This window comes from Asticcacaulis sp. AC460 (assembly GCF_000495795.1).
In the GTDB taxonomy this organism is placed as follows: domain Bacteria; phylum Pseudomonadota; class Alphaproteobacteria; order Caulobacterales; family Caulobacteraceae; genus Asticcacaulis.
In genome coordinates this window covers 1-57671 of record NZ_AWGD01000040.1, presented here as the reverse complement: position 1 = coordinate 57671, position 57671 = coordinate 1, and the positions used below count along the sequence as shown (strand labels likewise).

General features: G+C 63.1%; 41 protein-coding genes (1 of these 41 running past the window's edge). 19 read left to right on the top strand and 22 right to left on the bottom strand.

The annotated features are described in order from the left end of the window. On the bottom strand, positions 1-657 hold the 5' portion of the coding sequence (locus tag ABAC460_RS45750; protein WP_023455601.1) for a hypothetical protein. The gene continues 360 nt to the left of window position 1, outside the view; 657 of the gene's 1017 nt are visible here — the first part of the coding sequence; the start codon lies at positions 655-657; its stop codon lies off the left edge, out of view. 106 nt (positions 658-763) lie between these two features. On the opposite strand from ABAC460_RS45750, the gene ABAC460_RS45745 reads away from it, so the two are divergent. Next, a complete protein-coding gene (locus ABAC460_RS45745) occupies positions 764-1285 on the top strand; it encodes a GNAT family N-acetyltransferase (RefSeq protein ID WP_023455600.1) in 522 nt (173 codons plus the stop codon). A gap of 288 nt (positions 1286-1573) precedes the next feature. On the opposite strand, the gene ABAC460_RS45740 is transcribed toward ABAC460_RS45745, so the two are convergent. The 5 genes from ABAC460_RS45740 to ABAC460_RS45725 form a co-directional block, all read right to left on the bottom strand. Further along, complete coding sequence (locus ABAC460_RS45740; RefSeq protein ID WP_023455599.1) at positions 1574-2611, bottom strand: hypothetical protein; 1038 nt, start codon at positions 2609-2611, stop codon at positions 1574-1576. 7 nt (positions 2612-2618) lie between these two features. Next, on the bottom strand, positions 2619-3281 hold the full coding sequence (locus ABAC460_RS45735; protein WP_023455598.1) for a hypothetical protein: 663 nt from the start codon (positions 3279-3281) through the stop codon (positions 2619-2621). 113 nt (positions 3282-3394) lie between these two features. Then, the gene (locus ABAC460_RS45730; RefSeq protein ID WP_155914754.1) at positions 3395-4114 is read right to left on the bottom strand and encodes a hypothetical protein; all 720 of its coding nucleotides are present in this window, start codon (positions 4112-4114) and stop codon (positions 3395-3397) included. Between the two features lie 17 nt (positions 4115-4131). Beyond that, positions 4132-4977 (bottom strand): tetratricopeptide repeat protein, encoded by an 846-nt coding sequence (locus tag ABAC460_RS48670; RefSeq protein WP_023455596.1) that lies wholly within the window; start codon positions 4975-4977, stop codon positions 4132-4134. An 81-nt stretch (positions 4978-5058) separates the two neighbouring features. After that, complete coding sequence (locus ABAC460_RS45725; protein ID WP_023455595.1) at positions 5059-6507, bottom strand: tetratricopeptide repeat protein; 1449 nt, start codon at positions 6505-6507, stop codon at positions 5059-5061. A 183-nt stretch (positions 6508-6690) separates the two neighbouring features. Here ABAC460_RS45725 and ABAC460_RS45720 point away from each other — a divergent pair, with 183 nt between their 5' ends. The 8 genes from ABAC460_RS45720 (at position 6691) to manD (ending at position 22474) form a co-directional block, all read left to right on the top strand. Beyond that, positions 6691-8874 carry a sensor histidine kinase gene (locus ABAC460_RS45720; protein WP_031237470.1) on the top strand — a complete coding sequence of 728 codons (2184 nt, stop codon included), beginning with the start codon at positions 6691-6693 and terminating at the stop codon, positions 8872-8874. Continuing rightward, positions 8871-9539: a response regulator transcription factor gene (locus ABAC460_RS45715; protein WP_023455593.1), complete on the top strand. Its 669-nt coding sequence runs from the start codon at positions 8871-8873 to the stop codon at positions 9537-9539. Before ABAC460_RS45720 ends, ABAC460_RS45715 begins: the two co-directional genes overlap by 4 nt. A gap of 129 nt (positions 9540-9668) precedes the next feature. Beyond that, complete coding sequence (creD, locus tag ABAC460_RS45710; protein ID WP_023455592.1) at positions 9669-11096, top strand: cell envelope integrity protein CreD; 1428 nt, start codon at positions 9669-9671, stop codon at positions 11094-11096. Between the two features lie 164 nt (positions 11097-11260). Further along, positions 11261-12382, top strand: a complete 1122-nt coding sequence (locus ABAC460_RS45705; RefSeq protein WP_023455591.1) for an acyltransferase family protein — start codon at positions 11261-11263, stop codon at positions 12380-12382. A gap of 2 nt (positions 12383-12384) precedes the next feature. Next, positions 12385-14613: an alpha-N-acetylglucosaminidase gene (locus ABAC460_RS45700; RefSeq protein WP_023455590.1), complete on the top strand. Its 2229-nt coding sequence runs from the start codon at positions 12385-12387 to the stop codon at positions 14611-14613. 114 nt (positions 14614-14727) lie between these two features. Then, positions 14728-17202: a beta-galactosidase GalA gene (galA, locus tag ABAC460_RS45695; RefSeq protein WP_023455589.1), complete on the top strand. Its 2475-nt coding sequence runs from the start codon at positions 14728-14730 to the stop codon at positions 17200-17202. A 550-nt stretch (positions 17203-17752) separates the two neighbouring features. Beyond that, a complete protein-coding gene (locus ABAC460_RS45690; RefSeq protein WP_031237468.1) occupies positions 17753-20809 on the top strand; it encodes a TonB-dependent receptor in 3057 nt (1018 codons plus the stop codon). 453 nt (positions 20810-21262) lie between these two features. Continuing rightward, positions 21263-22474: a D-mannonate dehydratase ManD gene (gene manD, locus ABAC460_RS45685; RefSeq protein WP_023455587.1), complete on the top strand. Its 1212-nt coding sequence runs from the start codon at positions 21263-21265 to the stop codon at positions 22472-22474. A 217-nt stretch (positions 22475-22691) separates the two neighbouring features. On the opposite strand, the gene iolB is transcribed toward manD, so the two are convergent. From iolB to ABAC460_RS45660, 5 genes are all read right to left on the bottom strand, one after another. After that, the gene (iolB, locus tag ABAC460_RS45680; protein WP_023455586.1) at positions 22692-23495 is read right to left on the bottom strand and encodes a 5-deoxy-glucuronate isomerase; all 804 of its coding nucleotides are present in this window, start codon (positions 23493-23495) and stop codon (positions 22692-22694) included. Then, positions 23492-24397, bottom strand: a complete 906-nt coding sequence (iolE, locus tag ABAC460_RS45675) for a myo-inosose-2 dehydratase (RefSeq protein ID WP_023455585.1) — start codon at positions 24395-24397, stop codon at positions 23492-23494. Before iolE ends, iolB begins: the two co-directional genes overlap by 4 nt. Then, positions 24394-26187, bottom strand: coding sequence for a 3D-(3,5/4)-trihydroxycyclohexane-1,2-dione acylhydrolase (decyclizing) (gene iolD, locus ABAC460_RS45670; RefSeq protein ID WP_031237467.1), 1794 nt, complete (start codon positions 26185-26187; stop codon positions 24394-24396). Before iolD ends, iolE begins: the two co-directional genes overlap by 4 nt. Positions 26188-26201: 14 nt before the next feature. Continuing rightward, positions 26202-28145: a bifunctional 5-dehydro-2-deoxygluconokinase/5-dehydro-2-deoxyphosphogluconate aldolase gene (locus ABAC460_RS45665; RefSeq protein WP_023455583.1), complete on the bottom strand. Its 1944-nt coding sequence runs from the start codon at positions 28143-28145 to the stop codon at positions 26202-26204. A 94-nt stretch (positions 28146-28239) separates the two neighbouring features. Beyond that, positions 28240-29100: a MurR/RpiR family transcriptional regulator gene (locus tag ABAC460_RS45660; protein WP_023455582.1), complete on the bottom strand. Its 861-nt coding sequence runs from the start codon at positions 29098-29100 to the stop codon at positions 28240-28242. Between the two features lie 176 nt (positions 29101-29276). On the opposite strand from ABAC460_RS45660, the gene iolG reads away from it, so the two are divergent. Further along, positions 29277-30260: an inositol 2-dehydrogenase gene (gene iolG / locus ABAC460_RS45655; protein ID WP_023455581.1), complete on the top strand. Its 984-nt coding sequence runs from the start codon at positions 29277-29279 to the stop codon at positions 30258-30260. Positions 30261-30426: 166 nt separating this feature from the next. Here iolG and ABAC460_RS45650 read toward each other — a convergent pair whose 3' ends face one another. The 5 genes from ABAC460_RS45650 to ABAC460_RS45630 all read right to left on the bottom strand — a co-directional run bounded on the left by ABAC460_RS45650 (position 30427) and on the right by ABAC460_RS45630 (position 37673). Beyond that, entirely contained in the window at positions 30427-32601 is a 2175-nt protein-coding gene (locus ABAC460_RS45650) for a GH92 family glycosyl hydrolase (protein ID WP_235075859.1), read from the bottom strand. Positions 32602-32603: 2 nt separating this feature from the next. Beyond that, positions 32604-33584: an ABC transporter permease gene (locus ABAC460_RS45645; protein WP_023455579.1), complete on the bottom strand. Its 981-nt coding sequence runs from the start codon at positions 33582-33584 to the stop codon at positions 32604-32606. Positions 33585-33594: 10 nt separating this feature from the next. Next, positions 33595-35106 carry a sugar ABC transporter ATP-binding protein gene (locus tag ABAC460_RS45640; protein ID WP_023455578.1) on the bottom strand — a complete coding sequence of 504 codons (1512 nt, stop codon included), beginning with the start codon at positions 35104-35106 and terminating at the stop codon, positions 33595-33597. A gap of 6 nt (positions 35107-35112) precedes the next feature. Next, positions 35113-36072, bottom strand: a complete 960-nt coding sequence (locus tag ABAC460_RS45635; RefSeq protein ID WP_023455577.1) for a substrate-binding domain-containing protein — start codon at positions 36070-36072, stop codon at positions 35113-35115. Between the two features lie 104 nt (positions 36073-36176). Beyond that, positions 36177-37673: a CoA-acylating methylmalonate-semialdehyde dehydrogenase gene (locus ABAC460_RS45630; protein WP_023455576.1), complete on the bottom strand. Its 1497-nt coding sequence runs from the start codon at positions 37671-37673 to the stop codon at positions 36177-36179. Positions 37674-37881: 208 nt separating this feature from the next. Here ABAC460_RS45630 and ABAC460_RS45625 point away from each other — a divergent pair, with 208 nt between their 5' ends. From ABAC460_RS45625 to ABAC460_RS45610, 4 genes are read left to right on the top strand one after another with little or no spacing between them, the layout of a single operon-like run. Then, the gene (locus tag ABAC460_RS45625; protein ID WP_023455575.1) at positions 37882-40632 is read left to right on the top strand and encodes a glycosyl hydrolase 115 family protein; all 2751 of its coding nucleotides are present in this window, start codon (positions 37882-37884) and stop codon (positions 40630-40632) included. Next, positions 40629-42131, top strand: coding sequence for an alkaline phosphatase (locus ABAC460_RS45620; RefSeq protein ID WP_023455574.1), 1503 nt, complete (start codon positions 40629-40631; stop codon positions 42129-42131). The genes ABAC460_RS45625 and ABAC460_RS45620 overlap by 4 nt, the downstream gene beginning before the upstream one ends. Next, positions 42118-42879: an FCD domain-containing protein gene (locus ABAC460_RS45615; RefSeq protein WP_023455573.1), complete on the top strand. Its 762-nt coding sequence runs from the start codon at positions 42118-42120 to the stop codon at positions 42877-42879. The genes ABAC460_RS45620 and ABAC460_RS45615 overlap by 14 nt, the downstream gene beginning before the upstream one ends. Continuing rightward, positions 42876-43787, top strand: coding sequence for a family 43 glycosylhydrolase (locus ABAC460_RS45610; protein ID WP_023455572.1), 912 nt, complete (start codon positions 42876-42878; stop codon positions 43785-43787). The genes ABAC460_RS45615 and ABAC460_RS45610 overlap by 4 nt, the downstream gene beginning before the upstream one ends. Before the next feature lie 3 nt (positions 43788-43790). Here ABAC460_RS45610 and ABAC460_RS45605 read toward each other — a convergent pair whose 3' ends face one another. Together ABAC460_RS45605 and ABAC460_RS45600 are read right to left on the bottom strand one after the other, a co-directional pair. Continuing rightward, positions 43791-44240: an NUDIX domain-containing protein gene (locus ABAC460_RS45605; RefSeq protein WP_023455571.1), complete on the bottom strand. Its 450-nt coding sequence runs from the start codon at positions 44238-44240 to the stop codon at positions 43791-43793. A gap of 1 nt (position 44241) precedes the next feature. After that, positions 44242-45273 (bottom strand): hypothetical protein, encoded by a 1032-nt coding sequence (locus ABAC460_RS45600; protein ID WP_023455570.1) that lies wholly within the window; start codon positions 45271-45273, stop codon positions 44242-44244. Between the two features lie 180 nt (positions 45274-45453). On the opposite strand from ABAC460_RS45600, the gene ABAC460_RS48665 reads away from it, so the two are divergent. Next, on the top strand, positions 45454-48594 hold the full coding sequence (locus ABAC460_RS48665; RefSeq protein ID WP_023455569.1) for a PAS domain S-box protein: 3141 nt from the start codon (positions 45454-45456) through the stop codon (positions 48592-48594). Between the two features lies 1 nt (position 48595). Here the strand turns inward: ABAC460_RS48665 and ABAC460_RS45595 are convergent, their stop codons facing one another. Then, positions 48596-50644, bottom strand: a complete 2049-nt coding sequence (locus ABAC460_RS45595; protein WP_023455568.1) for a M13 family metallopeptidase — start codon at positions 50642-50644, stop codon at positions 48596-48598. Positions 50645-50826: 182 nt separating this feature from the next. Next, positions 50827-51180 carry an Hpt domain-containing protein gene (locus ABAC460_RS45590; RefSeq protein WP_023455567.1) on the bottom strand — a complete coding sequence of 118 codons (354 nt, stop codon included), beginning with the start codon at positions 51178-51180 and terminating at the stop codon, positions 50827-50829. A 139-nt stretch (positions 51181-51319) separates the two neighbouring features. Between ABAC460_RS45590 and ABAC460_RS45585 the strand changes: the two genes are divergently transcribed. Then, a complete protein-coding gene (locus ABAC460_RS45585; protein ID WP_023455566.1) occupies positions 51320-51637 on the top strand; it encodes a hypothetical protein in 318 nt (105 codons plus the stop codon). Here the strand turns inward: ABAC460_RS45585 and ABAC460_RS45580 are convergent. Beyond that, positions 51626-51859, bottom strand: coding sequence for a hypothetical protein (locus tag ABAC460_RS45580; protein ID WP_155914753.1), 234 nt, complete (start codon positions 51857-51859; stop codon positions 51626-51628). The two genes, ABAC460_RS45585 and ABAC460_RS45580, sit on opposite strands and share 12 nt — an antisense overlap. A gap of 319 nt (positions 51860-52178) precedes the next feature. Here ABAC460_RS45580 and ABAC460_RS45575 point away from each other — a divergent pair, with 319 nt between their 5' ends. Beyond that, positions 52179-53327: a TadE/TadG family type IV pilus assembly protein gene (locus ABAC460_RS45575; protein WP_023455564.1), complete on the top strand. Its 1149-nt coding sequence runs from the start codon at positions 52179-52181 to the stop codon at positions 53325-53327. Between the two features lie 211 nt (positions 53328-53538). Next, positions 53539-54618, top strand: a complete 1080-nt coding sequence (locus ABAC460_RS45570) for a helix-turn-helix transcriptional regulator (RefSeq protein ID WP_023455563.1) — start codon at positions 53539-53541, stop codon at positions 54616-54618. Positions 54619-54849: 231 nt separating this feature from the next. Here the strand turns inward: ABAC460_RS45570 and ABAC460_RS50015 are convergent, their stop codons facing one another. Beyond that, a complete protein-coding gene (locus ABAC460_RS50015; protein ID WP_023455562.1) occupies positions 54850-54999 on the bottom strand; it encodes a hypothetical protein in 150 nt (49 codons plus the stop codon). Between the two features lie 136 nt (positions 55000-55135). Here ABAC460_RS50015 and ABAC460_RS45565 point away from each other — a divergent pair. Further along, on the top strand, positions 55136-57671 hold a 2536-nt coding region (locus ABAC460_RS45565; protein ID WP_023455561.1), incomplete at its 3' end, for a cadherin-like domain-containing protein.

Here is a 57671-nt window from a genome sequence, read left to right as displayed (position 1 = left end):
TTCCCAGCTTTTGAGCGTCATGGTCGTGCGCGTCTTCAGGGTGGAACCCAGGAAGTCCAGCGTCGCCGGCGGCAGCTCGACGGGCTGCCCCAGGGTCAGGGGAATATTGTAGAAGCTGACCGCCTTGTTGCTCTGCCGGATCAGGTTGGCGGCCGTTTCCGGCGTCTGGTTGGCGATCAGCATATTGTAGAGCAGCGTCCCCTCGTCACCGTCCGAACCGGCGGTGAGGAGCGATTTCATCGACGCCTTGATGTCCTCGATATTATCGACCGACACCGGCTCCAGGTTGCTGTTCATGGTCACCTTGGCGACACCGATCGACTTGATCAGGCTGGACGCCATCGCCGTTTCCATCGCCGAAATCTGCGACTTGCCGTCGGCCCCGACGATCTTCATGTCGAAGGTCTCGATACGGTAGGTGCCCTTGTACCCGTCGCCGCTGCGGTTGAGCTCGGCCGAAGCGCCCATGTCGAGGTGGGTCTTCTTGACCTCGCCCATAGTATCTTCGACGTCGTCCGATACCACGGTGATCTTCATCTTGAAATTGTCCGGGAACGACGGTTTGATCACGTACGGTTCGGCGGCATTGGCCATAACCGGCAGGCTGACGAGCGCGGCGGACACGGCCGCTGACGCGATAAATCGCTTGAAGTGCACAGGAAACCCCCAGGTAAAGTTCGCGGCAAGCCTACAGGATCGCCCTGCCTTTGAAAAGCCATCTGAGGCATGGACGGGGCGCTTTGCAGACGGTATTTAGCCCGGCATGCAGCTTATTCCCGTCGCCCCCGCCCACATTGCCGCCCTGTCGGCCCTGGCCGCCGACTGTTTCGATGAAACCTTCGGCCATCTCTATTCGCCGCGCGACCTGGAGACCTTTCTGACGCAATCCTACAATCCGGCGTCCTTGTTGGCGGAAACCGGCGATACGGCCCAGTTCTGGCGCATGGCCGTCGATGCGCAGGGCCGAACAGCCGGCTACCTGCATTGCGGCCCGGTGACCCTGCCCCATGCCGAGGCCGACCGCGCACGCCATGGCGAACTGAAGCGCATCTATGTCCGCGCCTCGCACCAGGGCCAGGGCCTGGGCAAGCGCCTTCTGGAAACCGCGCTGGACTGGATGGCCGCCACCTATGGCGATGCGCCGCAATGGCTGGGCGTATGGAGCGGCAACCACCGCGCCCAGGCCTTCTATGCCGCCCATGGCTTCCAGCGGGTCGGCGAATACAAGTTCCCGGTCGGCGAAACCCTGGACGACGAATTTATCCTGCGGCGATCGCCAGGCTGAGGCAGTTCGCGCTGGCCGGGCACAGGCTGGCAAACTCACCCGAGGAGATCGGTCCGGCATCGAATGTCGAAACCGGAACGAAAAGACTATCCGACATGGTAGCCCTGGGTGTCGTTCATAAGACTGTGGCCTTTTCATTTTTGGAGCCGGCGTTACGGACAGGTGTCGAGCAGATCGACAGGATTCAGACGGTAAACCTTGATAAAAAGCATATTGCGGGTTTGTCTCAAAGACAATCAGCGCGGATCGCCTCTACAGCGACATGCCATCCTCCGTTGGCAGCAGAGTTCAACTGTCGCTGCGTTTGCAAAGTCCGGTCAACCGGGGAAGCAGTGCGTCCGTCAACGCCTCGGCACGTGCCGACAAGGCGACAAACCCGTGGTATTGCGGATGGCTTTCGTGGCCGGGAATCCGCTCATTCCAATAGATCACATTGTCGAGCATACGATTCACCAGGGGTCTGGTTCCGACAAAAACGCCGCAGGCTTTTTCGCGTTCGCCGGCATTGAGCAACCTGTCCCCTTCTCTTAAGGCCGCTTCACCCTCTTCGACATCTTCCTGAATGCTTTTCATCGCCACGGTAATCTGCTCGCCGAAACCGTCGCGACCGCAGACGTCCTGAGCTCCCTTGACCGCGATAGCCCGTTCCTGAGCCATCTCGTGCGCAAAAGCTGCGACGATGATCGGGTCGAATTCAGGATGCTGCGCACCATAGGCCATGACATTCGCGATCAATGCGTCGTACGCCTTGGCGGCCTCGCCATATTGCTCACACGCCACGATATAGCCCTGGCTTTGGGCATAGCCGCTGGCATCGCGGATTTTGAAATCGGCCTGCCAGGCGTCGGACGTGAAGGTAGCGCGCTCACCGGGCAATGCCGCCAGTTTGTTACCGTTGAAGGCCTTGTCTTCGGATAGCATCGCATTATAGGCCATGCCCCGGGCCGTGTTGCCACAGGCCGCCGTGAGACGGCCCTGCAGGTCTGGGCGCCGCCCGCGCAAATTGTTGAGGCCGTCTTGGAAGACCGGCTTTCCAGGGACGTCGGGCAGCAGCAAATACTCGCTGATCGCGTAGTCAGCAATCATCATGGATCTGTTGGTGCGGCTGTACCAGACGCAGGCCTCCTTCAGCTTGCGTTTGGCCGTAAGCTTGTCCGCTTCCGCCCAGTAGAGCGATTCATCATTGAGTGCCTTGATGGCAATGTCTTGAAGATCGCGAGCACCCGGCTTTGCCTGAGCCGCTGGCACAAAGAGCACCAAAGTCAACAGGCCGGCCAGGACAAGCAACGGCAGACGAAAAAGGCGGCGGGCGGCGAGGTAAAGCATGTGCCCTCTATCGCGCGTAGTGACCGGCCGGCGACCAGACCGCGGCGGGACCGCCCGACATGCCGACTGGTGGGACGATGACGGTGACGGGCTTTCCATTCACCTTCAATGTGACGTCGGTGGCGGCAGCCTCCAGGCCCTGCTGGGTGAAGGGCAAAGCGCCGACCGGGCGATTGATCTGAGCCAGAGGCGTCAGTCCGGCCAGGGTAACTTCGAAGACATGCTTGCCGACAGTGATTTTGGAACGTACCGTACCTGGCGCCCCGGTTTCATCGATGACGATCCTGGCCTTCAAAACCGGTGCCGTTTCAAAAGGCGTGCCCTTGAAAACCTTTGGCCCGAAATAGGCCCCGACCTTCGGGTCGCCTGAAACGAAACCCATGACGACGGGCGGCTCAGCCGGATTGGGCTGATAGAAGACCATCCCGGATGCCGACGAACCGATGGGCGTTTGAACCATGCGCGCCACGTGGAGAATGACATTCGGCTGGGTGAGCGATGCGTCGGTCACCGCCACCAGATCGACGCCGCCCTGCCATGACATCCAGGCGGTCACCGGCGGGACGACTTCGGGGCTGAGGGCCTGAGCTGTGCCGGCCAGCGGAGCGATCGCCGCCCCGGCCAGGGTGGAGAGCAGAAGCGTGCGGCGGTTGCTGAGCAGGGCTGACATGGAGTTCCTCGTTGTTTTCGCCATAAAATTTGGGCTGGGTCGGTACACACTTTTGGCATGACCCCATCGCTGTAACACCGTTACAAATTCAGTTAGGCCGAATGAAAACCGCGCTATTTGGTCATGGCTTCGCAAACGCCATTATAGGGTAGACCGCGGAAATTGTTCGGCCAGGTCAGGCAGGTAGTCTTGATTTTGGCCTGAAGGTCGGAAGACTGGGCTATGGACTGATCGACCAAAGCGGTCAGGCGCGCATTATGGACCGGCTGCTTGCCAGTGGCGCCGATACTCGCGGCCGTAAGCTCGCGCAGAGGCGTCAGAACCAGATCCGGCAGAATGATCATGGCCGCCCAATAGCCGCTTATGGCTCCATCGGCATCACCGCGCGCGAAGTCGGCATCGGCCTCGGTTTCATAGGCGATCGATCGGTCGAGTTGGGCAACAATCGGCGCCAGCTTGGTCTGAAAGCGGGCGTCGAAGTCCGCGGCCTGACAAGCGCTTGTACGCTTGGTGGAGGCAACACCGGCCAGCTTATCGAACTTGGCTTTGGCCCCGGCGCGCTTGTCCTCGGGCCAGGTCGGAAAGCTGTCGGAAAACGCCTGGAAGACGACCAGGGCCTGTTTGCTTTCAGCTTCGGCCGTTTTGAACCCTTCACAGGCCGTTTTGAAGTCGCCCTGTTTTTCAGCCATATCCGCGGCGCGTAGACTATTGTCCGCGGCGGTGCCGTGCACCTTGACCTGCTCGTACAGGGCCTTGTCCTGGGCGGCAACCGGTTGGGCCGCTACGAGTAACGTCGCGATGGACATCACAATGGGTTTTGACAGGTGGCGCACGATGGTCCCCTCCGGGGCTATGACAGGTCAGGATTTTGGGATTTCAGCAACGCAAGGTTGTTGCAGCCCACGGTGCTTCCGAGATCGCAGGCCTGGCCGTAGAACTTCAGGCCCTTCGCCCGGTCCGCCGCAATGCCCGTGCCGGTCTCATAGTGCCAGCCCAGATTGTTGCAGCCATTGGCAAATTTCAGGTCGCACGCCTTCTGGTAAAAGGCGAGCCCCTGAGCCACATCCGTCGGCCCGCCGGTACCGGTGGCATGCGCCACACCGAGATTGTAGCAGCTCAAAGCCTCGCCACCATTGCACGCCTTTTCATAAAAGCGGCGCGCCGCCGCGTGGTCGACCGGAACGCCGCGGCCCTCCGCGTACAATATAGCCAGGTTACGGCAGCCGACCGGATCGCCCATGCCGCAGCCCATCTGGTAGTAGGCTGCGGCTTGGGTATCGTCCTTGTCCTGGCCGCGATTGCCCTGTTCGAAGGCGAGGCCGTAGGCGGTGCAACTGGCCGCCGTCTTGTGCACCTCACACTGGACATGCAGTTGCTTACCCGCTGAGACCTCGGAAAACGGCTTGTAGATGAAATTGACGCCGATATCCGTCGAGTAGTTGAAGGAAGCCTTGATGCGATTGATGTCGGCGACCGTCTTTTCAGACTTCTTGTTCCAAACGCAGCTCGTGCTGACGACGGACAGGCTCTTCACATAGCCGGCATTGACGATATAGCCGGCGAACTGTTCCTTCGCGGCACTGATTTCGTTGTCATTGGCGACGAACGGACGGGTCCACATGACGCGGTTCTTGTCGGTTTGATGCGCCCAGCAGGCGACATAGACCGGTTTGCCGACGTCGGCCAGGACCGGCACGGCAAAGAACGGCAGAGCCAGGCAAAACCGCGGCGAGGATTTTCAGGGCGGAGGGCATGGTGGGGTTTCCTGAGGGCGGGCTTAAAGCGTTCTGGCCACGGCGGCGATATCGGGTTCCTGCATGATGGCCACGCCTTCGGCATGACCCTGATCGGCGGCGCGCTTGAACCAGCGCGTCGCCTGGACGATGTCCTTTTCGACACCGTCACCGAAATAGTAGAGCTTGCCCAGCATCACCTGGGCATCGCCATCGCCGGCCTCGGCTGCGCGGCCGGCATAGGCGATGACCTTGGGCATGTCCTTCGGCGTGATAAGTCCGTCGTAAAGCACCCCAGCATATAACGACATGCCGGAAGGATCACCGTATTCGGCCGAGGCCTTGACGAGCCGCAGCGCCTCGGCTTCGTTCCTGGATTGGCCAGCCATGCCGTTGAGATAGATCAGGCCGAGGGTCGCCATGGCCTCGGCGTCGTTCAATTCGGCGGCGCGTTTGATCAGGTCTACGCCCTTGACATCGTCCTGGCCGACGCCGCCGATCCCGGTCAGATAAAACTTGCCCAGTTGCGTCATGGCGGAGGCGTCGCCAAGCGTGGCGGCCTGCTGAATAAGCTTCGCGCCACGGATTTCATCGCGAACGACGCCGTCCCAGCCGAAATAATACCATTTGCCCAACTGTTGCATGGCCATGGCATTGTCCTGGGCCACGGCCATTTCAAGGTATTTCAAGGCTTTGGGATTGTCCGGCGCTACGCCGGTGGCGCCAAAGAAATAGACCGTCGTCCCGAGCAGCGCCTGGGCAGGCGCGTCGCCGGCATCGGCCGCCCGGACAGCGAAACCAACCGCTTGCGTCATATCCTGGCGGGCGCCGGATTGATAGTCGGCCATCAGCACGAACAGGGCATACATCGACTGCCCGAACACATCGCCTTTCTCGGCCGCCTGGCGGGTATAGGCCAGGGCCTGGGCGTCATCGACCGGACCACCCTTGCCATAGTGCAGCATGTAGCCGTACTGGCCGGCGGAAATGGCGTGGCCCTGGCGGGCCGCTTCACCGAACCATTGGCGCGCCTTGACATCGTCGCGGCCTATGCCGACGCCGGTGTAATAAAAGACGCCGGCCTTATATTGCGATTCCACATCGCCCTGCCCGGCCTGTTTTACGATGCGGGCAACCACCTGCTCGTCGGTTTCGCGGACATAGTAGGTGGCGACGACGGATTGCGGGCCGGAGTTGGTACTGCTTCCGCCGCCGTTGTAGATGGATGAGGTGGCGGAGCCTGAACTGGAACTGCCCGATCCCGACGACGATGAGCCGCTGCTGGAGCTTCGGTCGACGTCACGCTGCCTGGCCATCGCTGCGTCGTTGCTGCGGCGGTCGTTGGCGGCCTGGGTGGCCCGCATGTCGTTCATGGCCCGCTGGCGATTGGCCTCATCGTGGTTCTGATTCCAGTCGGCCCAGGCCGGCGCTGCAGCCAGGCTTAAAGCCGCGATCAGGGCGACCCCGGTGATGGTCTTCGATGCGCGCGCCATGTCCTGCTTTCGGATAGTAACGAAAATAACGACGTTAGGGTGGGGTCCGGCCGGCGTCACCCTCTGAACAGAGGGGGCGGCTTCGAATAAAATTGGCCAGATGTCAGGGATGCGGCTATGGTCTGACGACGATTGCGACGCGCCTCTCATAATGCGTCACCGATTTCAACAGGGCTGTATATTTTGCATATTCGCGTACTGCGCCGGGTGACCGACGCTTCGGCATGGCGCATGTACCTGATCCTGGCCGTTGCCATCGCCGCGGCTTGCCTCAGTTTCGGCCTGTCGCTTCAACATAAACATCTGGAAGGCATCGTCCGCCAGGGCGAAACCCTGCAATTCGAAGTGCCGGGACAGGCTGGGCAAACCGTCGTCAGCCTGCGCCGGCCAGACCAGGCCCAAGGCCTGGTCCTGTTGCCCTCCGACCTGACCTTGCAAATCGACGGCATCGGCAAGTACGAAGCCTACGATGCCCATCTGGCACGTCAGGACAGGATCGTCGCCATCATGGATAGTCCGGTCGTCATGGCCGGCGTCCGCCAAGCCTCCGGCCAGGTGAGCGAAGTCGCGGTTAAGGTGCGAAAGATCGATCTGTCCACGCTGGGAGAAGGCTTCTGGAGTCCTCTGGTCGTCGGGCTGGCCGCCTTCCTGATCGGGGGATGGGTGTGGTGCCTGAAGCCTGATGAAAGCGTGACGCAGGTTCTCGCCCTCAACGGTCTTGGCATGCTGATCGCCGCCACTGCCGCCACCGTCGGCTATTCCCAGCCCATTGCCGCATCGTCGCAACTTGTCGCCGGCGTCCTGGACGCCAACCATCTGGGCACGACGATTTTCGGCATGTCGCTGATTTCATTATTTCTGGTTTTTCCCAAACCTCTGGTATCGACCAGGGTACTGTGGACCGTCATGGCCATCAGCCTGGTGGTGTCGGCTCTGGACTATCTGCGGCTGCTGGGCGGAACCGACGCCATCTTCGTTTTCTGTTTCGCCGTTATGGGGCTGGTGACGGTTCTGATCGCCGTTCAGTGCTTCAAGGCCCGCAGGGACCCGAACGCCCAGGCTTCCCTGCTGTGGCTGGGCCTGGCCGTCTTCGTCGGTACAGGTCTGTGGTGCCTGGTGATGGGCGCCTATATCGTTCAGGGCCAGATCCAGACCATGCCCGGCAGCTACGTCTTCATCAGCTTTCTGGTCATGTATGCCGGCATTGCCATCGGCGTGGCGCGGTTCCGCCTGTTCGAAGTCCGCGACTGGGCCTTCCGGATCTTCTTTTATGCCGTCGCCGCGGCCTTGTTCATCGCGCTGGATGCCGGACTTATCTATCTGCTGGGCATGACCCAGGGCGTCGCCCTGCCCCTGGCCCTGGTCGCCATCGGCCTGGGTTACCTGCCCCTGCGCGACCTTCTGTGGCGCCGGTTTCTGCGCCACAAGGCCCTCAGCGACAGCGAGATGCTACGCATAGTCATGGACATGGCCTTCGCCCCGCAGGCCGCCCTGCGTCAGACCAAGTGGCAGGCCCTGTTGCAGACACTGTTCGCGCCCCAGGTGATGACGCCCGCGCCGGTACAGGTCAGCACCGCCTTTATCGAAGCCGACGGTCTGCACCTGCACGTCCCGGGTCTGATGGACGTCCCTGCCCTCAAACTCTCCTTTCCGCAGGACGGACGGGGCCTGTTCTCGCCACGGCATCTCGACCTGCTCAACCAGATCATGCGTTTGTCGCGCGAGGCCATGCAGGGTCTGACGGCCTATGAACGTGGCGCCGCCGAGCAGCGCCACCGCCTGGCCCAGAACCTGCACGACGATGTCGGCGCCAAGCTGGTGTCGGGTCTGAGTGTCGCCGACGACGTGTCGCGGCCCTTTTTCTACGAAGCCCTGAACGAAATTCGCGACATTGCCTCGGCCATGATCACCGAAAGCGCGCCGCTGGACCGGATGGTGGCGGAAATGCGCCATGAAGCCGTCCGGCGCCTGGAGGTGGCGAATATCGCGCTCGATTGGCCGTTGTGGCCGCAGGACGCGCCGCTTTTTCAGATAAACGCTCTGGACAAGAAGGCTGTGTCATCCGCCATGCGCGAAGCGATCACCAACGGCATCAAACATTCCGGTGCCGGACAGGTTTCGGTGCGTCTGGTGCTGACGGGCAACCTTTTGCAGTGCCGTATCGCCGACGACGGCAAGGGTTTTCCTGCGGACGTCCTGGACGGTTCGGCCGGCGGACAGGGCCTGCGAAGCATTGCCGATCGGGTATCCCAATCCGGTGGCGGCGTGCGCTTCAGCAATGCGGAACCCGGCAGCCACGGCGCGGTTGTTGCGTTTGATATTCCGCTGTCATCCTCCCCTCCCGTTTCGGAAAGCCTATCCCGATGACGCCTGATGGCCTGTGCCTTGTGATCGAAGACCAACCGGCGAACCAGGCGCGGATGACGCGCGCCCTGACGGCGGCGTTTGAAGGGTTGGAGGTCGACTGCACCGCCAGCCTCAAGGCCGCCAGGCTGTGGCTGAACGAACTGACCGCGGGCCGGCTTGCCCGGTTTACCCTGGCCATCGTCGACCTGGGGCTTCCGGACGGCTCGGGGATCGAGCTTATCGAGGAGATCACCGCCCGTTACCCGGCGGTGACCTGCGTCGTTTCCAGCATGTACGACGACGACGGCCACCTGTTCGACGCCCTCTCGGCCGGCGCCCGCGGCTATCTGGTGAAGCATCAGGAGCCCGAAATGATCGTCCATTACCTGCGCCGCATCGGACAGGGCGAACCGCCCCTGTCACCGTCGATCGCCCTGCGCCTGATGGACCACTTCCGTAACCAGACACTCAAGGCACCCCAGGAAGTGGCCCTGACCGGCCGTGAAACCGAAACCCTGGCGCTTCTGGCGCGGGGACTGACCGTGGCCGAGGCCGCCAGGCACCTGGGACTCACCCATTCGACCGTCGCCGGCTACGTCAAGATTATCTACCAGAAGCTCAACATCTCGACACGGGCCGAAGCCACCCTGCATGCGGTGAAACGGGGGCTGGCTCAGCCCCGCTGAAAGTGGAACGGATTACGACACAGAAATTTGAACAATGTTCATTTTAATATTGAACAATGTTCAATACATGATACCGTCGCGACGCCCGGCGACGTGACCGGGTTTTTGCCGGACACCTTGAGGGAACCCATGTCCCAATCCATCCCACCACCTGAGACCTCATCGCCCCACCGCGGCCTGATCAGCCGCAGCAAGGGCACCAAGCTGCTGATCGTCTGTATTCTGGCCGTTCTGATGTCGATTCCGGCCGGCGGCGTCTTCCTGCTGCTGCTGGACCGCACCCATCGCGCCGAACAGGTCACCAACGAAATCGGCGGGCTGATGGGCGGCCCCCAGACCTTCCTCGGTCCGGTGATCTCGGTCCCCTACACGCTCCCCGCCCGTATCGATACCGACGGCCAGGGCAACAAAACCGTGGTCCCGGCGACGACCTCCAGCCTGATCGTTTTTCCGGTCACCGGCGAAGCCACAGCCACCAGCAAGAGCGAAGTCCGGTCCCGGTCGCTGTTCCGCGTCCCCATCTTCACCACCGATCTGAACTTCAAGGCCCACTTCGACCTGAGCGGCGTCACTGCCCCCAGTGGCGGCGCCCTGGACTGGAGCCGGGCGCAACTTCTGTCCGGCGCTTCGGATTCCCGCGGCGCCCGCAAGGACATCGTCGCCACCATCGATGGCACGGCCGTCACCCTGGCGCCGGCCACCGAAGGCAGCCAGGCCGTCGCCAGCGATCAGGGCTCGTCGCGGCTGGACCTGTTTTCAACGCCCCTGCCCGGCCTCGACCCCAGCCAGCCGCACGATATCACGCTCGACATGGGTTTCACGGGCGCGGAAAAGATCGGCATCCTCGCCTATGCCAAGTCGTCGAAAGTGACGATCGCCGGTGACTGGAACACGCCGTCCTTCGGCGGCGGCTTCCTGCCATCCGAACGCGCCTGGCCCCATACCGGCGACACGCCGCTGAACAAGGGCGAGACGGACCTCAAGTCCGGTTTCAAGGCGTCATGGTCGGTGCCCTTCGTGGCGCGCGGCCTGCCTGCCGTCATCGGCTTCGACAACCTGGCCAGCCTGGGCAAGTCGGAACTGTCGGTAGCCTTCGTCGAAAACACCAATCCCTACCAGAATGTCGGCCGGTCGCTGAAATACGCCCTGCTGTTCGTCGGCCTGGTGTTCCTCACCTATTTCGTCTTCGAAAGCACCAGCCGTCGTGAGCTTCACCCGGCGCAATATATCCTGGTCGGCCTGGCCCAGCTCACCTTCTACCTTCTGCTGCTGTCGTTTGCCGAACGCATCGGTTTCGACGCCGCCTTTGCCGTGGCCGCCGCCGCGACTGTCGGCCTGATCTCGGCCTATGCCGGCATGGTGTTCAAAAGCCTGCTGCGGGGATTGGCGGCACTGGGGGTATTCAGCCTGCTGTACGGCATGATCTACACCCTCATGCGGATGGAGGACTATGCCCTGCTGATCGGCGCGGTCTGTGCCTTCCTGGTCATCGCCACGGTGATGGTCCTGACCCGCAACGTCAACTGGTACGGCACGCCGCAACCGGCGCAGCGATAACGAAGCCGTGCGGCAGCTGTCCTCCCGGCAGCTGCCGCATCTGCCCGAAGACGCCTCTGGACGGCTTCAGTTTAGTCGTGTCGGCGCTTCCTATTTGGAATATATTTTCTATTTTTTTCATTTTTGAAATTGACCCTGCGAAGCGACTGGCTCATCATGCCGGTATGGCTGGGCAACGCTTTACATCCCTGGACGTCTTTCGCGGCCTGACGGTCGCCTTCATGATCGTGGTCAACACCTCGGGCCCCGGCGCCGAGCCGTTTGCCCAATTGTCGCATGCGAAATGGTTCGGCCTGACCCTGGCGGACCTCGTCTTTCCGGCCTTCCTGTTCGCCGTCGGCAATGCCATGAGCTTCGGCGATCCCAAGGCTGGCACGGCCGGCGTCTATCTTTGGAAAGTGGTCAAACGCGCCGCCATTCTCTTCCTGCTCGGCTATCTGATGTACTGGTTTCCGTTCGTCCAGGCGACAGCGGACGGCTGGGCGCTCAACCCCGTCGAGCACACCCGCATCCCGGGCGTGCTGCAACGGATCGCCCTGTGCTTCCTCGCCGCGGCGGTCGCCGTGCGCTGGCTCGATATCCCGAAGCTGATCGGTCTCTGCGCGGTCCTGCTGCTGGGTTACTGGGGCGCCCTGCTGGCGTTCGGGCCGCCGGGAGAACAGTTCTCACAATTGGGAAATATCGGCGCCCAGATCGACCGCGCCGTCATCGGCATCGACCACATGTATGCCAAGGGCAAGGGTTACGACCCGGAAGGCCTGTTCAGCACCCTGCCCGCCATCGTCAATGTCTTGGCCGGTTACCTGGCCGGCCGCTATATCCGGTCGCAATCCGACCTGCGCCCGGACCTGCGCCAAGTCGCGATCCGGCTGGCGATCGCCGGTGCCGTCATCATCGCCGCCGCCCTGGCCTGGAGCCTGGCCTTCCCCCTGTCCAAGCGGCTGTGGACCAGTTCCTTCGCCCTGATCAATATCGGCATCGACCTGGGCCTGCTGGCGGGTCTGATCGCCTATGTCGAGCTGGCAAAACTCCGGTTCGGCGTCCGCTTCTGCGAAGTCTTCGGACGCAACCCGCTCGCCATCTACCTGTTCTCGGAGCTGCTGGTCACCGTCCTGCAACTGATCCGGCTGCCTTCCGGCAAAGGCCTGTATGACGTCGCGGGCGCCCTGTTCCAAGCCGTCGTCCCCGGCGCCCTGGGCGCCCTGCTCTGCGCCATCGCCTATATGCTGGTGTGCTGGGGCTTCGGCTACGCGCTCGACCGCAACCGTATCCTGATCAAGATTTGACCATGACCAAGCTCCCCCTCTCCCGCCGTCACGCCCTGCTGGGCCTGGCCGCCCTGCCTTCGGCCGCCGCCGCCGCGCCCATAGCGCCGGCTCAGGCCACGCTGACACGGCTGATCGGCAAGCGGGCAAGGGATTTCCACCTCGAAATCACGAAGGCCCCGGCGCCCGCCTACACCTACAATGCCCGCGACGGACAGGTCACGGTCGCCGCCTCCTCACCGGTCGCTGCCCTGCGCGGCGCCTATGCCTATCTCGGCGATTTCGGCCTGGCCCACACCAGTTGGGAAGGCGACCGCGTCGCCCTGCCCCGCCACCTGCCGCAAGGCCGCAGCGGGCCGGTGACCTCACCGTTCCAGCACCGCGTCTATATGAACACCTGCACCTTCGGTTACACCACGCCCTTCTGGGACTGGAAACGCTGGCGGCGCGAGATCGACTGGATGGCGTTGCACGGCATCGACATGCCGCTGGCCATGGAGGGCCAGGAGTGGGTGTGGCGCGAACTGTGGCGCGGCGAAGGCCTCAGCGACGGCGATCTGGACGCCTATTTCTCAGGCCCGGCCTTCACCCCATGGCAGCGCATGGGCAATATCGAAGGCTATCAGGCGCCCCTGCCGCTGTCGTGGATCGTCAAGAAACGCGACCTGCAGACGCGCATCCTGGGCGCCATGCGTGAGCTGGGCATGGAGCCGATCCTGCCGGCCTTTGCCGGCTACGTCCCCAAAGCCTTTGCCGAAAGCCACCCCCAGGCGCGCATCTACCGCATGCGGGCCTGGGAAGGCTTCCACGAAACCTACTGGCTCGATCCCGCCGATCCGCTGTTCCCGAAGCTGGCGGCACGGTTCCTCGACCTCTACGACCAGACCTACGGCAAGGGCCGCTACTACCTGGCCGACGCCTTCAACGAGATGCTGCCGCCGATCGGTGACGGCCCTGCCGAAGGCGGCTATGGCGACTCCACCGCCAACAAGGAAGCCGCCGCCCATGTCGATCCGGCCGTAAAAACCGAACGCCTGGCCGCCTATGGCAAGCGCCTGCACGACTCGATCCGCGGCGTCCGGCCGGACGCTGTCTGGGTGATGCAGGGCTGGCTGTTCGGCGCCGACCAGGCCTTCTGGACCGGCGACGCCATCGCCGCCTTCCTGCGCGATGTCCCCGACGACGGGCTGACGGTGCTCGACATCGGCAACGACCGCTACCCCAAGGTCCGCCAGACCGCCCAGGCCTTCCACGGCAAGGGCTGGATCTATGGCTATGTCCACAATTACGGCGGCTCCAACCCGGTCTATGGCGATCTCGGCTTCTATCGTCGTGATGTCGCGGCGATCACCGCCGATCCCGATCGCGGCCGGTTGCAGGGCTTCGGCGTCTTTCCGGAAGGCCTGGACAACAATTCGGTCGTCTATGACTACCTCTACGACCTGGCCTGGAACCGCGACCGTTCCCTGCCCGACTGGTTGGCCGGCTATACCCGCGCCCGCTATGGTTCCAGTTCTCCGGAAATGGTCTCGGCCTGGCTCGACATCATCCAGGGCGTCTACACCACGCGCTACTGGACACCGCGCTGGTGGCGCTCGACCGCCGGCGCCTATCTGCTGTGCAAACGACCGGACGTCGCCATGGCGCAGTTCGAAGGCGCCCCCGGCGATCGCACCGCCCTGCGTACCGGGCTGACCACACTGCTGGCGACCAAGTCTGACAGCCCCCTGCTGCGCCACGACGTCGTCGAGTTCACTCGCCACCTCGCCAGCCTGCATCTCGACGACCATATCCGCGCCGCCCTGAGCGCCTATGGCGGCGGCGACATCGCCTCCGGCGACCGGTCGGCGGCAGAGATACGCCGGCTGACCCTGGCCCTGGACGACCTGATGGGCGCCCAGCCCTGGCACCTGGCCGGCTGGATCGACCAGGCACGCGCCTATGGCGATACCACGGCCGAGAAGGTTTACTATGAACGCAATGCCCGCGCCCAGGTCACGGTGTGGGGCGGCAAGGGCAATCTGCACGACTACGCCTCCAAGGCCTGGCAAGGCCTGTACCGCGATTTCTACCTGCCGCGCTGGGAGATACAGTTTGCGGCCCTGCGCGCGGCTGGCTTTGACCAGGGCGCGACCACCGAACGCCTGATCGCCTGGGAAACCACCTGGGTCGACTCGACCGCGCCGGTGACGCGGCGAGTACCGTCCGATCCGGCCGCAGACGCAGCGCGGCTGCTGGCCAGCCTGAGCTAGAGCGCGTTTCGATCCGGAAGAATCGGATCGGCGCTCTAAGCTTTTGTTTTAACGCGCATCTTAATCCGAAAAGTGCGTCACACTTTTCGGGATGCGCTCCAAAAGGAAACAACCATGTTCGAAACCGATCGGCGCACCCTGCTGCGCGCTGCGGCCGCCGGGATGGCGGTCGCCCCGGCCCTCACCGCCACCGGCGCCTCGGCAGCCACCTTCGAAGACCTGTCACCGCGCCGGCGCATCCCGTTCGACTTCGACTGGCGCTTCTCGCTGGGCCACGCCTCGGACGTCAACCGCGACTACGGCTTCGGTCGCGACCAGAAGACCTTCGCCAAACAGGGCCAGGGCGTCGCAGCACCCACAGCCGCCGATTTCGACGACTCGACCTGGCGTGCCGTCGACCTGCCGCACGACTGGGCGATCGATCTGCCCTTTGCGAAGAACGAATACTTCATCCCGCCGAACAACCCGGACGACGGCGACCCCGCCGCCGGCCATGGCTATAAGGCCCTGGGCCGCAAGTTCCCGGAAAACAGCATCGGCTGGTACCGCAAGGTCTTCCGGCTGGACAAGGCCGACGAGACAAAGCGCCTGACGCTGGAATTCGACGGCGTGTTCCGCGACGCCACCTTCATCCTCAATGGCTACATCCTGGCGCGCCACGAAAGCGGCTACACCCCGGTCAGTATCGACATCAGCAACTTCATCGACACCGAAGGCCCCAATGTCCTGGTGGTGCGCGTCGACGCGACGCTCGGTGAAGGCTGGTTCTACGAAGGTGCCGGCATCTATCGCCATGTCTGGCTGGTCAAGACCGACCGGTTGCACATCCCGCAGTGGGGCGTATGGGCGCGCGGCGAGACCTCGGGCCAGGTCGCGCTGGAAACGCGGGTGGCGAACCAGGAGGATAGCACCGCCGAACTGACCCTGGTCTCGACCGTGTTCGACGGCGCCGGCAAGGCGGTCGCCACCGTCGAGTCCGCCGTCCAGATCGGCGCCTTCGCCGAGGTGACGGTCCCCCAGGCCGCCGCCCTGCCCGCGCCGCATCTGTGGTCGCTAGACGATCCCCACCTCTACACCATCCGCAGCGAACTGCGCCGCAATGACCAGGTGACCGATGCGGCGACCACACGCTTCGGCCTGCGCGATATCCGTTTCGACGCCCAGAACGGTTTCTTCCTCAACGGAAAATGGCTCAAGATTCGCGGCGCCAACAACCACCAGGACCATGCCGGGGTCGGCATTGCCATGCCCGATGCCCTGCACGTCTGGCGGGTCGAACAGATGAAGGCGCTCGGCGCCAATACCTGGCGCTGTGCCCACAATCCGCCGGCGCCGGAACTGCTGGACGCCTGCGATCGCCTCGGCATGCTGGTGGTCAACGAGACGCGGCTGATGACCTCGGCGCCGGAGGGCATCGCCCAGCTGGAAACCCTGATCCGGCGCGACCGCAACCACCCGTCCGTCATCCTGTGGTCGATCGGCAATGAGGAGACCGCCCAGCAAGGTACGGCCCGCGGGCTGAAAATCGCCAAAGACATGCGCCGGGCCGTCAAGGCCCTGGATCCGACGCGGCCGGTGACGGCGGCGATGAACCACTACCAGGGCTACGGTATCACACCGGCCTTGGACGTCATGGGCTTCAACTACCACGAAATGGACATCGAGCCCTTCCGGAAACTCTATCCCGACATGCCGATCATCGGTACGGAGACGGCCAGCGCCGTATCGACGCGCGGCGAATATATCCGCGACGAGGCCAGGGGCTATGTCCGCGCCTACGACCTGGACGCTCCCTCCTATGCCCTGACCGCAGAAGCCTGGTGGACGCTCTACAATTCGAAGCCCTACCTGTCGGGCGGGCTGGTATGGACCGGCTTCGACTATCGCGGCGAGCCGACACCGTTCAACCGCTGGCCGGAGATCTCGTCACATTTCGGCATCTTTGACACCTGCGGCTTCCCCAAGGACATCTACCACTATTACCGGTCCTGGTGGCAGGATGAGCCGGTGCTGCACCTCCTGCCGCACTGGAACTGGGAAGGCCGCGAAGGTCAGGCGATCGCCGTCTGGGCCTATGCCAATCTCGACGCCGTGGAACTGTTCCTCAATGGCAAGAGCCTGGGCCGCAAGACCATGCCCCGGGACAGCCACCAGGAATGGCAGGTCCCCTACGCGCCCGGCACCCTGACTGCGTTCGGCGAAAAGAACGGCAAGGTCGTGATGAAAACCATGCGCCGCACCGCCGGCCCCGCGGCCCGGCTGGTCCTGACCGCCAACCGCGCGGCCGTGACGAATGACGGCCAGGACGTGGCCCTGCTGCGTGTCGAGGCGGTCGACAAGGACGGCCTTCCCGTGCCGAACGCCGACAACCTGGTCCACTTCGACAGCGACGGTCCGGGCGCGGTGATCGGCGTCGGCAATGGCAATCCCACCAGTCTCGAAGCCGACCGCGCCACATCGCGCCGGCTGTTCAACGGCCTGGCCCAGGCGATCGTGCAGTCACGCCGTGGCCAGGCCGGACTCTGCCGTGTCACGGCACGCAGCGAGGGCCTGGCACCGGCGTCGGTGACGATTCGAATCGAGGCCTGAACCCGTCAAAACTGTGGTGTTTCAGTTACAGGAACGGAAAACCTGATTGGAACCCACGGTAGAGCGACGGATTCCCGATTTGCGAAAAACATTGCAAATCAAGGCATTGCCACTACCGGCAGCCGTATCCCAGCATTTGAAACTAAAAGATCAAAACGTTTTGAAATGAAAATATCATATTTGATATTTCATGGAATTGACATTCCGTAACATCGCTTTTAGTCTGAGGATTGTCGCAGAGGCCTATCAGGAACCGCGTTTCTGGCCTGGGGGTGTCTGCGCCCAAGAACACAAAAACACTTACTCAGGGGCCAGTATGAACTTCCGCAGAATTTCGGCGAAAGGACGACGTGCCTGATGCCGCGGCGAAGGCAGGATGGGCCACAGATCCCGCCTTCGTATCGCCGGCTTCGCCGTTCGTAAGCCGCAAAAATTGGTCGGCCAATTTTTCAGAATTGAAACCTTGGACGAAGACCAAAGGCGCTTGCGGACCTGCCAAGACTTAACTCCCGTACGGGCGGTACGGGCACCACAACACAGGAGAGACACAATGAAAAAAGGCATAACTATCGGCAGGGCAAGCTTCAGGTACGCATTGCTGGGCGCGACCATCCTGACCGGCGTCGGCGGCATCGCCCACGCCCAGGACGCGGCGCCGCAGGCGACCGGCGACGTCATCGTGGTGACCGGCTTCAAGAAAAGCGCCGCCGATGCCATCCGGGCGAAAAAGCAGAATATTGAAATCTCGGACGGCATATCGTCGGACGGCCTGGGCCGCTTCCCCGATCTGAACGTCGGCGAAGCCCTGCAACGCATTCCGGGCGTCCAGATCAACCGCGAGGCCGAGGGCCGCAACGCGACGATCGGTCTTCGCGGCATGCCTGGCTACTATGCCCGCACTACCCTGAACGGCCAGGCCTTCGCGGAACCGCCGTATGTCACCACGACCGGCGGCGCCGACGGCACGCCGCTGGGCGCCTTCAATTCGGACATCTTCACGGCCTTCTCGATCCAGAAGTCGCCGATGGCGAATTCCCAGTCGGGCGGCCTGTCGGGCAATATCGACATGCAGATCGCCCCCGCCCTGGGACGCAAGGATGGCGGATTTGCCAAGGCAGCCTACGAATACAACACGAACGGCGGACTGGGCGCGCCGGCCTACACAATCGGCTACAACAAGCACTTCAACAGTGACTTCGCGGTGTTCGGCACGTTCGCCTACCGCAAGGAGAACTTCCGCCGCGATACCCTGCGGTATAACGGCTACAACCGCCTCACCCTGGCGCAAAGCAAGCTGACAGCGCAACAGTTCGCCGACGCCTATGGCGCCTATTACGGCACGACCGCCAGCTCCTCGACCTTTACCCTGGCTCAGGCCCTCGGCTCAAACCCCTATACTGCGCCGTCCAACGTCGGAAGTTTGTCCCAGAACGGTATCTGGGCTCTGGGCCTCATGCGTCAATATACCCGCATGAACGTGGGTACGCTTCAGTCCGGCTCGCTCGGCGCCGAATGGCGGGTGAACGACAACCTCAAAATCGGTGTTACGGGCTATCACAGCGATCGCGACCTGCCCGATACCGTGCAGTATTTTCTGCTGAACGATCCGTTCGGCACCGCGACGGTTGAGCCCCTCAGCTCGCCGGTGGTTATGGAAAATGGCTTCGCCGTCATCCCGCGTACCCGAAACAGCAACTACGATGGCAAGAGCTCGACGCGTCTGTTCTCGCAAAAGCAGGCTGCCGATGGTCTCTTCCTGAACGCCGAGTGGGAAAACGACAAGTGGCGCTTCGCCGGCGTCATTGCCGCAACCAGCTCTTCGAACTCCTCCGAAGAAACCGAGCTTGACCTGCGTACCGTGACGCTTGGCGGGTCGGGCAACAACGGCCTGGTGGAGGTCATGGATACCGGTCTTGGCGAGTTGAACGATTTCTATCAGTCGGTCACGCCCAATCCGCAGAACGTTATGTTCACCCTGCCCTTCCGTGCCTCCGCCACGACGGCAGGATTCCAGCCCGGCTACTGGAACTGGGCGCCGAATGCGCCTCAGGACCTGTTCACGTCGGATGGCAAGTATCTCCTGCACGTGGGCGGAACGCACCGCTACGCCGCCAAGAGTGTAAATTCCGTACAGCTCGACGCCGAACGCCAGGTCGACTTTGGCCCCATCACCAGCATTCAGGGCGGTGTGCGGTCGGAAAGCAACGAATACACCAGCCATGGTGTGCGTAATATGGCCTACGGCATCCAGACCCAGAACATCACCGCTTCGATGCTGATCAAGGCGCCATCGGTCGATGACTTCATGGAAGGCAAGGCACCGATTAACACGGACTGGCTGACGATCGATCCCATCCCCTTCCTGAATGCCATCCGCCCCGTTACCCGCTACAACAACGGCGAACTTTCGGAGCTCGGGTTCAACGTCTTCTATGCTGACGGCGGCTTTGCGAACAACAACTTCAAGGTGACGAATGAGCTCATGCAGGCTTACATTCAAGCCAAGTATGACACCAGCATCTTCGGGCATCGCGTTCGCGGTAACTTTGGCGTCCGTTCCGAAACCACGGAATACGAAGTGACGACACTGGATCGCACAGCGCGCGTGGCCAGCAATGGCGGCGTCGGGGCGCGGTCCGACTATACCTGGCACACCTACAAGGACACCTACAGCCAGATCCTGCCTTCGGCGATCGCCGTCGGTGACGTGTTCGAAAACGTCGTGCTTCGCGCGGCCTACTACAAGACCTACGTCCGGCCCGATCCGCAGACCAGCAGCCCTGTCCGCAGCTACTCCTATTCCACCAACAACGAGTCGACGGCCACCCAGACCATAACCAATGTCAACATCAACCTGGCCAGCGGCCAGTTGAAGCCCTACCTGGCTGACAACTATGATCTGTCGCTGGAATGGTACAATCGTCCCAATGGTCTCATCTCGCTGGCCTACTTCAAGAAGAAGCTGACGAACCGCGTCGCCGCCATTGCCGATCCGGCCGTGCTTTGCCCGGCCGATGGCAGTGACTGGGGCTTTGGCGCCCTGACCTGGAACGGCAGCTACTGCAGTGCGACCAACGCTAATGACGTCGTCAACGGTGTTCCCAATTCTTACCGGATTTTCGCCGGCGGTAATCACAACATCGACTCACCGACCTATGTCAGTGGCCTTGAGTTCAACATCCAGCAGAACTTTGACTTCCTGCCCAGCTTCTGGAAAAACTTTGGTGGATCGCTCAACTACGCCTTCACCCAGGCCAAGCAGACCGGCGGCTCGGCGAATCCCTTCCCAGGTATCTCCAAGCACAACTACAACGCCATCCTGTACTATGAAACGGCCAAATACGGCATTCGCGCTGTCTACAACTGGCGTTCGGAATACAATCTGGATGGCTCAGGCACCTTCTTCGGCAACGCCCGAAACGCTGCCGCCCGCGGCCAGCTCGACCTTTCGGCGTCGTACAACATCAATGAGCGCATCTCCGTCTCGCTGGATGCCTACAACCTGACCAACTCGTTCCGGAAGGAATATCAGGGCGACGAACGCATGGTCCGTCAGATCGACTATGACGGTCAAACCTTCACCGCCAGCGTCAAGGCCAATTTCTAGAGCAAAGCGCGTTTACACGGAATCAAATCGAAAAACGCGCGGAGCGTATAAACGTAAAAATTAGAGCGGGTTGCGTTCCGCTAAGCGTTTCCATCTGAACGCAACCCGCTCTAGACCTTGCCTGCCCGACGGAGTTTCAATTCAGAAACTCCGTCTCTCGATCCGGGCGACGTTCTGATCCCGAGTCGGAACGTCAAAACGGCCGCAACGATCCTAAGTTCCGACCGTCCCCCGATATAGTAAGCCGACGCGTATCCCTCAACCAACTCCCTCCAACAGCCTGGCCCACGGTCAGGCTGTTTTTTTGCCCGATCGCCAAAATAGAATATATTTATCATTTTTTTGAAATTCGAAATTGACGTTTCCCTGACTCTGACCTAGTGTCGACCGACAACCCTGACGGCCCATCGACTCAAAATTGGTCGGCCAATTTTTACTAAACCCGAAGTGACCATGTCCAGAATTACCGCTGCCCGTGTGATTGTTACCTCCCCCGGGCGCAACTTCGTAACCCTGAAGATCGAAACCGCCGACGGCCTGCATGGCATCGGCGACGCGACTCTGAACGGCCGCGAACTGGCCGTGGCCAGCTATCTGACGGACCACGTCATTCCGTGCCTGATCGGACGCGACGCCCACCGCATCGAGGACATCTGGCAATTTCTGTACAAGGGCGCCTACTGGCGCGGCGGCCCGGTCGGCATGACCGCCATCGCCGCCGTCGACATGGCTTTGTGGGACATCAAGGGCAAGGTAGCCGGCCTGCCGGTCTATGAGCTGCTGGGCGGGGCCTGCCGCGACGGCGTCACCGTCTATGGCCACGCCAATGGCGAGACGATCGACGACACCATTGCCGAAGCGCTGAAGTACAATGCCCTGGGCTATAAGGCGATCCGCCTCCAGACCGGCGTGCCCGGCCTGCCCTCGACCTACGGCGTCTCGGCCGACAAGATGTTCTATGAACCGGCCGACAACGACCTGCCGAGCGAGAATGTCTGGTCGACGGCGAAATACCTCAACCACATCCCGAAGCTGTTCGCCGCCGCGCGCGAGGCCCTGGGCTGGGACGTCCATCTGCTGCACGACGTCCACCACCGCCTGACGCCGATCGAGGCCGGCCGGCTGGGCAAGGACCTGGAGCCCTACCGCCTGTTCTGGATGGAGGACTCGACCCCGGCCGAAAACCAGGAAGCCTTCCGCCTGATCCGCCAGCACACCACGACACCCCTGGCGGTCGGCGAGATCTTCTCCAGCATCTGGAACTGCAAGGACCTGATCCAGAACCAGTTGATCGACTATATCCGCGCCACGGTTCTGCATGCCGGCGGGATCAGCCATATGCGCCGCATCGCCGCCCTGGCCGACCTGTACCAGGTACGCACCGGCTGTCATGGCGCGACCGACCTGTCGCCGGTGACCATGGCGGCGGCGCTGCATTTCGACATGTCGATCCCGAACTTCGGGCTGCAGGAATATATGCGTCACACGCCGGAAACCGACGAGGTCTTCCCGCACGGCTATAGCTTCGCGGACGGCTGCCTGCACCCGGGCGACGCACCTGGACTGGGCGTCGACATCGACGAGGCCCGGGCCGCTCTTTATCCGTATCGGCGCAGTTACCTGCCCGTGAACCGTCTGGAAGACGGCACGATGTTCAACTGGTAGCGCCCCTTTTCCCGCAGCACAGCCTTCCCTCATCTCCCTGGCTCGTGCTGAACTAAAGCCCGGCATTTCATGTGCCGGGCTTCTTTTTGTCGGGAATGCAGCTCTTCTTGATCTTCTTCGCGTCTTCGCGTCTTCGCGTGAAACCTCTTCGGTCCGTTCCAGGCACCAGGACGGTCAGAAGGAATTGCACGCGAAGACGCGAAGGCGCGAAGAAGAATTAGCCGGTGACGATCCATTCATGGGCCGGGTCATTGCGGAAGATCCAACGTCGCTCAGGGCCAGCCATCACATTGAGATAATAGAGATTATAGCCATGCGGCGCGCCGACCGGATGGTAGCCGCGCGGCACCATGACGACGTCGCCGTCCTCGACCAGCACGGCTTCATCCAGCGACCGGTCGTCGGTATAGACGCGCTGGAAGGCAAAGCCCTGCGGCGGGTCGAGGCGATGATAATAGGTCTCTTCCAGCGCAGTCTCGGCGCCCTCTTCGGCCGTGTCGTGCTTGTGCGGCGGATAGCTGGACCAGTGGCCGGCCGGAGTCACCACCTCGACAACCAGCAGACTGTGCGCCGGCCGGTCCTGCGGCAGGATATTGCGGACATAGCGGGTGTTGCTCCCCTGCCCGCGAACCTCCCGGCCCATCTCGGCGGCCGGTATCTGACGTGGCGCATAACCAGGCGCGCCCGGCGCCGTGCATACAGCCAGTTCGACCTCGGTCACGGCGGTCACGGCATAATCCGTAGCGGCCGAAACAAACACGGCTCCCGGGGCCAAGTCCTCGAACGGCGACGACCGGCCGCCGACCGCAGCAAACATCTCGTCGCCCGCCCGGATATCGGCCGTACCGGCCACCAAGACCAGGCAGCTTTCGCGCGTCGTCTCAAGGCCGGTATAGCTCTGGCCCGGCGACAGCTTCACCACCGCAAAGCCGACATGCGTCCAGCCGGCACTTTGCGGCGTGACCTCCAGCACCTGCCCGTTGGCGTCCGGCGCGTGGGGTCTGACCCGCAGATGGCTCACGCCGCCACCGCCTCGATCAGGCCGGCCTTGCGCGCGGCGTCCTTCAGCTTCTTCAAGCCCAGCACGGCATAGGTGCGCGGATCCGCCTTGGCCGGGTCCTGCTCGGCCTCGATGATGATCCAGCCACTGTAGCGAATGGCCTTCAGCCCGGTCATGATGCGGTCGAAGTCGATCGAACCGTCACCCGGCACGGTGAACATGCCGGCCAGCACACCATTGAGGAAGCTGTCGTCCTTGCCCGCCGTCGCATCGAACACCGCCTGACGGACATCCTTGCAATGGACATGGACGATGCGCTCGGGATGCTCGGCGATGACCTTATGCGGATCGATGCCACCGAGAACGGCATGGCCGGTGTCCAGCGTCACGCCGACATTGGGCCGGGTATGGCGGAAAAAGTTGTTCAGGTCATCGGCATCCTGCACCACAGTGCCAAGGTGATAATGATAGGCCAGGTTCAGGCCCTGCGCGCCGACATAGTCCGCCACGGCGCTGAGGCGGGCGCCGAACTGCACCCAGCCGGCTTCATCGAGATGCGGCCGGGTCTTCAGCGGCACGTCCCTTTGGCCGTGGATGGCATTGCTGGTCTCGGCAATGACGAAGACCCGGCTGCCCAGGGCGCGCAGCAACGCCAGATGGCCCTGCAAGGCGGCAATCTCGGCCTCGGCGTCGCGCGTCAGCAGCTCGCAGCTATACCAGCCGCCAACCAGTTCGAGGTCGAACCGCCCCAGGGTCGCCTTCAGCTCGGCCGGGTCTTTCGGAAAGGCGCCGCCCAGTTCCGAACCGGCGAAACCGACCTCGGCAATGTCCTTCAGAACGCTGTCGAGCGGCGTGTCGCCACCCAGTTCCGGCATGTCGTCATTGATCCAGGCGATGGGGCTGACGCCGAAGGTGATGGTCATGGTATGTCCCTGATGGTCTTGAGTTTTTGATCGTAAGCGGCACGGGCGGCCGAAACCGTCGGCGAGTCCGACACCTGCGGCACGGCGACATCCCACCAAGCGCCGCCTTCGGAGGTGCCCGTGGTGGCTTCGGTGTCGATGACGACGACATTGACGCCGCCCCGGACGCGCGCCTCGGCGATGGCGGCCTCGAAGCCGGCGATGTCATCAGCCTTGACGGCATGGGCGCCCATGGAGGCAGCGTGGGCAACGAAGTCGATCGGCGGTAACTGCGTATGCCAGGAATCTTCCAGCCGATTGTTGAACGGCGCGCCGCCGGTCGCCTTCTGCAGGCGGTGGATACAGCCAAAACCACGATTGTCGATCAGCACCACGGTCATCCGCACCCCCATCATGACGGCGGTGGCCAGCTCCGAATTCATCATCAGATAGCTGCCGTCGCCGACCAGGACATAGACCTCGCGGTCGGGCTCGGCCAGGGCGACGCCCAGCCCGCCGGCGACCTCATAGCCCATGCAGGAATAGCCGTACTCCATGTGATAGCCGCCAGACGACTTGGTACGCCACAGCTTGTGCATGTCACCCGGCAGGCCACCGGCCGCCGCGACCACCACAGCATTGTCATCAATGGTCCGCATCAGGGCGCCCAGCACCCGGGCTTCGGTGGCCGGTTCGGCCGCCGCCAGCACGCCGTCGACAGTGGCGTCCCATTCGGCCCGTAAACCGTCGGTCCATACCGCCGGCGCCGGTTGCACGGCGACGGCCTCCAGCACGGAGCGGGCGTCGCCGACCACAGCCAGGGCATTGAACTTGCCGGCATCGAAGGCCGCGGTATTGATCGCCGCGATCCGCGCCTGAGGAAACAAAGCCGCCGATCCCGTGGTAAAGTCCTGCAACCGCGTCCCGACCGCCACGATCAGGTCAGCCTCGCGCGCCGCCCGGTTGGCGGCGTCGGTCCCGGTGACACCGATAGCGCCGAGATTAAGCGGATGATCATAGGGCACAGCCCCCTTCCCGGCCTGGGTTTCGCAGAACGGGATATTGTGGCGTTCGGCAAAACTGGCCAGGGCGGCTTCGGCACGGCTGTAACGGACGCCGCCGCCAGCAATGATCAGCGGGCGCTGCGCCGCTGACAGGGCCTCAATCAGATCGGCCAGTTCAGCGGGATCGGCTTGTGGCCGGCGCAGGCGCCAGACCTTCGGCGCGAAAAAGTCTTCCGGATAGTCGAAGGCCTCGGCCTGAACATCCTGGCACAGGGCCAGGGTCACCGGACCACACTCAGCCGGATCGGTCAGCACCGCCATGGCACGCGGCAGGCTTTTCAGGATCTGCTCCGGCCGCGTAATGCGGTCGAACCACCGCGACACCGGTCGGAAACAGTCATTGGCCGTGACCGTGCCGTCACCGAAATCCTCGATCTGCTGCAGCACCGGATCCGGCCGACGGCTGGCATAGACGTCCCCAGGCAGGAACAACACCGGCAGGCGGTTGACATGGGCCACCGCCGCGGCGGTGACCATGTTGGTCGCGCCCGGCCCGATCGAAGTCGTGCAGGCAAAGGCGCGGTGGCGCCGTAACTGCTTGGTATAGGCGATGGCGGCATGGGCCATGGCCTGTTCGTTATGGGCGCGATAGGTCGGCAGCTCATCGCGGACGCCGTACAGCGCCTCGCCCAGCCCGGCGACATTGCCGTGGCCGAAAATCGCCCAGACGCCGGCAAAGAAGGGCACCACACCGGACTCGGTCTCCACCGACTGGCGCGTCAGATAACGCGTCAGGGCCTGGGCCATGGTCAGTCGAATCGTCACGCCACGCTTTCCTTCAAAGACGCCAGCACCGGCCGGCGGCGCATGTCACGCCAGGCGGTGACAAGACGCGACAGCTTCGACGCCATGGCTTCCACAGCCCCGGCATCGTCCATCTCGCCCTTCAGCCACCGGGCGGCGACATCGTGGAAGATGGTGCGGCCGATGGCAAATCCTTTCACGCATTCAAACCGCGCCGCGACCTCGAAAGCGCGCAGCAGTTCGTCCTCGGGCGCCGACAGCCCCAACACCACCACGCCGCGGCACAGCGGGTCATTGGCGGCGATGGCGGCATCGATGTTTTCCCAGATGCACGGATCGGTGACGGGCTCCAGCTTCCACCAGTCCGGCTTGATACCCAGATCGTACAGACGCTGGATGCCGCGGCTGCGCGTGGTCTTGTCGGCCGGCATGTCGGGCGGCAGGATCAGTTCCAGCAGCAGTTCGTGGCCCGACTTGCGGCAGGCGTCGAACAGGATGACCAGTTGCCGCTCTTGCTCGGCGCGCAGGGTTTCCTCGTCATCGGGATGGTACAGGACCAGGCATTTGACGACCTGGTTGGCCGGCCAGGTGTTCAGCTCCAACCCAACATCGGCGCCGGTTTCGAACCGCAACGGGCGCGACTTGGGCACCTCGACCGGGCGACCGATCCAGTAGGTGGTGTGGCCGGCCTCACTCAACGCATCGGCGCCGTAACGGCCGTCCAGAAGGACGCCGAAGGCGGCGCTGCCATTGGCCAGGCTGTCGACGGCGCGCAGGGCCAGGCGCTTGAAGGCCGAGATCCGCGCCATATCGGCGCCCAAGTCGGCGGCCATCTCCTCGAACTGGAAACGGTGATCCATGGCCAGGATCATCAGGGCCTCATAGTCGCGATGGCGGGTATAGGACCAGTGCAGATGATCCAGCCGCGCCTGATCGGCCGGCGACATGGGATGGCGGATGGCCAGAAACGCCTGCAGTTCCTCGAAGCTCGGCATGGCCGGCGCGCAGGAATGGCGGGTAACGACCAAGGCGCCACAGGCATTGGCCCAACGGCCGCAGGTGGCCAGGTCTTCGCCGCCCAGCCAGCCGCGCAGGAAGCCGGCGGAAAAGGCATCGCCGGCGCCCAGGACGTTCATGATATCGATGGGAAAGCCGGGTACGACCAGGCCGTCCTCGATACGATCCGGCACCGCCCCGTCGAAGATGGCGCAGCCCTCGGCGCCCAGCTTGCACACCAGGACGGCGTCGGTCGCGGCGCGGATGGCCTTCAAAGCCGTGATGACATCGTCGCTGCCGCCAAGGATTCGCACCTCTTCCTCGGTGCCGATGATCAGGTCGCACAGCGGCGTCACGACGGCCAGGCGTTGCGTGACCTCAGGATTGGCAACATAGCGCTGCTCCCCCATATCGCGCGAGGTCAGGCCCCACAGCACCGGGCGATAGTCGATATCGAAGGCGATCTTCCCGCCGGCGGCCTTGACCTGGCGGATGGCCTCCAGGCTGGCGGCATAAACGCCGGGCTGCGACAAATGCGTGCCGTCGACGACCAGGGCCCGCGCCGAGGCCAGCCAGGCCGGGTCGATATCGGCCATGTCGATCGCCATATCGGCGCAGTTTTCGCGATAGAAGATAAGCGGAAAGGTTTCCTTGTCGACGATCCCCAACAGGACCAGCGCCGTCAGCCGCGCCGGATCGGTGACCACGCCGCGGGTGTCGATACCTTCGCGATGCAGCGCTTCCAGGATGAAACGGCCCATATGGTCGGCGCCGACGCGGGTGATCAGCCCGGCCTTCAGCCCCAGTCGCGCGGCGCCGATGGCGGTATTGGTCGGGCTACCGCCAACATACTTGGCAAAGGACGCCATATCTTCCAGCCGGCTGCCGATCTGCTGACCGTACAGGTCCACACTGGATCGCCCCAGGGTGATAACATCCAGTCCGCCGGCAGTGTGAGCGTCCATACGCGAATCCTCCACGGGACGCCGTCTCGCGCCCTCATTGGAATTTTTATTCTTTCATTTCAAAAAATGCAATTATCATTTCATATCGCAGATTTTATTCTTCATCCTGGGTGGCGAAGGCATAGGCAATGACCAGGCTCTGGGCCAGGCACAGGGTTGAGGTCAGCGACCGGAACGACCGTACCTCGGCCTCACGCAACAGTAGGGCCTGGGCCGCGCCCTTGACCAATGGCGAGACATTGGAATCGGTGACCGCCAGGATATTGGCGCGCTGTTCGACGGCCAGGGCGTGGCACTTGACCGTTTCCTCGGCATAGGGCCGGAAGCTTATGGCGATCAGCAGGTCGTCCGGTCCGATGCCGCGCGCCTGGTTGCTCCACAACCCGCCGGTGCCGTCGATAAAGACGACGCGCTTGCCGGCGCGCTGCAGGGCATAGGCGAGATAGGACGCCACCGGAAAGGCGCGGCGGAAGCCGGCTATATAGATGGTCTTGGCCTTGACCATGGCGTCGACCGCCTCGGTGATCTGGGCCGCGGTCACCGACTGGCGCAGGTGATTCAGCGCCAGGATATCGGCCTCGACATATTCGTCCAGGATGGTGTCGGCGGTTTCATCCCCGCCGCCGGCTTCGCTGAACTGACGGGCGCGTTCGCCATAGGCCAGGGTGATATGGCTGGCCAGCATCTCGTCGCGGATCACCTTCTGCATCTGCGAGGCGCCGGGATAGCCCAGGGTCTTTGCAAAACGGACAATGGTCGACGGCTGGACACCGGCGCGGTCTGCCACCACGGCCAGGGTCTCGAAGGCGACATCCTCCGGCTTGTCCAGCACAAAGCTGGCCACCTGCTTCATGCGCCGCGACGCCAGGTCGTACTGACGCATGATTTCGGCGCGTAACGCTTCCACCGTCTGGGGCGGAGGGATATGTGCGAGTTCAACGTGTTCGTCGGCCATGATCTTCCCGTGTCCTTTTTTGTTCTCGCCTGGGCGGAATTCCAAGTTGACATGGTGTGGAATTTTTGTTCCAAACCTGAAAATCCGATTGCGGAATGACTTCGTGCTCATATTACCGGCGTCATTCTAAAAATGGAATAAATATTTCGTCCAAGGACTGAAACAGGGTCAAAATCATGTTTGAAGTTGCCGTCATCGGCGCGGGCCGCATCGGCCGTATCCACGCCAAAAACGTTGCGGCGCATCCGCGCCTGAAGCTGAAGGCGGTCGTCGATCCCATCGGCGACAGCGCGGCAAGCCTGGCGACGGAAACCGGCTCAGCAGTCTCGACCTTGGAGGCTGTGCTGGCCGATCCGGCCATCCGCGGCATCGTGGTCGCCTCGCCGACCGACCAGCACCTGGATCAGACCCTGAAGGCGATCGCCGCTGGCAAGGCCGTGCTGTGCGAAAAGCCGATCGACCAGGACCTGGCGACGGCACGCGCGGCCGCCGGTTTGCTGGGCGGCGACCGGCCGTTGTTACTGGGGTTTAACCGCCGCTTCGACCGCCATTTCGGCGCGTTAAAACGTCAGTTAGACGCGGACCGCGTCGGCAAGCTGGAAAGCCTGCTGATCATCAGCCACGACCCGGCGCCGCCGCCGATTTCCTACGTGAAAGTGTCGGGCGGGTTGTTCAAGGACATGGCCATCCACGACTTCGACATGGCGCGCTACCTGTTGGGCGAGGAGGTCACCGAGGTCTTCGCCGGCGCATCCTGCCTGGTCGATCCGGCAATCGGCGAGGCCGGCGATATCGACACCGCCAAGACGACTTTAAAGACGGCCTCGGGCCGGATTTGCGTCATCAGCAATTCGCGCCGCTCGGGCTATGGTTACGACCAGCGCATCGAAGCCTATGGCGCCAAGGGCCTGCTGAAGGCCGACAATGTGCTGGAATCGACGGTGTCGCACTGGGGCGCGGACGGGCCGGTGCTGGATGCGTTCCAGAACTTCTTCCTGGATCGCTACGCCGAAGCCTATCGGTCCGAGGTCGAACATTTCGCGGCGATCATGGCTGGCGAAGCGAAACCGCTGGTCGGGTTCGATGACGCCGTCAAGGCGCTGGAACTGGCCGAAGCCGCCGCGCAGTCGGTGAAGTGTGGACAGGTTGTGAAGCTGTAGGATGGCAGGGAAGTAAGAAATCCCCTCTCCCCGTTCTTCACGGGGAGAGGTTAGGGTGAGGGGCTCTTTCTGGCGGTTCCGCTGCATTTGAACTGTGAGAGGGCCCTCACCCGATCGCGTTCACTTCGTTCCGCTCTCGTCCTCTCCCCGTAAATGGGGAGAGGTATTATTGTCCTCGCCCCCAGGTTCCGGGCGTCTTGCCCATCACCAATTCCAGCTTACCGCCATTGACGATGTCCGCCTGGCGCAGGAAGGCGCTCGCCAACACCGCACCATTCAGCCTGGCCGACTGGATATAGATAGCATCCGGCCCGGCATTCTTCGCGACAATCTCGAACGTCTTGCCGTTCTCCAGCCGGATCAGCGTCCGCGGCTGACGCGGGCCATGGAGATAGAACAGGTCACTGCCCAGCTTGGGGAATATCCCAATACGGTTGAAGACATAGTGCGAGCTCATGGCGCCATTGTCTTCGTCGCCCGGATAGGCATCAGCCGTAAAATCACGGAATATCCCGTCCGCCCAATAGGCCGACAGGTCCGGCCGGCCGATATTATGGAACAGCCACGGCGTCGTGAACGACGGCTCGTTGGTCATGTCGATCAGCCCGGCTTTCAACGCATGCTCCAGCCGCTCACGGAAGCGTTCCGGCCCCCCCATGACCGCGATCATGCCCGGAATGTCGTGCAGCATGTCGTAGGAATAGACCCAGGCCGTCCCCTCATAAAAACCGACATTGTTGTAGGTCACCCCGTCCCAGCCCAGCTTCGGATCCAGGTCCTGGAACCGGCCGTCAGCATATTTCGGGATAATGAAACCGCTGAAACCGTCGCTCACGGCATCCGCATTCCATACCTTGCGCCAACTATCCGAGCGTTGCAGCAACACGGCCGCCTTGTCGGCATCACCGGCCTTTTCGGCGACCTTCGCCGCGAAATAGTCGTTCAACGCAAACCCGACCGTCGACGAACCCGACTTGGCGCGCTGATTGTTCGGTTCCGGGCTGCGATCGCCGACCGCGAAATAGCCCTCGACCAGATAGCGCGGACGGCGGCGTTCAAAAGCGTTGAAATGGACCACCTTCCAGGCGGCGTTCCAGTCGATGCCCTCGACACCGCGCAGCAGGCCTTCGCCGATGACGTTGTCGACCTCGTCGCCCCCCTGCCCCACATGGTAGTTGCGGCCGCCGATGATGGCGGTGTCGGCATAGCCGAACTTGTCGAAGGTATGGATGATCGAGGCGACATTGGCAGCATATTCGCGCGGCTTGATCAGCGACATCAGCGGGAATTCGGTGCGGTAGGTGTCCCACAAGGTGTAGTAGTCGTCCCAGTACGGCGCTTGCAGCTCGGAATCAGCCTGATCCAGAGACCGGTCGCGCGGCTGGATCGCCGTGTGATAGAGCGCCGTATAGAATCGACGCTTATCCGCATCGGGCACGCCGGAAATTTCGATCCGCCCCAGCTCGGTGTTCCAGGCCTCCCGGGCCTGGCTACGAACCGCGTCGAAGTCCCAGCCCGGCAGGTCGTGGTCCAGCAGTTGCTGAGCCCGCTCCGCCCCGGCAAACGACACAGCCACCTTCATCAAAACCGGCTTTTGCCCATTGGCGGCAAACGACCACCACGCGCCCAGACGCTCGTCCGCACCGCTCTTGCCGTTGATGGCGCCCTTCAGCACCTCGCCGTTTTTGAACACGCCCCACGCGTTGGGCTTTGTGTCCAACTGCGCCACGAACCAGATGTCGAACTTCGCCGGGTTCCAGTAGCCCTTGGCCTTGACCCGGCCGACGATGCGGCCCTCTTCCGGATACAGCGTGACCTCGGCATTGTCGCTGGCGGTGACGCCCAGGATCTTGCGCGTGATGTCGAAGACGACATTGGCCTCGCCGGTCGTCGGGTAGGTAAACCGATACAACGCGGCGTAATGCGCCGGCGTGACCTCGGCGCGAATATCATAGCGCGACAGGGTCACGGCATACGCATCTGCGCCGGCCTGCTCATTCGCCTTGGGCGACAGGTGAGCGGCTTCGTCGAACTGCGGCGCGCCGACCTGAGGCGAAACCAGGAAGGTGCCATATGTGGTGATCCCGCCCGAACCCTGGGTATGCAGTTGCGCGAAACCGCTGATCTCGGCTTTCGGGTCGTAGCCGGCATTGCTGCCGGTCAGGGTCTGGGGGCTGGGATGAATCGAACCGTGCGGCACGGCTGTGCCCGGTATGGTGTCGCCCTGGTTGTCATTGCCGACGCCGATCATCGGATCGACATAGGTATAGAGCGGCGTTTCCGCCCAGGCGGGAACAGCCAGCATCAGGCCGGCGGCAAAAGCAAACAATTTAAAGGACACGATCAGACCTTTCCACGATGGGATTTGGCGTAGGCGTCGAAGGCGACGGCGGCGACGATGATCAGGCCGATGACCACCTGCTGGAAGTAGGAGGAGACGTGCATGATGACCAGGCCGTTGGACAGGACACCGATCAGCAGCGCGCCGATCAAGGTGCCGCGGATGCTGCCGGAACCGCCCGACAGGCTGGCCCCGCCGATGACCACCGAGGCAATGACGCGCAGCTCGTAATTGATGCCGGCCACGGCCTCGGCCGACCCCAGCCGGGCCGACAACAGGAAACCCGACAAACCGGCCAGGAAGCCGACGATGACATAGACGCTGATGATCACCGCCTTGACGTTAATCCCGGCCAGCCGCGCCGCCTCGGCATTGCCGCCGACGGCATAGACCTGGCGGCCGTAACGGGTATGGCGCAGGGCGATGTGACCGGCCAGGGCGACCAGGGCGAAGATGATAACCGGCACCGGAACGCCGAGGATGCTGCCCGTGCCCCACCAGCGATAGCCGTCGTCGAAACCCGAGATCGGCCCGCCGTCATTGAGGATCAGGGTGGCGCCGCGCCACACCGTCATCCCGCCCAAAGTGACGATAAAGGCCGGCACCTTCAGCCAGGTGACCGACTTGCCATGCAGAAAGCCGGCGGCCAGGCCGATAAAGGACGCCACCACCAGCGCGACCAGCCATTGCGGCACCGCCCCGCCCATGGCCTGCACCACCCAGGCGGCGGCGATGGCGGCAAAGGCCAGCAGCGAGCCGACGGCCAGGTCGACCCCGGCGGTCAGGATGACGAAGGTCATGCCCACGGCGATGACACCATAGATCGACACCTCGGTGAGTATATTGACCGCGTTGCGCAGCGACAGGAAACGCGGGTTCCACGCCGCGAACACCACGATCAGCAGCAGCAGGAACAGGGTCGTGCCCCAGGTACGCAGGAAGGCGACCATATCGAAGGGCGGCCGCTCGGTGGAGGTGGTCATACGATCTCTTTCATGCTGCACGCCCTGTAGCCATCAGGCCCATCAGGGTCTCTTCGTCGGCGGCAAAGCCATCCAGCGTGCCGGTGATCCGGCCTTCGCAAAAGACAATGATGCGGTCGCTGACCGCCATGACTTCGGGCAGTTCCGACGACACCACGATCACCGCGACGCCCGTCGCGGCCATGTCGAACAGGACCTGGTGGACATCGGCCTTGGCGCCGACATCGACGCCGCGGGTCGGTTCGTCGACGATCAGCACCTTGGGCGACAGCGCCATGCAGCGGGCCAGCAGCACCTTCTGCTGGTTGCCGCCGGACAGGGTGGCCATGGCGACGCCGTCATTTGCCATGCGGATATTGAGCCGGGCGCGAAAGTCCTCGACCAGGGCCTTTTCCGCCGTTTCGTCGACGAACACGCCCCAGCGCGACAGCCGCTTCAGGCTGGGCAGGGACAGGTTGTGACGAATGGAATGGTCAAGGAAACAACCCTGTTGCTTGCGGTCCTCAGGCACCAGGGCGATACCGGCCTTCAGCGCATCGCACGGCGACGCCGGATTGACGACCTGGCCGTTCAGGGTGATGGTGCCGCTGTCCATGATATCAGCGCCGAACAGCACGCGGACCAGGTCGGTACGCCCTGCCCCGACCAGCCCGGCCAGGCCGACAATCTCGCCGGCGCGGACCTCAAAGCTGACGTCCCTCAGCGACGTGCCGCGGGCCTCGTGACGGCCCCGCTTGCGGCTGACACCGTCGACCTTCAGCACGACCTCGGCGGGTTCGCGGTGCGGCGGCCGCTGCAGGAACTCGACATCCCGCCCGACCATCAGCCGCACCATGCCGTCGACCTCGATCTCGGCCACCCGGCCGGTGGCGACGAAACGGCCGTCGCGCAACACGGTATAGCCGTCGCAGATTGCCTTCACCTCTTTCAGGCGATGGGTGACATAGACGACGGCGATTCCCCTCGCCTTCAGTTCGCCAATGATCCGGTGCAGGATATCGACCTCGCGCGGGCTCAAGGCCGCCGTCGGTTCGTCCATGACGATCAGCTTGGCCTGCAAGGTCATGGCGCGGGCGATCTCGACCATCTGCTGGTCGGCGACGTTCAGCCGGCTGACCTCCATATCCGGATCGAGATCGAGCCCCAGACCTTCCAGAACCGCCTTCGCATCGGCGCGCAGGCGCCTATGGTCGATCAGGCCGAAGCGCACGGGCTCACGGCCAAGATAGAGGTTTTCCGCCACCGTCAGAAAGGGCTGGAGGTTGAACTCCTGGTAGATGGTGACGATACCGGCCTTCTGGCGCTGGACCGGTGTGTCGGACGACGACAGCTCGGCGCCGTCAAACATCAGCCGGCCGGAATCGCAAGCCTGCGCCCCGGAAAAGATTTTCAAAAGGGTCGACTTGCCGGCGCCGTTTTCGCCCAGCAGGGCATGGACCTCACCGGCGGCCACCGACAGGCGCGCGCCGTCCAGCGCCACCACGCCGGGGAACCGCTTGGTGATGTCGGCGAGGTCCAGCACGGCGATCTACTTGACTTCGGCGATGCGCGACGCCTGGCTCAGGTTGTCGCGCGTAATCAGGACCGGAGTCAGGCTGTTGGAGACGATCGGCGCCTTGCTTTTGAGATGCACCACCACCGCGCGCAGGGCGGTACGGATCTGTTCGCCGGGGTTCTGCTCGACGGTCGCCGCCATGTCACCGGCCTTGATGCGGCCCAGGGCTTCAGGGATGGCGTCGAAACCCAGGACCGCGATCTGTTTTGGTGTAAAGCCAGCGCCGCGAATGGCTTCCAGCGCGCCCATGGCCATGTCGTCGTTCAGGCACAGTATGGCATCGGGATGGCTGCCGCCCATTGAGGTCAGCACGTTCTGGGTGACGCTCAGCGCCTGGTCGCGCTTGGAATTGCCGGTCTGTTCGGCAACGATCTGATAGGCGGCGCCACCGGCCGCCAGGCCTTCACGCACGCCCTTGACACGCTCGATCGAGGAGGAACTGCCGGGGTCGTTGGTGATGACCACCACCTTGGCGCCCTTGGGGAAGGTCTTGACCACCCAGTCGGCCATGGCGCGGCCGCCGGCGACATTGTCGGCGCCGAAATGCGGCACGGCGTGCTTGCCGCCGCCGATGCTGCGGTCGACCGAGACGACGGTGACGCCTTCACCGGCCAGGGCGTCGGTGGTCGACGACAGGGCCTTGGAGTCGGTCGGCGCGATGATCACCGCGCCGATACCCTGGATGCGCGCGGCTTCCAGGTCGGAAACCTGTTTGGAGGAGTTGTTCTGGCCATCCAGCACCTGGACCTTGACGCCCAGCTTCTGCGCCTCGTCTTCCAGGTCACGGCGCATGGCGACGAAAAAGGGCTGGGACAGGTCGCTGAAACTGACCACGATGTCGCCGCCGCCCTCGGCACCTTTCGAGCAGGCAGCCAGGGTCGACAGACCGAACATTGCGGTGGCGGCCAGCATGTGGCGGCGGCTGATGGACATGGTTTCCTCCTGGAGAGCGCGGCCGATTGGTCGACCATTTTTGTATTTGGTATAAATGGAATTTTCATTCCACGTCAACGCAATTTGTCAGACTAATCTTGCCGTTACGTCATGGTGGGTATGACAAAACTCGAATCGGCCAGGACACCGCCGCGCGGCCAGCGCTGGGTTACGGTCTTGACGCGGGTATAGAAACGCACCCCGTCCATACCATATTGATTGAGGTCGCCGAAGCCCGAGCGCTTCCAGCCGCCGAAGCTGTGATAGGCCACCGGCACCGGAATGGGGACGTTGATCCCGACCATGCCGACCTCGACCTGGTCGGCAAAATCGCGCGCGTAGTCGCCGTTGCGGGTGAAGATGGCGACACCATTGCCATAGGGATGCAGGCTCGGCAGGCGCAGGGCCTCTTCGAAGCTGTCGGCGCGCACCATCTGCAGGACCGGCCCGAAAATCTCGTCCTGGTAGGACTTCATCTGCGGCGTCACCTTGTCGAACAGGGTCGGCCCCAGGAAGAAGCCGTTCTCATAGCCTTGCAAGGCAAAACCGCGGCCGTCACGGACCAGTTCGGCGCCCTCGTCCACGCCCATCTGGATATAGGTTTCGATACGCGCCTTGTGGGCCGCCGACACCACCGGACCATAATGGGCGTCGGCGTCGGTCGATATCCCGACCTGCAGGCCTTCGATGGCCTCGACCAGACGCCCGCGCAGGGCGTCGGCGGTGCGCTCACCCACTGGCACCACCACCGGCAGGGCCATGCAGCGCTCTCCGGCCGAACCATAGGCCGCGCCCATAATGTCGGCCACGGCCTGGTCAAGATCGGCGTCCGGCAGGACGATGCCGTGGTTCTTGGCGCCGCCCATGCACTGCATGCGCTTGCCATTGGCAGCACCGCGGCCATAGACATATTGCGCGATATCGGAAGAGCCGACAAAGCTGATCGCCTTGATGTCGGGATGATCCAGCAGGACGTCGACCACCATCTTGTCACCCTGGACGACATTGAGGACATCGGCCGGCAGGCCCGCCTCGATCAGCAGCTCGACCAGGCGCAGCGGCACCGACGGATCGCGCTCCGAGGGCTTGAGGATAAAGGCATTGCCGCAGGCCAACGCCGGAGCGAACATCCACATCGGGATCATGGCCGGGAAGTTGAACGGCGTGATGCCGGCGACGACGCCCAGCGGCTGGCGCATCGAATAGACGTCGATCCCGGGCCCGGCCCCCTGGGTGTAGTCGCCCTTCAGCAGGTGCGGGATGCCGCAGGCGAATTCGACCACCTCCAGGCCGCGCTGGATGTCACCTTTCGCGTCGGCAATGACCTTGCCGTGCTCGCTGGACAGCAGGTAGGCCAGCGAGTCCATGTCGCGCTCCAGCAGCCGCTTGAACTCGAACAGGACGCGGGCGCGGCGCTGCGGATTGACCGCGGCCCACCCCCGCTGGGCAGCTTTCGACGCGGCGACAACGGCCTCGACCAGGGCCGTATCGCCCAACGCAACCCGCGCCTGGACCTGACCGGTATTGGGGTCGAAGACATCGGACAGACGCCCGTCGCCCGGCTGGGACCGGCCGTTATAAAAATGTCCGATAGCGCGCATACAGGCAGAACCTCGACTGAACCGGTCCGGGACGAACCGCAATTTTCAGAATGAATATTTCAAAGGATTGATAAATGCAATATTCGTTTTATATTGCCACGTCGCCCGGCGCCGGGCGACTCTACGGACCGCATCAAGACGGCCGAAACATGACAGGGATGCTACGCCGATGACACGATGGTCCGCAAGGCTTTTGACGGGAATTATCGTGGCTTTCGCCTCTCCCGCCGTCGCCGGCGAGGTCGTGCTGTATAATGGCGCGCAAGTCGCCAATATCGTCCATGACGACCGCGGCGCCGGCCACACCCTGAACCTGGCCGCCGACCTGCTGGCGCACGACCTGACCAGCCTGACCGGCCAGGCGCCCAAGGTGTCGGCCAGGCCGCGTGATTGCGGCGAGGTCTGCGTTGTCGTCGGGCTGTACGACGCCCCGGAAGTGCGCCGCCTGGCCGGACTGGCCAAAGAAGATTTATCCGCCCTGAACGGCCAGTGGGAGATCTATCGCCGCTTTGTCGTGCGCGGTGGCGGCAAGACCTATGTCGTTATCGCCGGTTCCGACCGTCGCGGCGCCGTCTACGGCACGGTCGACCTGTCGCGCCAGTTGGGCGTGTCGCCGTGGGAATGGTGGGCCGATGTCACCCCACGCCGCCATGACCGGCTGGCCATCGACGATGCCCCCCTCACCTCAAAGACGCCGTCGGTCCAATATCGCGGCATGTTCCTCAATGACGAGGACTGGGGCCTGGAACCGTGGGCGGCGCAGACCCTCGATCCCGCCACCGGCAATATCGGCCCGAAGACCTATGAAAAGGTGTTCGAACTGATGTGGCGGCTGAAAGCCAATACGGTCTGGCCGGCCATGCACACCATCTCGACGCCGTTTTACGGCAACAAGGGCAATCCACCGCTCGCCGAAGACTATGCCGTGGTGGTCGGGACCTCCCACGCCGAGCCGATGATGCGCAACAACCTGCGCGAATGGGACGAACATGCCCGCGGCGCGTTCGACTTTACGAAAAATCGCCCGGCCATCCTGGACTACTGGCGCCAGCGGGTGCGCGAGGGCAAAGGCTTCGACAACATCTATACCGTCGGGCTGCGCGGCATCCACGACGGCCCGATGCAGGGCGCCAACACCATGGCCGAACGCCAGGCCGTCCTGCAAACCGTCATCGGCCTGCAACGCGATATCCTGAAACAGGTCTATAAGCGCCCCGCCGCAACCGTGCCCCAGGTCTATGTCGCCTATCACGAACTGCAGGAAGCCTATGACGCCGGCGGGCTGACCATCCCCGACGACGTCACCCTGATGTGGGCCGACGACAATTACGGCTATATCCGCCGCTTCAGCGCGCCTGAGGAAACCCGGCGTCCCGGCGGCTCCGGCATCTACTACCACCTGTCCTACTGGGGCCGGCCGCACGACTATCTCTGGCTCGGGACGACGCATCCCTACCTGATGCACGAACAGATGGGCCGCGCCTGGGACCTGAAGTCGCGCAAGATGTGGATCGCCAATGTCGGCGACATCAAGCCGATCGAATACCTCACCCAGTATTTCCTCGACCTGGCCTTCGACGCCGAAACCTTCAAACAGACCCCGCGCGACTATCTGACCGGCTTCATGACCGAACAGTTCGGCACCGCCCAGGCCGCCGAAATCGCCGACATCATGATGGGCTATTACGACCTGGCCTTTGAACGCAAGCCGGAATTCATGGGCTTCGGCCAGACCGAATGGGTCAACCAGAACCGCCACAGCGACTATGTCCGCGGCGACGGCGAAGAAGCCCAGAACCGCATCCAGGCCTATGCCGACCTGACCGCCCGCGCCGAAGCCCTGGCCGACAAGATCCCGGCCGATCGCCGCGACGCCTATTTCGAGCTGGTCCTCTATCCGGTGCGAACCTCGGCGGCGCTGAACGAACGTGTGCTGAAACTGGACCTGGCCGATCTCTATGCCGGCCAGGGCCGCGCCGGCGCCAACCTCTACGTCGCCCAGGCGAAAGACGCCCACGCCGTCATCGTGCGCGACACCGAAACCTACAACAACCTGAACAACGGCAAGTGGCGCGGCATGATGGACATGGCGCCGCGGAAATTGCCGGTGTTCGACGAACCCGCCTGGCCGCAGTGGTCACCCTCGGCGAAACAGGGCTGCGACCTGGCCCTGTCCGGCCAGTGGTACAACGACAACAACACCCTGCCCTTCGTCGCCGGCCGGCCGCAGAGCCGGCCCGTCACCGTCTTCGGCCACAGCGAGCAAGCCTTGACCTGGCAGGCCGGCACAGGCGCCGCGGGTTTCACCCTGTCGGCAACCTCGGGCGACCTGAACGCCGCCAACGCTTATGAACAGCGCCTGACCCTGCACTATGACGGCCAGGCCGCACCGGGCGACCGCACCCTGACCGTCAGGTGCGGGAACCAGGACCTGCCGCTCCATGTCCGCGTCCTGCCCGCCCTGCCGGATGGCGCGGAGGAAAACAACCGGACGGTCACCCTGCGTGCCACCGGCGGCGAGATCGGTTCCGACTGGCAGGTCATCGAAGACCTGGGCAGCCTCGGCAGCGTCCTGCGCGCCCGGCTGGACCTGCCGTCGGGCCCGCACGGCACCCCAGCCGTCTACAGCTTCGCCACCTCGACCGAGGTCGGCGGCGTGCTGAAGATCATCGCCCTGCCGACCCATGCGCTCGATCCCGGCAAGGGCGTGAAAATCGCGCTCAGGCTGGATGACGGCCCGGTCCAGGTGCTCGACTTCGCCACCCTGGGCCGCAGCGATGTGTGGAAAAACAACGTCCTGACCAATACCGCCGTCGCCACGGTTCCGCTGAAACTTCTGACCAAGGGCGCACACAAGATCACCGTTTATCCGCTCGATCCCGGCGTCACGCTCGACCGCATCGAGATCGATCTCGACCGCGCACCCTACCATTACGGCGCCGTGGAGCCGCAACCGTGAAAGCCGCCATCCTCGCCCTTCTGCTGATGCTGCCCGCCGCCGCCCAGGCCGCCGACAGCGCCACCAACCCGCAATTCACCGCCGCCCGCGCGGCGCTCAATAACGCGCTGAACCGCCAGCCGCCCCCCCGCCGGGCGCGCAATGTCATCCTGTTCATCGGCGACGGCATGGGGATCAATTCGGTTACCGCCGGACGTATCCTGGCCGGTCAGACCCGCGGCCGGGATGGCGCCAGCTACCAACTATCATTTGAAACCCTTCCCTATAGCGGCCTGTCCAAAACCTATTCGGCGGATAAACTGGTCACCGACTCGTCGAACGGCATTTCGGCGATCATGACCGGCGTCAAGACGATCAATGCCGCCACCGGCGTCGACGACTCCGTCACCGGCAAGGACTGCCCCAGCGCCCTGAAGGGCCGCATCCCGACCCTGGCCGAGCAGGCGGCGCGCGCCGGACTGGCCACCGGCGTGGTGACCACATCGGGCATCACCGACGCCACCCCGGCCGGGGCCTATGGTCATACGACCTTTCGCGGCTGGCGCGCCGATGCCGACCTGCCGCCCGAAGCCCCGGCGGCCGGCTGTATCGACCTGGCGCGGCAACTGGTCGAGGCGCCAGAGGCAATCCGCCTCGACGTCGCCTTCGGCGGCGACCTCAACAACTTCCTGCCCTCTGGCACCGGCGAAGGCCGGCGCAAGGACGGCCTCGACCTGACCGCCACCTGGCTGGGATACGACCATGCCCGCCTGGTCCGCGATGCCGCCGGTCTCGCAGCGCTCGACACCCGCACCCCCGGTCCCGTGCTGGGCCTGTTTGCCGGCGGCGACCTGCCCTCCGCCGCCGACCGGCCGGACACCGTCCCCGGCCTGGCGGCCATGACCGCCACCGCCATCGATCTGCTGTCCCAGGATCCGGACGGCTACGTCCTGCTGGTCGAGTCGGCAGCCATCGACAAATGGCACCACCAGAACAACGCCTACCGTGCCCTGACCGAGGTCGACGAGCTGTCGAAGGCCGTCCAGGTCGCCATGGAACGCACAGATCCGCGCGACACCCTGATCATCGTCACCGCCGACCACAGCCACGGCCTGGTCCTGACGGCGGGCTCCGGCCGCGACGAGCCGGTCCTGGGCCTGGTCCGCTACCACGGCGAACTCCAGACCGACGGCAATGGCCGGCCACGCACCACCCTGTCCTACGCCACCGGCCCGTCCGGCCCGAAGGAGGGTACAGCCTCTGCCATCCCCGACCAGGCCACCGTCCTGGCCAAGGACTACCGCCAGCCGGCCCTGACCTACATGACCAGCGCCCAGCACGCCGGCGAGGACGTGCCGGTCTATGCCCGCGGCCCCGACTCCGACCTGCTGACCGGCACCTTCGAGTCCAACTACATCTATCAGGTCATGGCCCACGCGCTCGACCTCGATGCCCGCTTGCAAGATCCTGCCGTAAGGTTAGACTCCGGCGACCAGGAGCATACAGATGGACGGCAATAACGTCAGGGCCGACAAGGAACGCCGGGCCTACCACGATGTCGGCAACGACCTGATCCGCCGCATCCGCACGGGTGAGTTCGGCACCAGCGGCCGCTTGCCGCCCGAGCGCGACCTGGCGCAGTGGTATGAGGTCGGCCGCACGGTCATCCGCGACGCCCTGGTCATGCTGGAGGTCAAGGGCCTGGTCGAACCGCGCCAGGGCTCGGGCATCTACATCACCAAGCGCGCCTATGAGACCGCGCCCGACGCTGTGCGCATGGAGACGTCCTCCCTGCCGCCGGCGGGGCCGTTCGAACTGCTTCAGGCCCGGCAATGGCTGGAAAGCCATATCGCCCGGCTGGCGGCGGTCAATGCCACGGCCGAGGATATGGAGATCATCGAAAAGGCCGGCCACAACCACAGCCGCGCCCAATATGGCGAGCCTAAGGAGAACTACGACATCCAGTTTCACATGGCGATCGCCCAGGCGACCCAGAACAGCGAGCTGGCCCTGCTGGTCAGCCAGCTCTGGCACCGGCGCGACGACAATCCGCTGTGGCGCAGCCTCAACGAACACATCAAGGATGCCCATTACCGCGACCGCTGGGTCAATGATCATGAGCTGATCGTCGAAGCCCTGCTCCGCCGCGACGGCGACGCCGCCTTCGTCGCCATGTGGAACCATATCGAAAACGTCAAATCCTTCCTGCTGGCGTCGAACGCCCTGGAAGATGCCCGCCCCGCTCCCAAACGAAAGCCCCGCCCGTGAAGTCCCTCCCCCTCGCCTGCCTCGTCTTCGCCCTGGCCGTCCCCACCATGGCCGCCGAACCGATCTCGCCGCGCTTCAACGCCGATCCGTCGCCGCATGTTTTCGATGGCAAGGTCTATGTCTACGCCACCAACGACCAGGACAATTCGGGAAAATACTGGGACTCGACCGACTGGCGCCTATTCAGCTCGCCCGACCTGAAGACCTGGACCGACGAAGGTTCCTTCCTGTCGGTGACCGTGTTCAAATGGGCCAAACCCGACGCCAAGGCCTGGGCGCCGGAAGCGGCCTTTCGCAACGGCAAGTACTATTTCTACGCCCCGGTCGGCGGCGACAAGATCGGCGTGGCGGTCAGCGACGCGCCCAAGGGCCCGTTCGTCGATGCCCGCACGGACGCCCTGGTCGACAAGGCGCGCGACGCCAATGCCGGCGCCGAGCCGATCGACCCGGCCGTGCTGATCGACGATGACGGCCAGGCCTACCTGATGTTCGGCACCCGCGTGCCCAAGATCGTCAAACTCAAATCCAACATGATCGAAACCGACGGCCCGATCCTGGATATCCAGGTCAACGGCTTCCCGGCCGACGACGCCAAGAAGAAGTACGGCGAGGCGCCCTACCTGCACAAGCGCGACGGCGTCTACTACTTCACCTTCTCGACCGGCTGGCCGGGCCAGATCGTCTATGCCACCGCAACGTCACCGCTGGGACCCTATACCTATCGCGGCGTGGTGCTCGACTATCTCGACATCAGCACCAACCACCAGGCCATCATCGATTTCGGGGGTCAGTCGTGGCTGTTCTACCACGACAGCCTTCTGGACGGCGGCGGCAGCTACAAGCGCTCCATCACCTTCGCACCGCTCTCCTACGGTGAACACGGCACCATCGTTGAGGTAAAAAAGTAAGGCTCAGCCGGAACGGCGCAGCCACAACACCATGGCCCAGGCATAGCCCTCGTTCTTCAGCCGTTTGATGACTTCCAGCGGCGGCAGCCAGACCAGTTCGTGGTCATTCTCGGTCTTGCCGGCGGGTTTGTGCGCAACCAGTTCGACTTCGAAGAAATGGCAGCGGTTGTTGTACGGCGTACCGTCGTCATGAATGAAATAGTGGTCGATTTCGGTCACCTGGCGCCCGACCGTCACCTCCAGGCCCGTTTCTTCCATGAATTCGCGCCTGACCGCCTGTTCCGCCGTTTCGCCCGGATCGAGCGCACCGCCGGGCAAGTCGTAGGTGAATTTCGCATAGCCGATCTGGGCGCAGGCGATCCTGCCGTCGTGCAGCAGGATACCATAGGCGCCGACGCGGGGTTTGTAGGTCAGGCCGGCATCGCGGGCGCCGAACTGCTTGATGTCGGTCATATCAACCCGCGCCGCCGTGCAGGGTCAGGTACGGATCGGCCACCTTGTTGCCGACAAAGTCGTCATAGGTCGCCTTGGGCCAGCCAACCTGCATGGTCTTGGAATCGCGCCAGGCGTCCAGGATGACGTCGCGCAGGTCCGATGCCCCCTGCCCCAGTTGCTGCTTCATGAAGTCGCGGCCTCGCGGGTCGCCCGGCTTGAACCCACCGGCCTTTTCCAGTTCGTACAGCGGCACGACCAGGGCGTGGCTCTTCAGCATCCGCTTGGCGAAGCACTTTTCCGGGCCGTCGGTACAGGGTCCGTATGGCGCCATGGCGCCACGGACATCGGCGGCCGAGATGTTGGCGTCGACAAAGGCGTTTTCCAGCGGCACGTGGATCTTTTCCAGGGTGTAACCGTTAGGGTTGGCGAATTCCTCGCCCCAGCCGTTGTAGTGGATGCTCATATGCAGCGGCTGGGTCGTGTCGCCGACATAGTGGGCCAGGACGCCGATATCGCGCTTGATCAGGCTCTCGCGGCGGATGCGGTCGGCGCGGTACCACGCCTTCTTCGCCTTGTCGGTCTCGCGCGTTTCCAGCAGGTTCAGCACGCGCCAGTAGGCGAAGTCCTTGACCACCTGCTGGTAGCCGTCGACCAGGGCATAGGGCAGATAGCCCGATTTCCAGATCTTCTGTTCCTTGGCATTCAGGCTGATCTCATAATCGGCACGCGTCTTGGGCAGTTCGTACAGGGTCTGGCCGGCCAGGGTCTTGCCCTCGTCGTCGAGGTCGATGAAGTGGGCGGCATTGCGTTCGCTGTCGTGGACGAAACCGGAATCGCGCCAGCGGTCGGGTTCGTTGGCGTATTCGCCGATGTCGGCAATGGCTTCGGGGCTGCGCAGGAAGGCCGGGGTATAGTCCGGCAAGGCGCGGATGGCCTCTTCGCCGATAAAGCGGTGACCGGCGGAACCCCAGGCCAGGGCAGCGGTCGCAATCGCTGCGCCGGCGACGACCGACAGCAACAAGGTTTTCAGCTTAACAGCTTTCAGCTTCATCTCTTCACCCGATCCATGCGCCGTGTTTTCGGGGCTTATACGTGAACCCAAACCGTTTCCGGCGCAACGCTTTTTGCAGCGCAATGACGGCAAATTCGAGGTCACCGTTATGGGCCGGAATGTTAATATCTTTGGTGCAGGCTGGACCGCATTATCGTACCGCGTCCGAAAGAACCCGCCATGATACCCATAGAGGCTGCCATCGACTGGCCCCGCCTGAGCCGCCGGCTGGGGCTTGCGGTGTGCCTGATCGGGGTCATCTCCCTGGTGGGCTGGCAGACCGATCTGGTCCAGTTGCGCTCGCTGCTGCCCGGCCTTTTGGCCATGCAACCGCCGACGGCCGTATGTCTGGTCCTGCTGAGCCTCGCCCTGGTGCAGCCATCTCTGCCCCGCCCCGTTACGCTTGCGATATGCGTGCTCACAGGCCTTTGGAGCCTGGCCTTTCTGGCGGAATATCTCACCGGCACCACGACCGCCCTGGACACCCTGTTGTTCGGTGACAAGGTGTTAGGCCAGGCCGTCCTCCCCAGCCATCCCGGCCGCATGGCGGAAGGCACCTCGCTGGGGCTCGCGCTATTGTCCGGTTTGCTTCTGGTTCAGAGACAATTTCCGGGCCGGCTGCCCGCCGGCCTTCATGGCCTGATCGCCTGCGTCCCGGCCGCTATCGGTGGCATTTCGCTCCTCGCCTACCTGCTGGGCATAAAAAGCGTCCGTGGCGTCGTCGGCTATACCGACATCGCTTTGCACACGGCGATCTGCCTGTGCCTGCTGTCGGTCGCTATCATAGCCTTGCGCCCGGATGCGGCGCCTCTGCGCGTCCTGACTCAAAACAGCGCGACCGGCCAACTGATGCGCCGCATCCTGCTAACCGTCCTGGCGCTACCGCCGGTACTGGGTTGGATTGCACTGCAGGCCTCACACCTGAACCTTGTCACAACCGACTTTCGCCTGGTCTTGACCATCGCCGGCACCATGATCGGACTGATTGTCCTGGCAGTGGTCTCAGCCCGCCGGATGAGCGAGAGCGAAACCCGACTCGAGGCCGAACGGCTGCGCGCCCAGGCCAGCGAGGCCCAGTTCCACAACCTTATCGCCAATGCCCACCAGGCCATCGTCACGTCGGACGAACATGGCCGCGTCGCCAGTTGGAACCAGCAGGCAGAGGCGGTGTTCGGCTGGACCGAGGCCGACGCTATTGGGCGCCGCATGGCCGACCTGATCATTCCGGAACGCTTCCGCGCCGGGCATGAGGCTGGCATGGCGCGCTTCCTTGCCACCGGTGAGCCCCGCGTCATCGGCCAGCGCATAGAATTGCCTGCCCTGCATCGCAACGGCACCGAGGTCACCATCGAAATGGCGCTCAGCGCCACCCGCAGTGCCTCCGGCTGGCAGTTTACGGCCATGATGCACGACATTACCGAACGCCTGGCCCAGACCCAGCTGTTCGAGGCGGCCTTCCACCATGCCCCGATCGGAGTTGCCCTGGTCGGACTGGATGGCCGTTTTCTTAAGGTGAACCGTGCCTTCTGCCACCTTCTCGACCTGGATCGCGAAGTCCTTTTGGCTGCCGACTTCCAGCAGATCACCCATCCCGACGACCTCGACCGCGACCTCGAACACCTGCAGCAACTCAAGGCCGGCGCCATTGCCTCGTACCAGATGGACAAGCGGTATCTGCGCGCCAACGGCGGGATCGTCTGGGTGAACCTGTCGGTATCGATGGTGCGCGACGAAACCGGCGCGCCCAAACACTATATCGCCCAGGTCCAGGACCTGACTGAACGCATGGAGGCCGAAGCCCGCTACCAGTTGATGGCCGAGAATTCGACCGACATGATCGTCATCTGCGACCAGAACCTGAAGCGCAGCTTCGTCTCGGCCGCCGTGCGCGAACTGCGCGGCGTCAGCCCCGCCGAAGCCCTGGAATTCCGGCCCGAAGACTATATGCATCCCGACGACATGGCCGAGGTCGTCTCTACCTTCCGCCGTGTGTCGGAAGGCGAGTCGGGCCTGCGGGTGCGCTGGCGCTGCCTGAACCAGGTGACCGGCGCCTGGACCTGGGTCGAGTCCAGTCCATCCCTCATGCGTAACGGCGACGAAGCCGCACCGACGTTCGTCGACGTGGTGCGCGACATTACCTGTCAGGTCGTCCAGGAACGGCAACTGGAAGCCGCAACCGAAGCCGCCGAGGCCGCCGCCCGCGCCAAGGCCGACTTCACCGCCAATATGAGCCACGAAATCCGCACGCCCCTGACCGTGATGATCGGCTTCTCCAGCCTGCTGACCGAACGCACCGACATGCCGGACGACGCCCTGCGCTACGCCCAACGCATTTCGACCGCCAGCAATGCCCTGCTGTCGCTGGTCAACGACATCCTCGACTTCTCCAAGCTTGAGGCCGGCCAGTTCGAGACCAAGCCGCGCGCCACCGAAATCGTGGAAATGTCGCGCGAACTGTTCCTGATGATGCAGGCCCAGGCGTCAAACAAGGGGCTGGAGCTGTGTTTCGAAGCCGACGACAAGGTGCCCGGCTCGGTCTTCATGGACCCCCAGGCCTATCGCCAGGTCCTGCTCAACCTGATCGGCAACGCCATCAAGTTCACCGACACCGGCAGCGTCACGCTGAAGCTGGGCTACGACGATAACCAGCTTCAGGTGCATGTGGTCGACACCGGCCCCGGCATGGACGAGGCCGGCCAGGCCAAGCTGTTCCAGCGGTTTTCACAGGTGGACGGATCTTCGACGCGCAAGCACGGCGGTACGGGCCTGGGCCTGGCCATCTGCCGCGGACTGGTCGACGCCATGGGCGGCGACATCGGCGTCACCAGCACCCTGGGCCAGGGCGCCGACTTCCACGTCGCCCTGCCCGCTCCCGCCCTGGCCGACGGCGCGGCCTTCGAATTCGACGACGACCTGCCCGACCTGGGCGGGCTGCGCGTGCTGGTGGTCGACGACAATGCCGTCAACCGCGAACTGGCGCGCGCCATCCTGGAACGGTCGGATGCCGAGGTCGTTGAGGCCGAGGACGGTTCCGCAGGTGTTCTGATGGCCGGCATCTATCCGGTCGACGTCATCCTGATGGACATCCGCATGCCGGGCATGGACGGCACCATGGCCGCCCAGCGCATCCGCGCCGAAGCGGGTCCGAACCGGGATACGCCCATCCTGGCCTTCACGGCCAATGGCAACGACCTGTACAACCCGGCCGATTTCGACGGCCTGGTTGCCAAGCCGATCACACCTGCAGCCTTGGTGAATGCCATCGCCGATGCCGCCAACTTCGCGCATGCCGGCGACAGGGAGCGGTCGCTGAGCGCCTGACCTACCAGACCTTTACACGATCTTCCGTCTTCAGATACTGCTTCTGCTCCGGCGTGACCTTGAAAGCCTCATACCACGCATCGAGATTGCGCACCGTGTCACCACGATACTCATCGGGCGCATGGCCGTCGGTCAGGATCTGCTGGCGCAGGGCGGCTTCTCGGGTCTTGTCGCGCCAGCTCTGGGCAAAGGCGAGGAAGAAGCGCTGGTCACCGGTCAGACCATTCCTGACCTCATCCGGTTTGCCGCCCAGCGACATCTTGTAAGCGTCGTAGGCCGCGGCCAGGCCGGCAACATCGGCGATATTCTCCCCCAACACCTGCTGGCCGTTCAGGCACAGGTCGGTGTATGGACAATAGGCGTCATACTGTTTCGCCAGGGCGGCACCGGCCGCCTGGAAGTGCTTCAGATCCTCCTCCGTCCACCAGTTGGCCAACCGCCCTTCGGCGTCGAACATGGCGCCGGTATCGTCGAAGCTGTGGGAGATTTCGTGGCCAATGGTGGCGCCGATAGCGCCGTAATTATAGGCGGCGTCGGCGCTCGGGTCGAAATAGGGCGACTGCAGGATGGCGGCCGGGAAGTTCAGCGCATTGGCCATCGGCAGGTTGACGGCATTGACCGTCTGGGGCGTCATCACCCACTCATAGTGGTCCGGCGCCTTGCCCAGCTTGGCCAGGTTGCGGTTGTATTCGAACAACTCGGCGCGCTGCATATTGCCCACGGGATCGCCGCGCACCACCTGAAGGCCGCTGTAATCGATCCACTTATCCGGATAGCCGACCCCGACCTTTAATGTGCCCAGCTTGGCCAGTGCCTTGGCCTTCGTATCCGGCGACATCCAGGTCAGGTTCTCGACACGGACACGATAGGCGGCGATTTCGTTATCGACCATCTCCTGGATCTTGGCCTTGGCCTCGGGCGGGAAATGGCGTTCGACATAGAGCTGGCCGACCGCCTCGCCCAGGGCGCCGTTGGTCGCAGAGATGGCGCGCTTCCAGCGGTCGCGCATCTTGGGTGTCCCCTGCAAAGCGGTGCCGTAGAAGGCGAAGACCTCGTTGTAGAACGCCTTGGGCAGGACGGCGGCGTAATGGTCAAGTTGGCGATAGCGCAGATAGTCCTTCCACACCTCCAGCGGCTGCGAACCGACCAGGGCCGCCTCGCCGGTAACGGCGGTCGGCTGCCAGATAATGAAGTCGCTCTGCCCATCCATGCTCGCCGCCTTGAAATAGGCGTCCCAGTCCAGTCCCGGCGCCTTGGCGGCGAATTCGGCCCGCTTCCACGGATTGTTGGCCTTGGGGACATTTCCGGTATCCAGCCGTGAGGCATGGGTCTTCGCGATCTCGGTCTCCAGCGCCAGGATCCGGACAGCCTTGGCTTCGGCGTCCGGCACATTGGCCAGGGTCAGCATGGTGGCGATATGCTGCTGGTAGCGCGTGCGCAGGCTGACCATCTTCTCGGACGGGTCGAGATAATAGTCGCGGTCGGGCATGCCCAACCCGCCCTGCATGATGTAGGCGACGACATGATCGGGATTTTCGAAGCCCTGCTGCGCCCAGAAGCCGAACAGGTTATCGGTGTAAAGGTCGGTGGCGTTCAGCGCATCGACATCGGCGCGCAGGTGGCTGCCGAAATAGGCGGCAAGGCTGGTCTTATCCTTGATACCGTCGATGGCGGCGAACTCGGCGGCCAGGGGCTGCAAGCCCTGGGTTTCGATGGCGGCCTCATCCATGAAGGACGCATAGTAGTCGCCGACCTTCTGGGCGTTCGATCCCGCCGCGGCGTGACTGGCGGCGGCATCCTGGATCAGGACGCGCACCTGCTCGCTGGTCTTTTCGACCAGGACAGCGGACGGGCCGTAAGATGACCGGTCGGCCGGTATCTCGGTCTTATCGATCCAGGTGCCGTTGGCATAGCGGTAGAAGTCGTCACCGGGCTTCACCGAAGCGTCAATGCCCTGCAGGTCGACGTCATGGCCGGGTTCGGCAAACGCCGTTCCGGTCAGAAGGGTGGAAAGTACCAGTACCAGAGCGGTTGAGCTGCGCAGCGACATGGGTCGGCCTCACGGGAAAAGAATGTCTCTGACGAAATCATCTCCCTCGGCGCGGCAGCGTCAAGTTACAGAATAGCAATGTTCATGCCCGCCATAAAGTCCGTCATGGAAAATATGTAAATATTTACATAGTTACGCACACGCTGGCCCCGAAAGATTTTTGACGGTCCCCGCCGGAGGGGCTACCCCCTCAACGCCCTGAGCTGCAGATGATGCATATAGGCGCTGACATCCATCAAGGCCGTCGCCAGGGCGGTCTTGACCTTTTCCAAGCGGCCCGCCGCGCCTTCGGCGTCGCCCTTTTCGGCCTCTCCGGCCACGGCCGCCAGGTGATTGGCGCCGATCCCGGCCGCAGCCCCCTTCAAGGTATGGGCGGCGTCGCGCCAGCCCTCATGGCCGGTATCGAGCAAGGGCGCCCACAGTTCGCTCTGTTGCTGGAACAGGCGCAGAACCTCCTCCATGACCACGGCGTCATCGAGGGTATAGGCCTCAAGATGCGCAAAATCGACCGCGCCCGTAACATCCCGCAAAGCCATGATTGCCTCTTTCGCTTCCGCTCTCGCAAACGGCTTAGACTGATTCCATCTTATCGAATCTGCACAAGTTCGCGCGGCTTTCCTTATCGCCTTCGTGGCAGCAAGGTCTAGACTGGACGCAGGGCGGTGGGAGTTCAGAGTGCTTGCAGACTATAGCCATGAAATCCTGTCCTGGGTCGAAACCGGCGCCATCAAACCGGAAGACGCCCGACGATGCCTGATGCGCACCCTGCCGATCCTCTATGACGGTGTGATCCAGCCCAGTCTTCTGGCACGGGTGATCGCCTATATCGAGCGCGTGCTGGTCCTGCTGGAACGGGGTGCCATTACGGTCACAAGCGCGAGAGAGGATATCGCCGCACTTTTGGAGGCCGCAGTCGACAGCGACGTCGACAGGCTAATCGCCTTGCTCGGCTTGATAGGCCGCCGCACCGAATCCGCACCTTCACAGTCGTGACGGATCCTCTTCTTTAGTCTCAACCAGAAAGCCGTCCGCGAAATCCGGCCGCGTCCCGACCCCCAGGTCGTGAAGCTGCATTCGCACGTCGTCTATGGCCTCCGCCCGCGTTTCGCACGACGACGACAGCGTAACGGTACGGGGCGACCCATCGAACTGAAGCTTCAGCAGATAGCCGGAAATGGTTTTCTCGGTAGCGACGACCCGTACGGATGAACTCATGGCCCCGGTCCAAATTACGCAATTTGAGACAATTCTGGCAGTGCGCCTGTAAAGAAGAAATGCGATTTCATCCCACGCCGGGAAGCGTAGCCACATACCACGCAATCATTACACCGCACCGCAACATAAGCAGACGGATATAAAACCCATTTTAAAAATAAAAACACGATAAATACTTGGGGCAAAACCAGTCAAACCCCGGCCTGCAGATGCGGTTTAAACATATGTAAGGAATTATGGCTATCTTACGACTATGTTACTTTCCGGACTGCGTAACAATTTAGTCCAATGGGCGCGATGCCGCCGCGGCAATACAACAGTGATTGCCGCGCTTTGTGCTGCTCCGATCCTTTACCTCATTACCGCCACCATCGATCATTCGTCCATGGTCAACGACCGTTACAGCCTGCAGTCGGCCGCGGACGCCGGCGCGTTGATGGGCGCCTCGCGGCTCGCGCTCGGCAGCGACGAACTGGTCGCCGGTTCCGCCGAGGCCGCGGCGCGGCAACTCGTCGAAAACATGCGCGATCCGGTCACCTTCGAAATCACCATCGACCGCAGCACCGGCGCCGTGACGGTCGTCGGACGCAGCCAGCACTCGCCCCTGATCGGCATACCCGACGGCACCCCCAAGCCGATCAGCGCCAGGGCCACCGCCGAAGGCCTGCTCAAGACGCCTTTGTGCATTCTACAGACCGGCAGCGAAGAGATGAAACTCAACGACCAGGCCGTCATCCGCGCCGGCGGATGCATGGTCCACAGCAACCAAAACGTTGCGGTTGCCAACGGAGCCTTCCTGCAGGCTGCACATACCCAAGCTGTCGGCACCGTGAAAGGTCCCGTTTCACCGCAAGGCCATAGCGGCGCTATGGCTATCGAAGACCCCTTCCTGGCGATGAATTTGGCGCCCCCAACGGCCTGCACCGGCAAGGCTCAAAAGATCGAGGTTGTCACCGCCTCTGTTTTGACCCTCCCGCCAGGCGTCCACTGCAGCTATTACAAGATCGACAAGAATGCCACCCTGATACTGCAACCTGGTGAACACTGGTTTATGGATCAACTGGAAACCAAGCAGAATGCCATCATCCGGGGGGATGACGTGGTTCTGATTTTCGGCTCGGGTAAATCGGTAAAGTTCAACGACACCTCCTCGGTCCAGATTACAGCGCGCAAGACAGGTCAGTTCGCCGGCTTCTTAATGGTTACGACGCGCGACAACAATGAAAAATTCGTCTTTGCTTCCAGCAACGTCAGCGAACTGCTGGGGACGATCTACATCCCCAATGCCGAACTTGAAGTCGAAACCGCCGGACAGGTCGCCGAAGACTCCGCGTGGAGCATCATCGTCGCCAAGACCATTACGCTGAAGAAGAATCCGGTCATGGTCATCAACACCCGCTACAGCGGATCGGGCGTCCCGGTCCCGTCCGGCGTCGGCCCCGCGGGCTCACCACGCCTCACGCGCTGACCCCGCCGCGTCGCCATTTGTATGAAGAATTTGCGACAACCTTTTGCGTTGCAACATTTTTTGGCGACGCACGCAGGGTCTTGAGGTGTTAGGATCGCCCGGCGATTCGGGCTAATCAGCACGGGACCGTCACGCGACCATCCTCCACCTGAAGGATGCGCAGTGGCCGGTGTCCTATTATCTCTCGTCGCCAAGCCAAGGGGGCGAAGCTGTGGAAACCGATAGCCTGTCCAGCCTGATCGACACGGTCTATGACGCCGCCGTCGACGACAAGATCATACCAAGGCTGGCCGAACGCCTGGCCCGTTTCGCCCAGGCGCAGACGGCGGCCATAACCCTGCATGCCTGCGATACGCGCGAATTCGCCATCGTACGGGATTATTTTGTCGCGGCCTCCGGCATCGATTTCGCCGGCCACTTTCTGACCCAGGACTTCTGGATCCAGGCGGAACACCATGTCGCCACCTTGCCGGCTCAGGGTTCCCCCCTTGAAGGTCCAGCCTTCCACGACATCTACGACCGCTTCTACCGCCCCCATGCCGACGCTTCTGTATTGGGTCTGGGCGCCCTGATCGCCACGCCGCACGGCGTGCTGTCCTGCGCCATCAGCCGCCCCTTAAGCGCCCGCCCCTTTACCGCTGGCGATTCCGCCCGCCTCCAGGCCCTGATCCCCCACCTGCAGCGCATGCATGTCATGCGCTGGCAGATGCAGCGGCTTGAATCCCGGTCCGAAGTCGCGCGCGCTGCCCTGGACCATTTCGCCTATCCAACCCTCATCGTGACACCCGACCGGACGATCGTCCTGGCCAATGCCGCCGCCGGGGACGCCCTTGCGCGCCGCGAAGGCCTGTTCGAACAAAAGGGCCGCCTGTGCGCCCTGCAATCCGAGGACAACAAGCGCCTTGTCGACTCCCTCCAGGCCGCCCTTCACGGCGATGGCCAGGATGCCGAGGTCTGCCAGATCAGCGGCGGCGATGGCCGCGGAACGCGCGTCATCCTGTCCGCTATGACCGACCGCAAGACGGCCTTTGTCATCATCGACGATCCGGCAACCCCGCGCCCCCTTAGCGCCAAGATCTCGCAACTCTACGGCCTCAGCGCCGCTGAAACCGCCCTCACCGAGGCCCTGATGCGTGGCGAAACGCCAGAAGATTTTGCCCAAGCCCGCAATGTCCGCATCACCACCGTACGCTCGCAACTGTCATCGGTCCTGCGCAAGACCGAGACCGAACGCCAGGCCCAGCTGATCGCCAGCTTCAGCCGATTGCCGTCACTCAAGACTCAATTCTGAGGCGAAGATTTATTGAAGCGAGTCCTTCATGTGCAGGATGCGCAAGGCGGAATCGAGCGCCTAAAAATCAAAAATCTATAAGAAATACCCGTTTGATTCGCGTGTTGCGTGATCCGGCGGGACAGGGATGATTTTTGTTTGCGCCTCAATGTCCGCCGCCTCGGCAGAACGAATCGCGCCCCCTCGACTCCGTCGGCGGGCGCACAGTCGCAGCTCTCCTTTTTTCTGCATTTAAACGTTTCTCAACCGGACGGGCGCAGAGGTGATGCTGCGCTCCCATCCAAAGCCCTGCGCCACGCCTGTGGCGCCCAGCATCTTGTCGGCCTTCAGGCAAATATGCCGCTCGCTGCGTAACCCTCTGGTCTCCGTGAAGGCGATCAAGGCTTCAGTTCCTGCCGGCAACGGCACCGCGTCCCATCTTCCCGGCCACGCCTGACCTCGTCACGCCGGCCTATTCACCCCATCGACCGCGCCCACCATCCGTGGCGCTGCAAAAAAATGCCCCGAGGAGGACACTATGAGCGATCCTGATGTACCTAACGATTCGACAACCGGCGCCGAAATCGATCTCGGCGAAACCTACCTGGGCGCGTTCGAGGATCTTAATGACCTTGACTGGATCAAGATCGTCATCGATACGGACGGAACCTACAATTTCTCGCTGACCGTTTCGGACGTTGGTGGCGATACCGCGAACCTCTGGCTTCTCGACGAAGAAGGCAATACAGTCGCTTTTGACTCCTCCACGGCTTCGGCGGCAACCCTTTCCCAAACGCTCGTCGCCGGAACCTATTATCTGCAGGTCGGAGATGGCGAGGGCCTGGAAGGCAGCTACAGCCTGAGCGCCAGCGACGCGAACTCCGCCCCGACCTTCAGCACCCAGGACACATTGACCGGGGTTAACGAAGGCACCAATGCCCAGTATTCCCTCCTGGATCTGCTTGGCAACGCCACCGACGCCGATGATGACGAACTGGACATCACGGGCCCGATCAATGTCACCGCCAACTTCGGCGATGATATCGTCATCGGCACCGCGTCACGCGTGGACGACACCTTCACCATCACCCTGAATGACGCCGACTATAACGGCGATGTCTATCTCGCCTACACCGTGACCGACGGCAAGGCAAACGTCGCGGGTACGGCAACCTATAACGTCGCCGCTGTCAATGACGCGCCGACGGGAACGCCTTCGGGCACGATCGACGCCGGCACCGAAGACACCACCCAGGTCATCCTGGAGTCGACTCTGCTGGCCGGCTTCTCGGACGAAGAAAATGACACCCTGTCCGTTTCGTCGATCAGCGTCGACCACGGCTCCTTCACTGGGGCGGCCGGCGGCTGGACCTATTTGCCGGAAGCCGATTATAACGGCCTGGTCACCATCACCTATGACGTCTATGACGGCCAGGACACCCTCCCCGGCCAGACTCTTACCTTCAACCTGAGCGCCGTCAATGATGCGCCGACGGGAACGCCTTCGGGTACGATCGACGGGGGCACCGAAGATACTCAGCAGACCATCATGGAATCGACTCTGCTGCAAGGCTTCTCGGATGTCGAAAACAATACCCTCACCGTCACCGATATCAGCGCCGATCACGGCAAGCTGTCGACTGTCTCCGGCGGTTGGACCTTTACGCCTGAAGAGGACTACAATGGCGATGTCATCGTCACCTATACCGTCTTTGACGGCAAGGACAGCCTGACCGAGCAGACCCTCACCTTCTCCTTAAGCGCCGTCAACGATGCGCCGACCGGCACGCCGACCGGCGACATTACCGACGGCACCGAAGACACCACCCAGGTCATCCTGGAATCGACCCTGCTGCAGGGCTTCACGGATGAGGAAAGCAATACCCTGTCCGTTTCGGCCATCTCGGCCGACCACGGCACCTTCACCGCGACCGATGGCGGCTGGACCTATAACCCGCAATCCAACTACAACGGCGATGTCATCGTCACCTATACCGTGTTCGACGGCAAGGACAGCCTGACCGACCAGACCCTCACCTTCTCGCTGAGCGCCGTCAATGATGCGCCGACCGGCACGCCTTCGGGCACGATCGACGGTGGTACCGAAGACACCACTCAGGTCATCCTGGAATCGACCCTGCTGGCCGGCTTCTCCGACGTCGAGAGCAACCCCCTGTCCGTTTCGTCGATCAGCGCCGACCACGGCACCTTCACCGCGACCGACGGCGGCTGGACCTATAATCCGCAATCCAACTACAATGGCGATGTCATCGTCACCTATACCGTGTTTGACGGCAAGGACAGCCTGAGCGGCCAGACCCGTACCTTCAACCTGAGCGCCGTCAATGACGCGCCGACCGGCACGGCTTCGGGCACGATCGACGCCGGCACTGAGGACACCACCCAGGTCATCCTGGAAACGACCCTGCTGACCGGCTTCTCCGACGTCGACAGCTCCCTGTCCGTTTCGTCCATCAGCGCCAATCACGGTTCCTTCACGGCGACCGACGGCGGCTGGACCTTCACGCCGGACGCCAACTATCACGGTTCAGTCACCGTCACCTACACGGTCACCGACGGCAAGAACAACCTCACCAACCAGACCCGCAGCTTCTCGCTGGCCTCGGTCAACGACGCCGGTCCGGTCCTGACCACGGCCCAGGCGACCCTGGCCATGGGCAAGCTGAACACCGCTTACACCTTTACCGCGGCGCAACTGCTGCAGGGCTTCACCGACGTTGACAACGACGAACTGAGCATCAGCGGCGCCGTCACGGCGACCCACGGCACCGTCACCGATCTGGGCGGCGGCAATTACAGCTTCGCGCCGACCACCGGCTATATCGGCAAGGTCGCCTTCACCTTCGCGGTCACCGACGGCTTCGTCACCACGGCCGGCAACCAGAAGACCTGGATCCTCAGCGACACCGCCCTTCTGGCCACCACCTTCAATCCGCTGACCCAGGGCGCGGTCAACAACATCACCGCCGGCGAGCAGAACTCGTCGTCCGTGGCGCACCTGACCGGCGGCGGCTATGTCGTCACCTGGACCGGCACCGACCTGAGCGGCAGCA

Coding starts and splice junctions, on each gene's coding strand:
- ABAC460_RS45745 (WP_023455600.1), top strand. CDS start 764: ATGCAGCTTATTCCCGTCGCCCCCGCCCACATTGCCGCCCTGTCGGCC.
- ABAC460_RS45740 (WP_023455599.1), bottom strand. CDS start 2,611: ATGCTTTACCTCGCCGCCCGCCGCCTTTTTCGTCTGCCGTTGCTTGTC.
- ABAC460_RS45735 (WP_023455598.1), bottom strand. CDS start 3,281: ATGTCAGCCCTGCTCAGCAACCGCCGCACGCTTCTGCTCTCCACCCTG.
- ABAC460_RS45725 (WP_023455595.1), bottom strand. CDS start 6,507: ATGGCGCGCGCATCGAAGACCATCACCGGGGTCGCCCTGATCGCGGCT.
- ABAC460_RS45715 (WP_023455593.1), top strand. CDS start 8,871: ATGACGCCTGATGGCCTGTGCCTTGTGATCGAAGACCAACCGGCGAAC.
- creD (WP_023455592.1), top strand. CDS start 9,669: ATGTCCCAATCCATCCCACCACCTGAGACCTCATCGCCCCACCGCGGC.
- ABAC460_RS45705 (WP_023455591.1), top strand. CDS start 11,261: ATGGCTGGGCAACGCTTTACATCCCTGGACGTCTTTCGCGGCCTGACG.
- ABAC460_RS45700 (WP_023455590.1), top strand. CDS start 12,385: ATGACCAAGCTCCCCCTCTCCCGCCGTCACGCCCTGCTGGGCCTGGCC.
- galA (WP_023455589.1), top strand. CDS start 14,728: ATGTTCGAAACCGATCGGCGCACCCTGCTGCGCGCTGCGGCCGCCGGG.
- ABAC460_RS45690 (WP_031237468.1), top strand. CDS start 17,753: ATGAAAAAAGGCATAACTATCGGCAGGGCAAGCTTCAGGTACGCATTG.
- manD (WP_023455587.1), top strand. CDS start 21,263: ATGTCCAGAATTACCGCTGCCCGTGTGATTGTTACCTCCCCCGGGCGC.
- iolE (WP_023455585.1), bottom strand. CDS start 24,397: ATGACCATCACCTTCGGCGTCAGCCCCATCGCCTGGATCAATGACGAC.
- iolD (WP_031237467.1), bottom strand. CDS start 26,187: ATGGCCCAGGCCCTGACGCGTTATCTGACGCGCCAGTCGGTGGAGACC.
- ABAC460_RS45665 (WP_023455583.1), bottom strand. CDS start 28,145: ATGGACGCTCACACTGCCGGCGGACTGGATGTTATCACCCTGGGGCGA.
- ABAC460_RS45660 (WP_023455582.1), bottom strand. CDS start 29,100: ATGGCCGACGAACACGTTGAACTCGCACATATCCCTCCGCCCCAGACG.
- iolG (WP_023455581.1), top strand. CDS start 29,277: ATGTTTGAAGTTGCCGTCATCGGCGCGGGCCGCATCGGCCGTATCCAC.
- ABAC460_RS45645 (WP_023455579.1), bottom strand. CDS start 33,584: ATGACCACCTCCACCGAGCGGCCGCCCTTCGATATGGTCGCCTTCCTG.
- ABAC460_RS45635 (WP_023455577.1), bottom strand. CDS start 36,072: ATGTCCATCAGCCGCCGCCACATGCTGGCCGCCACCGCAATGTTCGGT.
- ABAC460_RS45630 (WP_023455576.1), bottom strand. CDS start 37,673: ATGCGCGCTATCGGACATTTTTATAACGGCCGGTCCCAGCCGGGCGAC.
- ABAC460_RS45615 (WP_023455573.1), top strand. CDS start 42,118: ATGGACGGCAATAACGTCAGGGCCGACAAGGAACGCCGGGCCTACCAC.
- ABAC460_RS45605 (WP_023455571.1), bottom strand. CDS start 44,240: ATGACCGACATCAAGCAGTTCGGCGCCCGCGATGCCGGCCTGACCTAC.
- ABAC460_RS45600 (WP_023455570.1), bottom strand. CDS start 45,273: ATGAAGCTGAAAGCTGTTAAGCTGAAAACCTTGTTGCTGTCGGTCGTC.
- ABAC460_RS48665 (WP_023455569.1), top strand. CDS start 45,454: ATGATACCCATAGAGGCTGCCATCGACTGGCCCCGCCTGAGCCGCCGG.
- ABAC460_RS45595 (WP_023455568.1), bottom strand. CDS start 50,644: ATGTCGCTGCGCAGCTCAACCGCTCTGGTACTGGTACTTTCCACCCTT.
- ABAC460_RS45590 (WP_023455567.1), bottom strand. CDS start 51,180: ATGGCTTTGCGGGATGTTACGGGCGCGGTCGATTTTGCGCATCTTGAG.
- ABAC460_RS45580 (WP_155914753.1), bottom strand. CDS start 51,859: ATGAGTTCATCCGTACGGGTCGTCGCTACCGAGAAAACCATTTCCGGC.